Annotated in this window: 46 protein-coding genes (1 of these 46 running past the window's edge); 32 read left to right on the top strand and 14 right to left on the bottom strand. The window is 61.3% G+C overall.

Annotation, left to right across the window (positions count from 1 at the left end; genetic code table 11):
• Nucleotides 1-4,111, top strand: the 3' portion of a protein-coding gene (locus N434_RS13665) for an amino acid adenylation domain-containing protein (protein ID WP_110758436.1). It extends 347 nt beyond the left edge of the window; the window shows 4,111 of its 4,458 coding nt (coding positions 348-4,458); its start codon lies off the left edge, out of view; its stop codon occupies nt 4,109-4,111.
• A 53-nt stretch (nt 4,112-4,164) separates the two neighbouring features.
• A complete protein-coding gene (locus tag N434_RS13660) occupies nt 4,165-5,511 on the top strand; it encodes a condensation domain-containing protein (RefSeq protein WP_110758434.1) in 1,347 nt (448 codons plus the stop codon).
• Nucleotides 5,512-5,712: 201 nt separating this feature from the next.
• Here the strand turns inward: N434_RS13660 and N434_RS13655 are convergent, their stop codons facing one another.
• The 7 genes from N434_RS13655 to N434_RS13625 form a co-directional block, all read right to left on the bottom strand.
• On the bottom strand, nt 5,713-8,550 hold the full coding sequence (locus tag N434_RS13655; protein WP_110758433.1) for a condensation domain-containing protein: 2,838 nt from the start codon (nt 8,548-8,550) through the stop codon (nt 5,713-5,715).
• Nucleotides 8,551-8,613: 63 nt separating this feature from the next.
• Complete coding sequence (locus tag N434_RS13650) at nt 8,614-8,892, bottom strand: phosphopantetheine-binding protein (protein ID WP_110758431.1); 279 nt, start codon at nt 8,890-8,892, stop codon at nt 8,614-8,616.
• Nucleotides 8,885-9,724: a siderophore-interacting protein gene (locus N434_RS13645; RefSeq protein WP_110758430.1), complete on the bottom strand. Its 840-nt coding sequence runs from the start codon at nt 9,722-9,724 to the stop codon at nt 8,885-8,887. The genes N434_RS13650 and N434_RS13645 overlap by 8 nt, the downstream gene beginning before the upstream one ends.
• Nucleotides 9,725-9,953: 229 nt before the next feature.
• Nucleotides 9,954-10,907: an ABC transporter substrate-binding protein gene (locus N434_RS13640; protein WP_110758428.1), complete on the bottom strand. Its 954-nt coding sequence runs from the start codon at nt 10,905-10,907 to the stop codon at nt 9,954-9,956.
• A 23-nt stretch (nt 10,908-10,930) separates the two neighbouring features.
• The gene (locus N434_RS13635; protein ID WP_110758426.1) at nt 10,931-11,995 is read right to left on the bottom strand and encodes a FecCD family ABC transporter permease; all 1,065 of its coding nucleotides are present in this window, start codon (nt 11,993-11,995) and stop codon (nt 10,931-10,933) included.
• Nucleotides 11,992-13,005 (bottom strand): FecCD family ABC transporter permease, encoded by a 1,014-nt coding sequence (locus N434_RS13630; protein ID WP_110758424.1) that lies wholly within the window; start codon nt 13,003-13,005, stop codon nt 11,992-11,994. The genes N434_RS13635 and N434_RS13630 overlap by 4 nt, the downstream gene beginning before the upstream one ends.
• Entirely contained in the window at nt 13,002-13,802 is an 801-nt protein-coding gene (locus N434_RS13625; protein ID WP_110758422.1) for an ABC transporter ATP-binding protein, read from the bottom strand. Before N434_RS13625 ends, N434_RS13630 begins: the two co-directional genes overlap by 4 nt.
• Before the next feature lie 214 nt (nt 13,803-14,016).
• Between N434_RS13625 and N434_RS13620 the strand changes: the two genes are divergently transcribed.
• Nucleotides 14,017-15,318, top strand: a complete 1,302-nt coding sequence (locus N434_RS13620; RefSeq protein WP_110758421.1) for an NtaA/DmoA family FMN-dependent monooxygenase — start codon at nt 14,017-14,019, stop codon at nt 15,316-15,318.
• A 2-nt stretch (nt 15,319-15,320) separates the two neighbouring features.
• Here N434_RS13620 and N434_RS13615 read toward each other — a convergent pair whose 3' ends face one another.
• Nucleotides 15,321-16,097 carry an IclR family transcriptional regulator gene (locus N434_RS13615; RefSeq protein WP_110758418.1) on the bottom strand — a complete coding sequence of 259 codons (777 nt, stop codon included), beginning with the start codon at nt 16,095-16,097 and terminating at the stop codon, nt 15,321-15,323.
• Between the two features lie 300 nt (nt 16,098-16,397).
• On the opposite strand from N434_RS13615, the gene N434_RS13610 reads away from it, so the two are divergent.
• On the top strand, nt 16,398-18,464 hold the full coding sequence (locus N434_RS13610; protein WP_110758417.1) for a TonB-dependent receptor: 2,067 nt from the start codon (nt 16,398-16,400) through the stop codon (nt 18,462-18,464).
• Between the two features lie 319 nt (nt 18,465-18,783).
• Here the strand turns inward: N434_RS13610 and N434_RS13605 are convergent, their stop codons facing one another.
• Nucleotides 18,784-19,971 (bottom strand): acyl-CoA dehydrogenase, encoded by a 1,188-nt coding sequence (locus N434_RS13605; RefSeq protein ID WP_110758891.1) that lies wholly within the window; start codon nt 19,969-19,971, stop codon nt 18,784-18,786.
• A gap of 97 nt (nt 19,972-20,068) precedes the next feature.
• Between N434_RS13605 and N434_RS13600 the strand changes: the two genes are divergently transcribed.
• The 8 genes from N434_RS13600 (at nt 20,069) to N434_RS13565 (ending at nt 28,703) form a co-directional block, all read left to right on the top strand.
• Nucleotides 20,069-20,989, top strand: a complete 921-nt coding sequence (locus N434_RS13600) for a LysR family transcriptional regulator (protein WP_110758415.1) — start codon at nt 20,069-20,071, stop codon at nt 20,987-20,989.
• Between the two features lie 133 nt (nt 20,990-21,122).
• Entirely contained in the window at nt 21,123-22,184 is a 1,062-nt protein-coding gene (locus N434_RS13595) for a LacI family DNA-binding transcriptional regulator (RefSeq protein ID WP_110758413.1), read from the top strand.
• Nucleotides 22,181-23,203 carry an ABC transporter substrate-binding protein gene (locus N434_RS13590; protein WP_065117732.1) on the top strand — a complete coding sequence of 341 codons (1,023 nt, stop codon included), beginning with the start codon at nt 22,181-22,183 and terminating at the stop codon, nt 23,201-23,203. Before N434_RS13595 ends, N434_RS13590 begins: the two co-directional genes overlap by 4 nt.
• A 165-nt stretch (nt 23,204-23,368) precedes the next feature.
• Complete coding sequence (locus tag N434_RS13585; protein ID WP_065117731.1) at nt 23,369-24,196, top strand: ABC transporter permease; 828 nt, start codon at nt 23,369-23,371, stop codon at nt 24,194-24,196.
• Complete coding sequence (locus N434_RS13580) at nt 24,193-24,972, top strand: ABC transporter permease (protein WP_065117730.1); 780 nt, start codon at nt 24,193-24,195, stop codon at nt 24,970-24,972. Before N434_RS13585 ends, N434_RS13580 begins: the two co-directional genes overlap by 4 nt.
• Nucleotides 24,965-25,990 carry an ABC transporter ATP-binding protein gene (locus N434_RS13575; protein WP_065117729.1) on the top strand — a complete coding sequence of 342 codons (1,026 nt, stop codon included), beginning with the start codon at nt 24,965-24,967 and terminating at the stop codon, nt 25,988-25,990. The genes N434_RS13580 and N434_RS13575 overlap by 8 nt, the downstream gene beginning before the upstream one ends.
• 2 nt (nt 25,991-25,992) lie before the next feature.
• Complete coding sequence (locus N434_RS13570; RefSeq protein ID WP_110758411.1) at nt 25,993-26,913, top strand: nucleoside hydrolase; 921 nt, start codon at nt 25,993-25,995, stop codon at nt 26,911-26,913.
• Nucleotides 26,910-28,703 carry an adenine deaminase gene (locus tag N434_RS13565; protein WP_110758409.1) on the top strand — a complete coding sequence of 598 codons (1,794 nt, stop codon included), beginning with the start codon at nt 26,910-26,912 and terminating at the stop codon, nt 28,701-28,703. Before N434_RS13570 ends, N434_RS13565 begins: the two co-directional genes overlap by 4 nt.
• Nucleotides 28,704-28,732: 29 nt before the next feature.
• Here N434_RS13565 and N434_RS13560 read toward each other — a convergent pair whose 3' ends face one another.
• A complete protein-coding gene (locus N434_RS13560; protein WP_110758408.1) occupies nt 28,733-29,656 on the bottom strand; it encodes a LysR family transcriptional regulator in 924 nt (307 codons plus the stop codon).
• 91 nt (nt 29,657-29,747) lie between these two features.
• On the opposite strand from N434_RS13560, the gene N434_RS13555 reads away from it, so the two are divergent.
• Nucleotides 29,748-31,004 carry an MFS transporter gene (locus N434_RS13555; protein ID WP_110758406.1) on the top strand — a complete coding sequence of 419 codons (1,257 nt, stop codon included), beginning with the start codon at nt 29,748-29,750 and terminating at the stop codon, nt 31,002-31,004.
• Between the two features lie 38 nt (nt 31,005-31,042).
• Here the strand turns inward: N434_RS13555 and N434_RS13550 are convergent, their stop codons facing one another.
• Nucleotides 31,043-32,215: a M20 aminoacylase family protein gene (locus N434_RS13550; RefSeq protein WP_174033259.1), complete on the bottom strand. Its 1,173-nt coding sequence runs from the start codon at nt 32,213-32,215 to the stop codon at nt 31,043-31,045.
• Between the two features lie 312 nt (nt 32,216-32,527).
• Here N434_RS13550 and N434_RS13545 point away from each other — a divergent pair, with 312 nt between their 5' ends.
• The 14 genes from N434_RS13545 (at nt 32,528) to N434_RS13480 (ending at nt 47,096) form a co-directional block, all read left to right on the top strand.
• Nucleotides 32,528-33,235 carry a phosphoribosyltransferase gene (locus tag N434_RS13545; RefSeq protein ID WP_110758402.1) on the top strand — a complete coding sequence of 236 codons (708 nt, stop codon included), beginning with the start codon at nt 32,528-32,530 and terminating at the stop codon, nt 33,233-33,235.
• Nucleotides 33,236-33,441: 206 nt separating this feature from the next.
• Nucleotides 33,442-34,497, top strand: a complete 1,056-nt coding sequence (locus N434_RS13540; RefSeq protein WP_110758401.1) for a dipeptidase — start codon at nt 33,442-33,444, stop codon at nt 34,495-34,497.
• 50 nt (nt 34,498-34,547) lie between these two features.
• Nucleotides 34,548-36,188: an ABC transporter substrate-binding protein gene (locus tag N434_RS13535; protein ID WP_065117722.1), complete on the top strand. Its 1,641-nt coding sequence runs from the start codon at nt 34,548-34,550 to the stop codon at nt 36,186-36,188.
• An 18-nt stretch (nt 36,189-36,206) separates the two neighbouring features.
• Nucleotides 36,207-37,274 carry an ABC transporter permease gene (locus N434_RS13530; RefSeq protein ID WP_065117721.1) on the top strand — a complete coding sequence of 356 codons (1,068 nt, stop codon included), beginning with the start codon at nt 36,207-36,209 and terminating at the stop codon, nt 37,272-37,274.
• On the top strand, nt 37,271-38,203 hold the full coding sequence (locus N434_RS13525) for an ABC transporter permease (RefSeq protein WP_110758399.1): 933 nt from the start codon (nt 37,271-37,273) through the stop codon (nt 38,201-38,203). The genes N434_RS13530 and N434_RS13525 overlap by 4 nt, the downstream gene beginning before the upstream one ends.
• A complete protein-coding gene (locus N434_RS13520; RefSeq protein ID WP_110758397.1) occupies nt 38,200-39,036 on the top strand; it encodes an ABC transporter ATP-binding protein in 837 nt (278 codons plus the stop codon). Before N434_RS13525 ends, N434_RS13520 begins: the two co-directional genes overlap by 4 nt.
• Complete coding sequence (locus tag N434_RS13515) at nt 39,033-39,782, top strand: ABC transporter ATP-binding protein (RefSeq protein WP_110758889.1); 750 nt, start codon at nt 39,033-39,035, stop codon at nt 39,780-39,782. The genes N434_RS13520 and N434_RS13515 overlap by 4 nt, the downstream gene beginning before the upstream one ends.
• A 177-nt stretch (nt 39,783-39,959) precedes the next feature.
• A complete protein-coding gene (locus tag N434_RS13510) occupies nt 39,960-40,862 on the top strand; it encodes a LysR family transcriptional regulator (protein ID WP_065117717.1) in 903 nt (300 codons plus the stop codon).
• Nucleotides 40,863-41,044: 182 nt separating this feature from the next.
• Nucleotides 41,045-42,580 (top strand): ABC transporter substrate-binding protein, encoded by a 1,536-nt coding sequence (locus N434_RS13505; protein WP_110758394.1) that lies wholly within the window; start codon nt 41,045-41,047, stop codon nt 42,578-42,580.
• A 212-nt stretch (nt 42,581-42,792) separates the two neighbouring features.
• Complete coding sequence (locus tag N434_RS13500) at nt 42,793-43,743, top strand: ABC transporter permease (protein ID WP_110758392.1); 951 nt, start codon at nt 42,793-42,795, stop codon at nt 43,741-43,743.
• Nucleotides 43,740-44,561 (top strand): ABC transporter permease, encoded by an 822-nt coding sequence (locus tag N434_RS13495; RefSeq protein ID WP_181423968.1) that lies wholly within the window; start codon nt 43,740-43,742, stop codon nt 44,559-44,561. Before N434_RS13500 ends, N434_RS13495 begins: the two co-directional genes overlap by 4 nt.
• Before the next feature lie 53 nt (nt 44,562-44,614).
• Entirely contained in the window at nt 44,615-46,012 is a 1,398-nt protein-coding gene (locus tag N434_RS13490; RefSeq protein WP_110758390.1) for an amidase, read from the top strand.
• 96 nt (nt 46,013-46,108) lie between these two features.
• Complete coding sequence (locus tag N434_RS13485; protein WP_181423967.1) at nt 46,109-46,675, top strand: DJ-1/PfpI family protein; 567 nt, start codon at nt 46,109-46,111, stop codon at nt 46,673-46,675.
• 70 nt (nt 46,676-46,745) lie between these two features.
• Nucleotides 46,746-47,096, top strand: a complete 351-nt coding sequence (locus N434_RS13480) for a ribbon-helix-helix domain-containing protein (protein ID WP_110758388.1) — start codon at nt 46,746-46,748, stop codon at nt 47,094-47,096.
• Between the two features lie 154 nt (nt 47,097-47,250).
• On the opposite strand, the gene N434_RS13475 is transcribed toward N434_RS13480, so the two are convergent.
• The 3 genes from N434_RS13475 to N434_RS13465 all read right to left on the bottom strand — a co-directional run bounded on the left by N434_RS13475 (nt 47,251) and on the right by N434_RS13465 (nt 51,024).
• Complete coding sequence (locus N434_RS13475) at nt 47,251-48,171, bottom strand: ABC transporter permease (protein ID WP_110758386.1); 921 nt, start codon at nt 48,169-48,171, stop codon at nt 47,251-47,253.
• Complete coding sequence (locus N434_RS13470) at nt 48,164-49,174, bottom strand: ABC transporter permease (RefSeq protein WP_065117710.1); 1,011 nt, start codon at nt 49,172-49,174, stop codon at nt 48,164-48,166. The genes N434_RS13475 and N434_RS13470 overlap by 8 nt, the downstream gene beginning before the upstream one ends.
• Nucleotides 49,175-49,314: 140 nt before the next feature.
• A complete protein-coding gene (locus N434_RS13465; protein WP_110758384.1) occupies nt 49,315-51,024 on the bottom strand; it encodes a peptide ABC transporter substrate-binding protein in 1,710 nt (569 codons plus the stop codon).
• Nucleotides 51,025-51,330: 306 nt separating this feature from the next.
• On the opposite strand from N434_RS13465, the gene N434_RS13460 reads away from it, so the two are divergent.
• The 5 genes from N434_RS13460 to N434_RS13440 all read left to right on the top strand — a co-directional run.
• Nucleotides 51,331-52,494, top strand: coding sequence for a M20 aminoacylase family protein (locus N434_RS13460; protein ID WP_110758383.1), 1,164 nt, complete (start codon nt 51,331-51,333; stop codon nt 52,492-52,494).
• A 48-nt stretch (nt 52,495-52,542) separates the two neighbouring features.
• Nucleotides 52,543-54,393, top strand: coding sequence for an ABC transporter ATP-binding protein (locus N434_RS13455; RefSeq protein ID WP_110758381.1), 1,851 nt, complete (start codon nt 52,543-52,545; stop codon nt 54,391-54,393).
• A 300-nt stretch (nt 54,394-54,693) separates the two neighbouring features.
• Complete coding sequence (locus N434_RS13450; protein ID WP_110758379.1) at nt 54,694-55,647, top strand: sugar-binding transcriptional regulator; 954 nt, start codon at nt 54,694-54,696, stop codon at nt 55,645-55,647.
• Nucleotides 55,648-55,791: 144 nt separating this feature from the next.
• Nucleotides 55,792-57,105 (top strand): ABC transporter substrate-binding protein, encoded by a 1,314-nt coding sequence (locus N434_RS13445; protein ID WP_110758377.1) that lies wholly within the window; start codon nt 55,792-55,794, stop codon nt 57,103-57,105.
• 166 nt (nt 57,106-57,271) lie between these two features.
• On the top strand, nt 57,272-57,671 hold a 400-nt coding region (locus N434_RS13440; protein ID WP_146227655.1), incomplete at its 3' end, for a carbohydrate ABC transporter permease.

Genomic DNA, 57,671 nt, shown 5'->3' with positions numbered 1-57,671 from the left:
CTCGCTCAGCCTGCTGCCGCAGGGACGCAGCCGGTTGCATGTGGATACCGACATGCTGGCGATTGATCCCGCCAGCGTGCGGATCGTGATGGAGGACCTCGCCCGCCTTTACGAAGAGGGTGAAGGAAAAGACGAAACCGCGCTCTCGGGAGAGGTGACGCCCTCCTTTTTCGACTGGGTGGAGCGTCTTGCCTCCGATCCGGAGCAGAGGACCCTGCGTGAAAGAGACCGATTGTGGTGGCGGCAGCATATTGCGGATATTCCCGATGCGCCGCCGCTGCCATTTTTTCCGGAAGACGCCACCCGCGCCGTTCACACGGATCGCTTTGCCACCACGCTTTCAGCGGCTGAACGAGGCAGTCTGGAACAGGCGGCGCGGCGTTGCTCGGTGACGACATCGGCCCTGCTGCTCGGCATTTTCGCCGTGGCGCTGTCGCAGGCGATACAGGCGCAAAAGTTCAGGCTGTCCGTGCCGGCTTTCTGGCGCGCGCCGCTGGTGGAAGGGGTGGATGGCATCGTCGGCGAGTTTTCCAATGTGCTGGTACTCGGCGTTGAAATCAGGCCCGATGAAAGCCTCGAAGCGCTGCTCCGGCGGCTGTTTAACGAGATGAGCGACCTTCTTGCCCATCAATCCTATCCGGGCGTTAGCGTCATGCGTGACCTCTCCCGTCTGCGTGGCGGTTTGCAGAACTCACCCGTGGTCTTCACCGCCGGCGTGGATCTGGTGGGCGGGGAATTGTTTTCGGAAAGGGTCGGGCGGGTGTTCGGCCCCATGGTCCACACCGTCTCGCAAGGGCCGGGGGTCGCGCTGGATGCGCAGGTCGCGGCGGTGGATGGCGGATTGCTGATCAACTGGGATGTACGGCTCGATGCCCTGCCGGAAAGCTGGTTGCGCGCCCTGTTTGAAGCCTACACAGGCCTTCTTCGCCAGCTGGCGGATAGACCCGATCTCGTTTCCGAAAGCGTGGAGCGATTTGGCGCACAGCAGCCGAAACCGGCAGCCGAGGCGAAAGGAAAACCGATGGAACGTCCTCTCTCACCCCTGCAACAGGCCTATCTTCTTGGTCGCGGCACCCATCTGCCTCTCAGCGGCGTGGCGATGCAGGAGTTTCGCGAATATCGCGGCAGCATCGACCCGACCCTGCTTCAATCACGTCTCGCCGCAATGGTGGAGCGACATGAGAGCCTGCGCACCCGCATCGATGAGCGACGTCTGGTGCAGGCCGTCAGCGACGAGTTGAAGATCAACCTTGATATTGTTGATCTTTCCGCTTTGTCTTCTATCGAGGCGGAAGCGCGGATGAACGCCGTGCGAAGGGATTTTTCCCATGCCCATTTCGATCTTGCCGCCTCTCCCTGGCAGGTTACGCTCTTCCGCCTGCCGGATGTCGATCCGGCGGCGCAAAAAGTCGCGGTCTTCCTGCGTTTCGATGCGCTGATCCTCGATGGACGGGCCATCGCCAGTCTGGCGGCGGAACTTTTCGACGGCGTTCTGCCCTTGGAGACCGCCGCTGTGGCAGCCACGCCGCAGGCGGATATCGCGGCGGCTCGGGCAGCGGACGCCGCCTATTGGACGGAAAAGCTGAAAACTGCCGAAGTGCCGTCGCAGCTGCCGTGGAAAGCCCCGCTCGAAACCATCGCCGTCTCGCGTTACAGCCGTCAGAGCCTGACCGTTGAAAAACAGCGCTTTGCCGCTTTTTCACGCATCGGCGCGAAAGCACGGCTGTTCAAGAATTCGGCACTGACGGCGGTGATCCTCGATGTGCTGTCGCGCTGGCTGAATGAGGGCGCCCTCGTTGTCGGCATTCCTGTCGCCCCGCAGGTGGAAGGGGCCTTCGCCAATCGTTCGAGCTTCATTGCAGTCGAATGGAATGCGGCAAAAGGTGACTTTGCCGAGCGGGCCGCGGGGCTGCAGACGGATGTGCTGGAAGGCCTGAACCACCTTGCCTTTTCCGGCATCGATCTCAATCGCGTGCTTCTCAATGCCAATGCGGGCGGGCTCGCTTTGCCGGTGGTCATCACCAACGGCCTGAGCTGGCCGACGCTGTCGCCCGAATCGGCCATGCGCTGGACGGGCGGACTTACCCAGACGCCGCAGGTGGCGCTGGATTTCCGCTTTTCGCAAAATCCGCAGGGCGATCTCGTCCTCGATATCGACTATGCCGAAGAGGCGATCGATGCCGCGATGGTCGGGAATATTCTCGCGGCCATCGAGCGCTCGATTGCCGCGATCACGGATAACGGCGCTTACGCTTTTAATGCACGGGATATTGTCGACCTGTCCCATTATCGGCTGAACGGTGACGAGCGGAGTTTCGTCTGCCCGCCATTTCTGGAACGGATCGCCGCGCATCTTTTCGAGGGTGACCCGTCGCGCACCGCGCTCGTCAGCGGTAAGCGGCGCATCTCTTACGGTGAACTCGGTGAGATGGTGGCCGGTGCGATGGCAGGCCTCAAGGCCCGTAATATAGGTCGAGGAGATGTTGTGGCGGTGTGCCTGCCGCGCAGCCCTGAACATACGGCCATCACGCTTGCCGCGGCACTGACAGGCGCCATCTGGGTGCCTGTTGATGCCGGCTCGCCGGAAGACCGGCTGCGCTATCTGCTGACCAATTGCCGCCCGACCATCATCGTTGCCCGCAGCGTTCCGCAGGGCTTCGAGGCCGTCGATCCGGAGGTGCTTCTCGCCACGCCCGCACCGGCGGGAACGCCTGTTGCCCTGGCGGAACTGGGGGCGCTGTCCCGCAGCGAGGAACCTGCTTATTACCTCTACACGTCAGGCACCACCGGCAAGCCGAAATGCGTCGTGCTTTCCAACCGCGCCACCGCCAATGTCATTGGCAGCACGCTTGCGGAATGGGCGGTGACGGAAAGGGACGTGTTCATTTCGGTCACGCCGCTGCACCACGACATGTCGGTCTTCGATGTTCTCGGCGCGCTGGTCGCAGGCGCGACGCTGGTGCTGCCGGAACCGGGCGCGGAAAAGGATGCGGTGCGCTGGAACGAACTGGTGGCCGAACATGGCGTCACACTCTGGTGCTCGGTGCCGGCCATCCTTGAAATGCTGCTGTCCTGCCGCCGTGGCGACCAGCTTGCCTCACTCCGGCTCGTGGCGCAGGGCGGCGATTACATCAAGCCTGTCATTATCGAAGAGCTGCGCCGGCTGAAGCCCGATCTGCGGCTGATATCGCTCGGCGGCCCGACTGAAACGACGATCTGGAGCATCTGGCACGAGATTGTCGCGGAGGATGTTGCGTCCATACCCTATGGCCATCCCCTGCCGGCCAATCGTTATTTCATCCTCAACGATCAGGGCCAGCATTGCCCGGCCGGCGTCGTTGGCCGCATCCATACGGTCGGCGTGAATGTAGCGATCGGTTATCTGGAGGACGGCGCCATCACCCAGACGGATTTCGTCACGGTGGCTGATCCCGAAGGCAAGCCGGTGCGCGCCTTCCGTACCGGTGACCGGGGTCGCTACCGGCTGGATGGCAAGATCATGTTTGCAAGCCGGGTCAATGGCTACGTCAAGGTGCGCGGTGTGCGTGTCTCGCTGCCGGATGTGGAAAACGAACTCATTCGTCATCCCGCCATCCAGCGGGTGCTGGTGGTGGACTATGGCATCGAGCAAAAGGGCGAGGCGGCCATTGGCGTACTTTATGTCACTGCGCCCGGCCTTGAACTCTCCAGCGCTGATCTGCGCAATTTCGCCCGCAGCCATCTGCCGGAATCGCATGTGCCTGGCCGGTTCCTCAAGGTTGATGATCTGCCGCTTTCGGCCAATGGCAAGCCGGATCGCCGCCGGGCGCGGGAGTTGCTGATGGCTGCGGTGAGAGGTGCGGAACCGGTAAAAATCTCCGCACCTGCGGCTGCCGCCGTCGATCAGGGCGACCGCCGGGTGCTGGATATCTATCTCGGCGTACTGGGTAAAAAATCGGCGACGGTGGATGCAAGCAGCGATCTGCTCGCGCTTGGCCTCCTGCCATCGCATCTGAAGGCCGTTTCAGCGGAAATCCGCACCGCCTTTGGCGTTGAACTGACGCCGCAGCAGCTTCTACGGTGCCGCAACGCCAGGCAGGTAACTTCGCTTCTGGCTGCGAAGGCGGCGTGATCCCAACCATTTCGGGCGGCGCCCGGCAACAGGAATAGTTCAAGGAAAAACAGATGGCGCATATCGATCCTGCCGGCGGCTGGCTTCCACTGACCCAGCCGCAACTCGATTTCTGGGAGGAGTTCTCCTTCCACCCCGACGAGCCGGTTTCCACGGTCGCCCATTACATCGATCTTTCCGGTGCGGTGAACGAAAGCGCGCTCCTTCAGGCGATCACCCGCACGGTGCGCGAGTCCGAGGTTCTGTCGATCCGTTTTCGCATCGGTGAGGATGGCGAGACGCCGCAGCAATGCTGCGATGCCGGCCATGCCCCGGTGGTGGCGCTTGTCGATCTCCGCACGGACCCGGCGCCCTTTGAAGAGGCGCTGCGGCGCATGAACGCCGATGTGGAGGCGAGGCTGGACCTCAGAACCGACAGGCTTTCCGCGCAGCTGCTCTACCGCATCGCCGATGATCGTTATCTCTGGTACATCCGCGCCCATCACATCGTCGTTGATGGCTATGGGCTGACGCTGGTGGAGCAGCGTTGCGGCCAGCTTTACGGGCATTATTGCGGCAAGGGCGAAGCGGGACCGGATTTCCACCCCTTCGCCAGTTTCCTCGCGGAAGAGGATGCTTACAGACAAAGCCGGCGTTTCGAAAAGGACCGCGATTTCTGGGCGGCCTATCTTTCAGCATCCGCCGATCTGCCCGTGCTGGACAAGGATTGCGAGGATTACGGCGGCGGCGGCCTGCATGCCGATGCGGCCTTGCCGCAGGGTTTCAGCACGCGGTTACAGCAGATAGCCGGCCGTCTGGAAATTGGCTGGCCTGATCTTCTGGTATTGCTGTCCGGTCTTTATCTTCACCGGGTTCTGCCACGTCCGGACCGTGACGTGCTGACCTTGTGGCTGCCTTTCATGAGCCGCTGGGGCAGTGTCGGTGCGCATATGCCGGCCATGCTCGTCAATATCCTGCCCTTCCACCTCACGATCGAGCCACAGGAAAGTGTCGGCGCATTTCTGGCGCGCAATGCCGCCAACCTGCGCCGCCAACGCCTGCATGGCCGTTACCGCATCGAGCAGATTGCCGCCGACCGGGAAATCTCGAAGGGCCGGCGCTTTTTCTTCTCGCCGCTCATCAATGTCCTGCCCTTCAGCGCGCCGGTCTTTGCCGGGCTCGGCGTCGCGCGGCACATTCTGGCCAATGGTCCCGGCGATGGATTCAACCTCACCTTCCGTGGCGAAGATGACGGCAGCGACCTGAACCTGCATATCGATGCGGATTCGGTACTGACGCAAGCGGAGGATTTCGCCCGTTACCGCGCGGAACTGCCATTGTTCCTCGATGCCATGCTGCGCGAAGAGGCGCTGACGCTTGTGGCGGCGGAGGCGTCTACGGCGTTCCGTCTGGCGGTCTGAGGGGAAGGCCGATCACGCTTCCCCTATACTCTACGTCATCCTCGGCCTTGTGCCGAGGATCTAATCACGTCCAATAAGTCGAGGCGTTGCAGATACTCGGGACAGGCCCGAGCATGACGGAGGAGGGTTTTCAGGATTTTGCCAACAAATTGAACCCGGCTCCGCTAAGCGAAGCCGGGTTTTCCTTGCCCCAATTCCAGCTCAGGCGAGCGTTGTCAGCACCTTGCTCGAAGCGCCGGCTTCGGCAAAACGGCTGAAGACGCCGCTGGTGGTGGAGCGCAGCCGCTCGACGTCGTTGGGTCCGTAACGGTCGGAACGGTAGCTCATCAGCACGCGGATGGAGCGTTCACCGCCGATCATTTCTTCCATCACCTCGAATTGCAGCCCCAGCATGGATTCGTGTTTGTCAGGGTCGATCTGGCGGAACTCCACCGGTTTGCCATCTGGTCCGGCAAGCGTGCCATTCAGCTTGTTCCTGGCGTGAATCTGGATGAAGACCTCGAACAGATGGTCGCGGCCCGGTGTCATGCCCAGCGCTTCCTCAACGAGATCGATCGGGATTTCGCTGTGTTCCAGCGAACCGTTGATGGTGTTCTTCACCGAAGAAATCAGCTCGCCAACGGTCATGTTCTCGCCGAAGCGTACGCGATGGGCGACGACCGTGGTGAAATAGCCGATGGTGTCGAAATATCCGCTATCCGTACGGCCCGAAGCCGAGGTGCCGACCACGAGATCGGTCAAGCCACCCAGATGGCGCAGCGATGCGGCGATTGCCGCATAAACCACGTTGAACAGCGAGGCGCTGTTCTGCTTGGCAATGGCGTAAAGCCCGTCGCTGACGTGCTTCTCGAGCTTGAATTCGACCCAGCCGCCCGCCGGCGCTTCGTCCTTCGATGCCTCGTGCGGGGTGCTATCCTGTCCGTTGAGGGCAAGGCCCTTCGGCGCATCCCGCAACATATCGGTCCAATAGGCAAGGTGGCCGGCATTGACACCTGAGGCGACCTGTTTTCTGGCAAATTCATGGAAGGGCGCAGGTTTGGTTGCAAAGACCGGGGCCTTGCCGGCCACTCTTGCCCGGTAGGCTTCGGTCAGTTCATCCATCATCAGGTTCACCGACCATTCGTCCAGCACGATGTGGTGGAAGAGGAAGGACAGCATCTGCCGGCCGGTCTGCGCATCCCGCAGGAAGCGCAGCCGTATCGGCAATTCACGCGCAAGATCGAACCGCCAGCCGGCTTCCGAATGCCGGTCCACGCCTTGGCTTTCTTCGCTGGTCCAGAACCATTTATAGCCGGGCAGGTCATGCATCGGCACGATCTTCTGCAGAACCGTGTCGTTTTCGACGTAGAAATGGGTGCGCAGGCCGGGGTGGCGCTCGATGATGTCGAGGAAGGCGCATTCGAAAGCGTTTTCATCGACGGGATCGAGGAAATCGAGTGCGAAGGGGATGTTGAATATCTCGCCGAAACCGAAGGCGGCATAAGCCTTCCAGAGCGACATCTGCGCCAGCGAAAGCGGCGCGGTCAGCGAGCCGTTTGCCGTTGCCTCGGCTTGCGCGGGCGCTGCGGTTTCCAGAAGCGTCGCCTGTGTGGCGAGCGAGGCGGCGGTGGGATAGCTGAACAGGTCGTTGAAGCGCAGCGCGATGCCGTGATTGCTGAGGAGACGCCCGATGATGCGGGTGGCGATCAGCGAATGACCGCCGAAATCGAAGAAATCGTCATCCGCTCCCATATCCGGTGCGGCGAGCGCTTCGCGGAATTCGGCAAGGATCGCCGCGGTAGTCCTGTCATTGCCGTGGCTGGCCGGCAGGTGAACCGGCTGCTCCATTGCCTGGGGTGCGGTTTGGGGCAGGATGCCGGAAAAATCCGCGCCGCCTTCGAGATGGCTGACGAAACGTTCCAGCAGGAAGGCCGTCGCATGCGGAGATGTTTCCTTGCCGCCGGTCAGTTCAAGGCGGATATCGCCCGAAGCTGTCGGGCCGGCGGCCAGCGTGAGGCCAAGGCCGGATTGCAGCGAGGGCAGGGGCAGGTGTTCGAACTGGAGGCCATGCTCCGATACGGCCTGAACCGGCGCTGCCAGCGCATGCAGCGTGAAAGTGGCCGCTTCGCCATCATTGTCATTTCGCTGTTCCAGCCCCGCCAGCACGGCTTTTTCCGCCTGTTCGGGCGTGTGGCCGCGCGAAATCGATATCCGTGCGCCGGTCTCCGGCGAAAGCGGTGCGGTGGCGTCGGCGCCGGGCTGCCGGGGCAAACGCACCGTCACGGTCTCGGGACCGCCATTCGTTGACAGGAAAAGCGAAAACCGTGCGCCGGCACGGGCGAGAAGTGCGCTCATCGCGGTGGAACTGCCCAGGCCAAGCAGGGTGGCGGGAAGATCGACGCCATGGCTGTGGCTTGCCGGCCTTTCGGCCTTGTCCTGCCGCAGCGCCACGACGGTGGAGCCTGAGGCCGGCCGTTGCAGCCAGTGGAGCGGAAGCGGATCGACGCCGCCATTTTCGACCGTCCTCGGGGAAAGCGGCTTCGGTGCCTCACCGGCATAGGCGGCGGAAATGCCTTCCAGCAGGATCTGCGGCGAGAGGACTTCGCCGAGCAGGCCGTGAACCAGAAATGCCAGCAGGATTTCGCCTTCGCTCAAAAGCACGACGGCCTGAAAAGGCGGGTCGGTTTCGGCATCGAAGGGCCTTGCCTGCAGGTCGTGCAGCAGGGTGAGAGCTTCGTCCGCCGAGGGAACATGCAACAATTGCACGATAGATGCGGACGGGGCCTCGATACTCTTGGCAAGAGTGCCATCCTCTCCAAAGGTAAAGCGTGCCCGAAGCGCGGGCCATGTCTCGCAGATCGCCTTCAGGGCCGCCGTCAGGCGCAACAGGTCGCATTCCTCGCCGATGCGATAGGCGAGAAGATGCCGGAAAACCTGATCGGGGTCCTGAAACTGCCCGAACCAGACCCGCTCTTCGTATGGGCTCGGCGGAGCTGCGGCCTCTCTATCGAAGGTCTCGTCGATGCGACGTGCGAGCATACGTGTATTGTCTGCTGCCATGGTCCTCTCCTTGGAAATATTCGGGGTATCGCGCTTCAGCGCGAGAAGTGCTGTTTTGCGGGATCAATGTCTCGCACGTGACCGTTCGATCAGCGCCTGCCAGGCGGCGAGCGTGGGTTGCCGGGCCAGATCGTCATAATCGAGCCGAGCCCCGGCAAGCTGCGAAAGCGGCGGGATGAGGCGCATGAGGGCCAGTGAATGAAGCCCGTGGCCGAACAGGTTGTCCCCCGGTTCGATATCGCACACCCCATCCACCAGAACCCCGGCAAGAAGGGTCTTGAGTTCCGTCATCATCGTTTCTGCCTGCAGCATGGCACCCGCCGTGATTGCCGGTTCATTCATCGAAGTGATCATGAACGCCGCTGGCGCCGCGTCGCCAGTAACCGGAAGCGCGTGTCCATTTGGGGTTTGCGCCGAACTCCCCGATCAGAAGGGCACGTACATCCTTTGCGGTTTTCGATTCGCAGGCGACCCAGCTGAAGAAATCGCCATCAGGCAGATCGAGCTTGCGCAGCGCGTCCGTCAATGCGTTGTGACCGGTCCCGTTTTCCATCTTCTGCGTCACCCACACGATCGAGGCGTCGGCCTTCGTTGCGATGTCCAGACGGTCGGCTTCCGTCTCGACCTCGATCAGCGCCACGGCGCGGGTACCCCTGGGCATTTCCTCGAGCCGCCGCGCCAGCGCGGGAAGGCCGGTATCGTCGGCGATCAGCAGGTGCCAGTCATAGGTGAAGGGAACGGTAAAGGAACCGCGCGGACCGGCGATCCACGCCCGGTCGCCCACCTTTGCGGCTTTCGCCCAGTTGCTGGCGGGGCCGTCGTGATGGGTGGCGAAATCGATGGCGAGTTCGCCCTTTTCGGCATCGAAGCTGCGCGGTGTATAATCGCGCGCCAGCGGGCGCGGTGCGCCTTCCGGGAATTCAATGCCGTTCGGCCCGATCACCGGCAGGCTCGGTTCGGTTTCGCCGGGCTGGGGGAAGAACATCTTGACGTGGTCGTCGAAACCGAGGCTCGCAAAACCCTCCAGTTCCGGTCCGGTCAGGACGATGCGGACCATGGACCGGCTGAGCTTTTCCACCCGCGCGACATCAAGGCAACGCAGCGTGACGGGGTAGCGATGGCGTTTGGGCGTACGGTCCGCAACCGTGGCGTCTAGGGTTTCTGGAGAGCTCATACTATTGTCTTTCCTGGGATTTTGCCGATGGAGCCGGCGGTCTCGCTGTCCCGGATCGGCATGCCGGACAATCGCGCATCGGGATTTTTCAGGCGAGCGATCCGGCATCGTTGCTTCAAGATGTGCGAACCATAACAGCCGGTTTCAGCTGCCGCAATATAACTTTCTTTAAAAACTCAAGTTTATGCCCGGCGCAGAAACGCGCCGGGATTTTCCGTTGTGGAGAAACTTAGCGGCGGCCCGCCCAGCTTTCGACAGCGTCCAGCGCATGCAGGGCACTCGGGATGGAGGGCGTCGTGACCCTGGTGGAATCAAGGAACACGATCCTGCCTTCGCGGGCGGGTTTCACGAAGCGCTCCCAGCCGGGAATGATCTTTTCCAGTGCCGCGCGCGTTCCATCCTCGCCGCGGGCAGGACTGTTATAGCTGTTCATCACCACCAGCAGATCGGGGTTGAGCTTGCCGAAAGCCTCGGCACCCAGCGGCATGGTGAGGGTGGAGCCAAGCCCGCCAGACGGAGCGGCGTTATCGATCTTCAACCTGATGTAACCGAGATCTTCCAGTGCCTGCACCGCGCCGGACATGTCGCCGACCGCATTGATCTGGTCGGTCAGCAGAATTGCCAGATAGGTCTTGCCTTTGACATCCTCGCCCAGCGCCTTTTTGACGGCGGCGAGTTTGGTGTCATAGGCTTTCCGGCGCTCGGCGAAAATGTCGCTTCGTCCCACAAGGCCGGCAAGATTTTCTTCCACGTTGAAACCATAGGCATGGCCGGTGCTGACTTTTTGCAGATAGACGGGGGCCACGGTGGAAAGCTGTTCAGCCTTGCCGCCATCCATTTCCGTCGCCACGATCAGATCCGGTTGCAGCGCCCGCAGCTTTTCAAGGTCGATCTGGCCGACTGCGCCGAAACCACTGGGTTTCACATGACCTTCGCCGAGAACCGTATCGATAAAATCGACGGCGGTGGCGAATTTGCCGTCGCTGTTGCGGCCATAGGCGCCGACCACATTGGCGCCGAGATCCATCAGCGGCACACCCAGGAGCGGCTCATGCATGACGACGATGCGCTGCGGCTTCTCCGGAACGGAAACGGTGCGGCCGGCGGCGTCGGTCACGCTGCGTTCGGCGGCAAGGCTGGTTCCGGCCGCCAGAAGGGCGGCGATGAGGATGGCAATTCGCATGGCATTCCCTTTATTCGATGTCTTCAGTGACTGTTGGTTCTGCGCAGCGACTGCAGGCGCAGCGTGAGGATGAAAAGCGGCACGCCGATCAGCGTCAGCGCAAGGCCGATCGGCATCGGTGTGTCTGCCACCAGCCCGCGCGACAGCGTATCGGCGGTTACCACCAATATGCCGCCGGTGAGCCCCGACAGGAAAAGCCTGGCACGGCCGACGGCGGGCGAAACGAAGGTGGCGAGATGCGGGGCGATGACGCCGAGGAAGGTCAGCGGGCCAACCGCCGTAACGGAGGAGGCGCTGAGGATGACCGCGAAAACGATGACGAGCGGGCGCGAATGCCGGACGGTTTCGCCGAGCGCCATGGCCATTTCATTACCGAGATCGAAGACGGCAAGCGCCCGGCCGATGAGGAAAATACCCACAAGGCTTGCGGCGAAGAGGGGCGCGAAAACGAGGATGGTCGACCAGCTTGCCTGAAACAGCGAACCCGCCATCCAGTCGGCCAGCGACAGCGAGGTTTCGGCCGGCGTGTAGAGCAGAAGCACCGAGGAGACGGAGGAAAGCGCCGATTCAATTGCGATGCCCATCAGCAATATGGCAAGGCCGCTTGAACGTTCGCGCCCAACAAGCGCGATCAGGAGGAAGGCCACAGCCAGACCGCCGCCGACGGCCGCAAGCGCTACCATGGTTTTCGGCGCGGCCGGCACCAGCACCAGAAGCAGCATGATGGTGGTCATCGACCCCTGGCTCAGGCCGAAAAGGCCGGGATCGGCAAGCGGATTGCGGGCGACGGATTGCAGCATGGCGCCTGCCAGCGCCACACTCCAGCCGGCCATGAAACCGAGAAGGATGCGCGGCAGCCGCACCGTCCATAGCGCATAGGCCTGATCGTCGCCCAGATGTCCGCCGGCAAGACCGCGCAAAAGGTCGAACAGACCTGTTTCGGTATTGCCGAGGCTGACGGACATTGCGGCGAGCACAAGCGCCAGCCCCATCAGCGCGACACCGGCCTTCAGATTGCCGATGCCGATTTGCAGGCCGCTCGGCAGCCTGAGCACCGCTTTGCCGTCGGTGGCGAAATGTCGTTTCATGACAGCCCCCTTTGCGAAGGCGAAAGATAAAAGCGCTTGACGATGACGATGAAGACGAGGCCGCCAAGCAGATCCATGAACAGGCCGGTATTGACCACATAGGGTGCAAACAGGGTTTGCGCGCCAAGATCGGCCAGCACGCAAAGGCCCGCGCCGACCAGCGCGGAAGCCGGCAAAGCGAGCGTGAAACTCACGCCGACCAGCGGCCGGATCATATGCGGCACGATGAGGCCGACGAAACCGATCGGGCCGCAGATCGCCACGGCCGAGCCTGATGCCAGCATGGTGGCGAAGAGCGCGACCCGGGAAATGCGCGTCACATTCACACCGGCGGAGGCGGCTTTTTCCGCGCCCAGCAGAACGAGCGTCAGCGGCCGTGCGACCGACAACAAGATCACCATCGCAATGGCGCCGATCCACCAGAAGTCGGTGAGCCGCTCGGCATAGACGTGATTGATATTGCCACCCACCCAGCTCAGGAATTCGGCGCGGCGTGTTGGGTTGGAAAGAAGCAGGGCGTTGGTGACGCCGATCAGCAGCATGGAAACCAGCGCGCCCGCAAGGATGAGCGACAGGCCGCGCGGATCGTTCGCCCGTCCGGCGAGACGCGCAACGAAAAAGCAGGCGATGAAACCGAAACCGGCACCCGCGAGTGCGGTAAGCCCCTGTATTTCGGGAGAGACATCAAACACCAGCGCGCCGGTGACCACAAAAAGCGTCGCACCGGCATTCAGCCCAAGGGTGGAGGGTGAGGCGAGGGGATTGCGGACAAGCCCCTGCAGCACGCAGCCGCTGACAGCCGTAGTCGCCCCCACATAGATTGCAATCAGCGAGCGCGGGATTTGCTGATAGAGAAGCACCGACTGCTCATAGGTTTCGGCCTCGCCGCGCCAGAGCGTTGCAAGTATTTCGGCAAGCGGCATGTCGCCGGTCATGACAAGCAGATTGATGGCGAGAATGGCGGCCAGCAGCAGTGCTGTGGCGAAAATCAGCGTTATTTTCGAGGTCATGCCGGAATGGCCTGTTCCTGCCGCTCCAGCTTGGGCACGCAGATGAGCCGACCCTGACGCGAGAAGATATCGGCTTCGAGATCGAAGACCTCGGCGACATTTTCGGGCGTGACGGTTTTTTGAACCGGCCCGGATGCCAGAACCCGCCCGGCTTTCAGCATGATGACATCATCGGCGAAAGTGGAGGCGAGGTTGAGATCGTGCAGCACGACGATCACGGTCTTGCCGTGCCTGTCGGTCAATTCGCGCACAAGGCCAAGAACGGCATATTGATATTTCATGTCGAGATGGTTGACCGGCTCGTCCATCAGGATCACGTCCGTATCCTGTGCCAGCACCATGGCGATGAAGGCGCGCTGCCGCTGCCCGCCGGACAGCGTGTTGACCTGCGCCTTCGCCTTGTCTTCCAGCCCGACGGTCTTCAGCGCGTCAGCGAAAAGCGCCCGGTCGCGCTCGGTCGGGCCGCCGCCAAGCCCGTAACGGGCGTAACCTGCAAGCTCGATCAGCTCGCCAAGCGTCATATAGTCAGGGCAATGGCATTCCTGCGGCAGATAGGCGATACGGCGGGCGAGGTCCCGACGTGCGATCTCGCCGACTGAACGCTCACCAAGCCTTATCGCGCCTGATGACAAAGGCACGAAACCCATGATGGTCTTCAGCAGCGTCGACTTGCCGCAGCCATTGGGGCCGACCAGCGCCGTCACCCGGCCGGCTCGGAAACGGGCGGACAGTCCTCTCAAGACGGGAACATGTCCATAGCTGGCGTGAAGGTCCGTCGCGTCAAGCACCGGATACAACTCCTGTTATTCATGTGAGCATGCGTCGAGACGCCGCAATGGTATGGCAATATGTTGATTTTAAACATCGAATTCGCTGAATTCAGGATTTGTTCCGGCGAGTGCGATGCTCTGATCTTGAAGCGACACTAAACTATAGTAAAACTCTCCACAAATCGAAATTTGCCGATTCAGCGCGCGGATTTCTTCCCGGTTATTTCAGTCGAGGTGCATCATGTCAGTCGCAGCCAAGCTCCATGTCGGCATGTCGCTGGCCCCAACCTGGCTCAGCGGCGAAGCGTGGCGGCGTGCGGACAGCGATATAAACGGGGTGTTTTCCAGCGATTATTTCGTCGATCTGGCGCAGCGCGCGGAGGCGGCGCATGTGGATTTCGTGTTCCGGCCCGATACGCTTTTCCTGCGCACCGAGGGGCTGGAAACCGGCGGCGGATTTGCCAGCATGGACCCGACCATGCTTCTTGCCGCAATTGCGCGGGAAACCAGCCATGTCGGCCTGTTGTCCACCGTATCGACCACATTTTTGCCGCCCTATGTGGTGGCCCGCCAGATTCAGTCGCTGAACTGGCTGAGCAACGGCCGCGCGGGATGGAATATCGTCACGGCGCTGGAGGGGCACGAAAATTTCGGCCTTAAGGAAATGCCGTCGCCGCAGGAACGGTACGAGCGCGCCGCCGAATTCACACAGGTGGTGAAGGAGCTGTGGGCAAGCTTTCCCCATGAGGCGCTGAAGCTCGACAGGGAAAACGGGCGGTTCGCCGATTCCTCGCTGGTGCGGCCGGTGGCTCATGAGGGCAGGCATTTCAGCGTCAAGGGCCCGCTCAACCTGCCGGCCCATGCCAGCCGCATTCCGCTGGTGCAGGCGGGCGCTTCTCCCGAGGGCCGTGATTTCGCCTCGTCGGTGGCGGATGCGGTTTTTGCCTCCACGCCGGATATGCAGGCGGCCATCGAGCTCAGGGCGGATTTGCGGCGGCGTGCCGAGGGGCATGACCGCAACCCCGATAGCGTGAAGCTGATGCCGGGCCTCAGCCTCTATCTCGCCGACACCGGCAGGGAGGCGCTTGAACTCTTTGCGGAGACCCATTCCCGAGCCAACCGCGCCCGTGCCTTTGCCTCCATCCGCGATATGACCGGCCTTGATCTCGCCGACTGGCCGCTCACGCGGGTGGTGACAGCGTCTGACCTGCTGCCACCGCCGGAGACACCGAGAAGCCGCACCCACGCAAACCTGTTGCGACGGCTGATCGAGCGGGAGACGCTGAGCGTCGCGGATTTGCTGCGGCGTCCGGAGGTGATGGGATCCGGCCATTGGCAGATCATCGGCACGGTTGAGGATGCTGTCGAGACTATCCGCGAATGGGCGATGGCCGGTGCCATCGACGGTTTTGTTGCGGTGCCGGGTGGCTCGGTCGCCTCCATGCGGCTGGTGCTGGAGCGTCTGCTGCCAAGGCTTGCCGATGCCGGGCTGTTCCGCACGGCCTATTCCGGTCGCACCTTTGCGGAGCATCTGGCCGAATAAGCCTATGCTCCGCCGGATTCGGCTGTCGCCTTTTGGGCTGCTTCGATCAATCGGGAAAAATGCTGCTCTGTCTCGGCGGTGGCGACGAAGGATACGGTGGTGACGACACAACAGAGTTCGCCCTGCGCGTCGAAAACCGGTGCGGCCTTGCCAGTCAGGGCGGAGAACAGATGTTCATTGAGTTCCGCGCCACCGACCTCACGGATGGTTTTCAGAATGCCGGCTTCTGGCCGGGAGCCACGAAAGGCGGCCGGTTGCAGCCTGCGCACGGCGGTTGTCCTCTCCGGCGGAAGGTAAGCCTGAAAAACCAGCCCGCAGGCGCTGTTGTCCAGCGGCAGAACATCGCCCAGCGCCACGGTGCTGATGGAAAAACTGGCGCTTCTCGCCCATCGCACCACGGTCGGGCCGCGTTCGGTCCAGATCGCCACGCCGCAGCTGGCGCCGATCTGAGCGGCAAGCGCTTTCATCTGGCGGCCGGCAGTTTCGACCGGATTGATTCGCCTCAGCGCGCTGATACCGATCCCCAGCGCCGCAGGTCCGAGATCGTAACTGCCGCTTGCCGGGTCCTGCGTCACCAGCCCCTCGCGCACGAGGCTTTGCATGTAACGATGCGCGGTGGAGCGGCCGGTGCCGGCACGTTTGGCCAGTTCGCCAAGTGCCAGCGCCGTATCCGATCTGGCGAGGAGATTTAGAAAACGCGCCGCGATCGATACGGACTGGATGAGGGCCGAGCGCTTTTCGCCCTCGTTTTCCGGCAGGTCGTCCGCGTCGTCATCCATGGTGCTCAAGCCGATTCCCCCCGTTCATGGCCTGACCATGCCTAACGCATCAGCCCACAAATCGGAATCGATTTCTGGCGGGAAAACGGGTGGTTCGGATGCGTTGCCTTTCACACGGGGCACAGGCGGTCGATAAACTTTGTTGTAAATATGGCACATCCCGTTACGGAACCCTGTTTGTCCGCAATACGGAATGCATTCTCTATTGCGAAACAGATAACGCTTCCGTTACTTGAATATGACTTTAATACTCATGTTTATTAGGGGTGTGTGATGGGGTTTAGTTCTAGCGGTCGTTTGATGAGCGGGGTCAGCGCCCTGACGCTGGCGACAATGTTCGTGACGCCGGTTCTCGGTCAGGATCAGCAGGCTGATGCGGCGGGCACCACCGTCTTGAAGCCGATCGTCGTGACCGGTGAAAAAGTGGCGCGCGACATGAAGAACACGGCATCGTCCGTGTCAGTCAAAACCGCTGAGGAAATCAAAAAGGAAAAGACCGGCGACCCGACCGTGTCGGAAGCGATCAAGGATATTCCGAACATCGTCTACACCGACAATGTCAGTGCACCCATCATTCGCGGACAGGATACGCAGGGGCCGAATACGGGCTCCATCGCCTTCTTCACCGGCACGGTGCCGCGCGCCACGATCAATGTCGATGGCCATTATCTCGGTTATAACGAGTTCATCTATGGTGCGAGTTCCATCTGGGACGTGGACAGCATCGAGGTCTTCCGTGGCCCGCAGACCACTTCTCAGGGTGCAAACGCCATTGCCGGCGCGATCCTCGTCAACACCAAGGACCCGACCTTTACGCCGGAAGCCAGCTATCAGGCGGAAATCGGCAATTATCACCAGAAGCGCGGTTCCTTCGCCTTTTCCGGTCCGCTGATCGAGGATGAGCTGGCGGCACGCATGGCGATCGATTATTCCGGCCGCGATACCTTCATCGACTACATCAATTCCGCATTCGCCCATGAGGGCACGGACCAGAACTTCAAGGAGTTCAACGGTCGCTTCAAGCTTCTGTGGGAACCGTCGGAAATCCCCGGTCTTTCGACCAAGCTGACCTATTCCTACAACGCCTCCAACCGGCCGAGCCAGGAAGCGGCGTCGCGTCCCTTCGAGGATCTCAACCACGTCACCACAACGATGCCGAATTTCAGCCAGTACACCAATACCGGCATTCTCGACATCAATTACGATTTCGAAAACGGCGTGAAACTGTTCAATCAGACACAGTTCTCCTCGTCCATCGCCAAACGCCGGGTCGGCATTGCGAATACGGGTGATGCCGATATCGACCTGAAGAACACCTCCCACGAGACGCGTGTGACATTCGGCGATCAGGAAGATGTGCTGAGCGGTGTCGCGGGTATTTATTACGCGCATACGAAAGCCGACGAGATACTTTATCTGCGCGGAACCTCGCGCTTCAACGATACCAAGGACAATCTCGGTCTCTTCGGCGAGCTGAGCTATCGCCTGACCGACCAATGGACCCTGACGGGCGGCCTGCGTTACCAGCAGGACCAGATCCAGCGCTCCGGTTACCGGACGCTGAGTGCCACCAGCACCAGCTCGGTCGATTATGACGAAACCTTCTCGGAAATCCTGCCCAAGGCGTCGCTTGCCTATGCCATCAATGACGACTGGACGGTGGGCGGCCTGATCAGCCGCGGTTACAATCCCGGCGGCGTCGCATTCGACCTGACGACCAGCAAATGGCGCACCTTCGACAAGGAAACCATCTGGAACTACGAGCTCTTCACCCGCGCCAGCCTGCTGGACGATACGCTGACGGTGAACGGCAACCTGTTCTACATGGACATGAAGAATGCCCAGTTTAACGTGCCGGTCGTCGTCTCCACGGGCATCAGCGAATCCTACACGGTCAATGCCGAAGAGGCCCATGCTTACGGTCTGGAAATCAGCGCGGATTATCGGGTTCTCGACAATCTGACGCTGAAGGCCAGCGCCGGTCTGCTGAAGACGAAGATCGACGAGATTTCCAGCAACGCCGCCTATGTCGGCAAGGAATTCGCCAAGTCGCCGGGTTACAGCTTCACTGTCGGCGCAAGCTGGGACGTGACGGACAAGTTCACCGTCTCAGGCCAGGTGCGCCATCTCGACGGTTATTATTCCGACACGGACAACAAGGCCATTTATGCGATCGATCCCTATACGATCGCCGATGTGCGGGCGAGCTACAAGCTCCAGGACGAGCTTGAATTCTACGCCTACGTCAAGAACGTCTTCGACGAGCGCGCGCCGACGCTGATGAAGGAAAACCGCGGCATTGGCGGCATCGAGGCCAGCATGACCGAACCGCGCATGTTCGGCATCGGCGTGCGCGGCACGTTCTGAGCCGTCACCTGAGCTCGAAAAGAAAAAGGCCTTCGAAGCGATCTTCGGAGGCCTTTCTGTTTCAAGGGGTATTGCTCCCGATGATACGATTTGAGCTTGGCTCAGAGCGCTGGCTCACATTTGCCGGGGCGTCATGCACTCTCCCTCTGTCATTCCGGCCTTGAGCCGGAATCCAGCCAGCCCAAGTCCTTGGGCTGAAAGGAGCCTTCCCGCCACGCGGACGCGCGTCGGCTGGATTCCGGCTCAAGGCCGGAATGACGGTGAGAAGAAACGTCGCCGTTTGCTATGATCGACGCCATTCCCGCTCCGTCCACAAGCCTCAGAAGAACGCCTGAATGCCGGTTTGCGCCCGGCCGAGGATCAGCGCGTGGACGTCATGGGTGCCCTCATAGGTGTTGACCGTTTCAAGGTTCTGGGCGTGGCGCATGACGTGATATTCGATCTGGATGCCGTTGCCGCCATGCATGTCGCGGGCCTGACGGGCGATGTCCAGCGCCTTGCCGCAATTGTTGCGCTTGACGATGGAAATCATTTCCGGCGCCATTTTATGTTCGTCCATCAGCCGGCCGACGCGCAGCGATGCCTGAAGGCCGAGCGCGATTTCCGTCTGCATGTCGGCGAGTTTCTTCTGGTAAAGCTGCGTGCCGGCGAGCGGCTTGCCGAACTGTTTGCGGTCGAGGCCATATTGCCGGGCGCGGAACCAGCAATCTTCAGCGGCGCCCAGCACACCCCAGGAAATGCCGTAGCGGGCGCGGTTGAGGCAGCCGAACGGACCTTTGAGGCCGGAAACATTCGGCAGCAGCGCGTCTTCGCCGACTTCGACGCCATCCATGACGATTTCGCCTGTGATGGAGGCGCGCAGCGAAAGCTTGCCGCCGATCTTCGGGGCGGAGAGACCCTTCATGCCCTTTTCCAGCACGAAGCCGCGGATCTGGTTGTCATGCGCTTCCGATTTCGCCCAGACGACGAAGACATCGGCAATCGGCGCGTTGGAAATCCACATTTTCGAACCGCGCAGGCGATAACCGCCTTCGATCTTTTCCGCGCGGGTCTTCATGCCGCCGGGGTCGGAGCCGGCATCCGGCTCGGTGAGGCCGAAACAGCCGATCAGCTCACCGGAAACGAGGTCGGGTAGGTATTTCTTCTTCTGCTCGTCCGAGCCGTAAGCGAAGATCGGGTGAATGACGAGCGAGGACTGCACGCTCATCATCGAGCGGTAACCGCTATCGATGCGCTCCACCTCGCGGGCGACGAGGCCGTAAGCCACATAGCTTGCGTTGGCCGCGCCATATTCTTCCGGCAGGGTGACGCCGAGCAGGCCGGTGCGGCCCATCAGGCGGAACAGTTCCGGTTCGGTGGTCTCGGAAAGATAGGCTTCCTGAATGCGTGGCAGCAGTTCGGATTTGCCGAAGGCTTCGGCGCTGTCGCGGATCATCCGCTCGTCGTCGGTCAGTTGGTCTTCCAGCAGAAAAGGGTCCTGCCAATTGAATGCTGCGCGTTCGCTCACGTTTTCGCCTCCGGATTTGCTGGCCGGATTATTCGTATTCGAGCCGGATGGCACAAGCCATGTTTACTCATTTTTGCATTACATATAGTAATGGCTCATGACGTCTCTCAGCCGCAAACTCCTGCCCTCCACCAGCGCGCTCGCCGCCTTCGATTCCGTGGCTAGGCTCGGCAGTTTTTCCGCTGCCGCCGATGAGCTGGCGCTGACGCAGGGGGCGATCAGCCGGCAGGTTATGTCACTGGAAGAACAGCTTGGCGTGCGCCTCTTCGAGCGCGGTGCGCGCGGCGTGGCGCTGACGGCCGAAGGGCGGGTCTATGCGAAATCCATTGCTGCAGCCCTTGGCGAGATACGCTCCGCGTCCCTGCAGATCATGACCAAAACGCATGGCAATACGCTGAACCTCGCCATGCTGCCCACCTTCGGCACCCGCTGGCTTCTGCCGCGTATCCCGGATTTCGTGGCGAGCCACCCCGAAATCACCATCAATTTCGCCACCCGCATCGGCCAGTTCGACTTTGAGCGCGAGCAGCTGGATATGGCGATCCATATCGGCCAGGCCGACTGGCCGGGGGCGGAAAGCACATTCCTGATGCATGAAATGGTCGCGCCGGTGTGCAGCCCGCAATTCCTCAGCGCTCATCCCGTGGAAAAGGGAGAGGACATCGCCGCCCTGCCATTGCTCCACATGGCCTCGCGGCCGGGAGCGTGGGGCCACTGGTTCGAAAGCCTCGGCCTCTCGCTCGCCCTGCCGCAGGGCATGCGCTTCGAGCAGTTCTCCAGCGTGGCGCAGGCCTGCATTGCCGGGCTTGGCGTGGCGCTGATGCCGCTTTTCCTGATCGACAACGAGCTGAAATCGAAGCAACTGGTGAAAGCCTTCGATCATCAGGCAAAAAGCCCCAGTTCCTATTATGCCGTGGCGCCGCTTTCGCGCGCCAACCACGTGCCGGTCGTGCTGTTTCGTGACTGGCTGGTGCGGCAGGTGGAGGCCTACAGGGCAGCCAACACGCCAGCTGCGTAAAAATAATCGCTCGTTTTTCGGGCATTTAACGTTTGTGCCCAGCTTTTCGCCCCTTTTGCTGCTCTCAGGACTCGACAGGGCGACCTTGCTCGATTATCGTGATTAAACGTTTAATCAGCCCTTCCGGACCATCATGGCGTCGTCACGGCCTGCCACCAATCTGAGCGCGATCGCAGCGGCACTCGGCGTGTCGGCGGCAACCGTGTCCAATGCGCTCTCCGGCAAGGGCCGTGTTTCGCCTGAGCTGGTGGAGCGCATCCGCAAGACGGCGAGCGAACTGGGTTATGTGCCGAGTTCGGCGGGCAGGGCGCTGCGCACCGGCAGGACCGGTGTTCTGGGGCTGGTTCTCCCCGATATCGCCAATCCGCTTTTCCCGCAGATCGCGCAGGCCATTGAAAAGGCGGCGGTCACCGCCGGTTACGGCGTGCTGATTGCCGATGCCCGCGGCGAGATCGCCATGCAGACGGACGCCATCAACCGGCTGATCGAGCGTGGCGTGGACGGCATGGTGATTGTTCCCCGGCGCGGCACCCGCATTTCCGATGTCGATTGTCCCGTCGCGGTGATCGACAGCCCCTCGACACCGGGCAATACTGTTGCCGCCGACCACTGGGACGGCGGCCGGCAGGTCGGCGAATATCTGGCGGGGCTTGGCCATCGCAAGGTGGTGCTGGTGGGCAAGAACCGCGATTCCAACGTTCAGAACGACCGTCTTGGCGGCATTCGCGATGGTCTCGGCAAGGCGTGCCTGACACAGACGCTGTGGATAGATGGCATTGAAAAGGCAGGTGGCGCGGGCTGCCGGCTTGGTCTTGCAGAGAAGGTTGCCGAAGGTTTCACCGCCTTTGCCGCGGTTTCCGACCTGCATGCGCTGCGCGTGCTCACCGAATTGCAGCGCGAGGGCATCGAGGTGCCGGAAGAGGCGAGCGTCACCGGTTTTGACGATCTCATCTTTTCCGCCGTGGTTACCCCGCCGCTGACGACCATGCGTATGGATATGGGCCGTATCGCCGATCTCGCGGTCGGCGCGCTGCTGCGCGCGATCGATGGCGCGGGCGAAAATGGCGTCGCCATCGACGTGACGGCGGATATTTCGAAAGTACCGATGGCGCTGATCATGCGCGGCTCCACCGGCAAGGCAAAGCATGATGCGATTGAAGCCAAAAACACGACAGTAGGAGAACTCACACCATGAAAAAGATCATTTTTGCATCGGGCACCGCCCTGATGCTGACGATGGGAGCGGCGCAGGCCCAGGACAAGACGTTGACGATTTCCGTCTACGCCTTCGCGCAGGATGAATTCAAGGAACTGGTCTATACGCCCTTTGAGCAGAAATGCGGCTGCAAGCTGGTGGTCGAGACCGGCAACAGCGTCGAGCGTCTGGCCAAGATGGAGGCCAACAAGGCCAATCCGGTGGTCGATCTCGCCATCGTCTCCATGGCCGATGCGCTGTCTGCCACCCGCAAGGATCTGATCCAGAAGATCGATGCGTCCAAGGTTCCGAATATCGAAAAGCTCTATGACATCGCCAAGGATCCGAATGGCGACGGCATGAGCGTCGGCGTCAATTTCTACGCCACGTCAATCGTTTACCGCACCGACAAGATGAAGATCGACAGCTGGGCAGATCTTTTGAAGGACGGCATTGTCGACCACGTCGCCTTCCCGAATGTCACCACCAATCAGGGCCCGCCGGCGCTTTATATGCTCGGCAAGGCCATCGGCAAGGATACGCCCGATCTTTCCGGCGCCATCGAGGCCGTGGGCGAAAAGAAGGACGATATCGTCACCTTCTACGTCAAATCCTCGCAGCTGGTGCAGCTCATGCAGCAGGAAGAAATCTGGGCGGCGCCGATTGGCCGCTTCTCCTGGGCGCCTTTCACCAAGCTTGACCTGCCGCTCGCCTGGGCAACGCCCAAGGAAGGCCAGACCGGCGGCATGAACGTGCTCGTGGTGCCGAAGGGCACCAAGAACGAGGATCTTGCGCTGCAATTCATGGATTTCTGGCTGTCGACCGACGTCCAGAAGGCGCTGGCCGAAAAGCTGGTGGACAGCCCGACCAACAGCCAGGTCAAGGTATCCGACGAGGTGGCGAACAACATCACCTATGGTGATGAAACCGCCCGCAGCCTGCAGCTCATTCCGTCCGACGTGACGCTCGATAATCGCGACAAGTGGCTGTCGGAGTGGAATTCCAAGGTCGGCCAGTAAGTCCTTCACCCTTTGGAATGGGGCATTGAACGTCCGTCAGGGCAGCTCCATTCCCGGAAAAGCGGTTCGGTCGTCCCCTGACCGCTTTTCCACCTTCCAATTTCGCAGGCCGGTGCATCCGGCTGCCTTAACAACCGGCCCTCAGGCCGCTCAGGGAATAAACCCATGTTTCAGAACCGGGCCGAAGCGCTGGCGCTTGCCTTGCCCGCCGCAATTTTTGCGGCGGCGGTCTTTCTTGTGCCGGTCTTCATGCTTCTGTCGGAGGGCTTTCGCACCACTGACGGCTGGACATTGTCCGCCTATGCCGATTTCTTCTCCGATCCGCTGAACCAGACGGTTTTCCTGCGCACGCTGAAGCTCGGCGCGCTCGTCACCGTCGTTTCGGCGGTGGTCGGCTATGCGGCGGCTTTCGCCATCGTCAACCTGTCGCCGGGCAAGAAGGGCCATGTGGTCAATCTCGTCGTGCTGCCGCTGATGATTTCGCCGGTCGCGAGAACCTATGCCTGGATCGTCATTCTCGGCAGAACCGGCATCGTCAATCAGGCGCTGCAGGCGGTGGGCCTCAGCGACGCGCCGATCCGCATCCTGTTTTCCGAAACGGCCGTTTTCATCGGCCTTCTGCAACTGTTCCTGCCGCTGATGATCATCTCCCTCATCAGCGCGCTGGAAAACATGCCGAAGGATACGATCGCGGCTGCCCGCGTGCTCGGCGCAAGCTGGCTGCAGGTGTTCTGGAAAGTCATCCTGCCGCTCACCAAGGAAGGGCTGGTCGTCGGCGGCACGCTGGTCTTCACCGGTTCGCTGACGGCCTATATCACGCCGGCCATCCTCGGCGGTTCCAAGGTGCTGATGCTGGAAACCCTGCTTTACCAGCAGGTGACGGTTTCCAACAATTTTGTCGCCGCCAGCGTCATCGCCTTCATCCTGATCGTCATGAGCTTTGCCGCCAATATCCTGCTGAAGCGCATCGCCACCGCAAGGAACAAGAAATGACCCGGCAGCTCTTCATTCCGCTCACGCTTCTCCTCGTTGTCGGTTTCCTCATCGGGCCGTTTCTCATCATCGTCGCGGCCTCGTTTTCGGCCGGGGATACGCTCGCCTTTCCGCCGCAGGGCTTTTCGCTGAAATGGATCGCCAAGGTCTTCACCGTGGAAAGTTTTCGCGAGAGCTTTGCCATGTCGATGTTCCTTGCCATCGGCGGCACGTTCACGGCGCTCGTCCTCGGCATTCCTGCTTCCTACGCCATGTCGCGCTACAAGCTGCCCTTTGCCGAAACGGTGCGGACTATCGTTTCCGCGCCCATCATCGTGCCCGGCATCATCGTTGGTCTGGCGCTGCTGCGTTACTTCGTGGTGCCCTTCGGCATCGGTATCACGCTTGCCCTGTTTCTTGCCCACACCGCGCTCATCCTGCCCTATGCGGTGCGGGTGGTGTCGGCCAGCCTCAACAATCTGCGCTCGGATATTGAGGAGGCTGCGGTGCTGCTCGGTTCGTCGCGGGTGGGGGCGTTTTTCCGGGTGGTGCTGCCGAATATTCGCGGCGGCATTCTCTCTGCCTTCATTCTCGGTTTCGTGACGAGTTTCAACCAGGTGCCGGTATCGCTGTTCCTGTCCGGTCCCGGCGTGCGCACGCTGCCCATCGACATGCTGGGTTACATGGAAATCGTCTTCGATCCTTCCGTGGCCGCACTTTCCTCGCTGCTCGCCTTCCTTTCCATCGGCATCGTCTTTATGGCCGAACGTTTTCTGGGGTTCTCCCGTTATGTCTGACGCAAATTACCTTTCGCTCAAAAAAGTCTCGCTCGCCTATGGCGGCAATGTCGCCGTCAAGGACCTCGATCTCGATATCCGCAAGGGCGAGCTGCTCGCGCTTCTCGGGCCTTCCGGCTGCGGCAAGACCACGACGATGCGCGCCATTGCCGGGCTGATGCCGGTGGCGGGTGGAAGCATCGATCTCGATGGCGCAGACATTACCCGGGTGGCCGCCAACAAGCGCGCCGTCGGGCTGGTGTTCCAGTCCTACGCGCTCTTCCCGCATCTGACGGTTTACGAAAACGTCGCCTTCGGCCTGAAGCTCAAGGGCATGAACGGCAAGGCGCTGGAGGACAAGGTCGCCTCCGGCCTGAAGTCTGTCGGATTGTCGAACTTCGCCTCGCGCAAGCCGGCGGAATTATCAGGCGGCCAGCAGCAGCGCGTGGCCCTGGCGCGTTCCATGGTCATGGAACCCAAAGTGCTGCTGCTCGATGAGCCGCTTTCCAATCTCGACGCCCGCCTGCGTCTTGAAATGCGTACCGAATTGCAGCGCGTGCAGAAGGAAACCGGCGTGACGATGATCTTCGTCACCCATGACCAGATCGAGGCGCTCGCGCTGGCCGACCGCATTGTCGTCATGAAGGGCGGCAAGATTGAGCAGATCGGCACGCCGGAAGAGATCTACAACGCGCCGGTTTCGTCCTTCGTGGCGGATTTCGTCGGCTTTGAAAACATCTTCGCGCTGGAAGGTGGCGCGTTGAAAACCGCAAACGGCACAACACCGCTTCCCGGACCAGTCCTTTCAGCATCCGGACTGGCCTGGCGGCCGCGCATGGTCACCCTCGGTTCAGGTCCTTTCCAGGGAACCGTGCGCGGCACCTCCTTTGCCGGCAACAGCCGCGAATATCTGCTGGATACGCCGCTCGGGCCCATCAAGGCGGAAACCGATGCGGCGCTTGCCGCGCATGTCATCGGCGATACGCTCGCCTTCGACCTGCCGGTCGAAAAGGCGGCGAGCCTCAAGGTGTTCAACTGACCATGGGCGTGTGGATCGATACCGATATGGGCTTTGACGATATCGCCGCCATCATGGTGGTGCAATCGGCAGGCCTTGCCATCGACGGCATTTCGCTGGTCTTCGGCAATGCAACGCTTCAGGCGGTTTGCCGCAATGCCGCCGGAGCGGTCTCAGCTTTTGGCTGGTCGATGCCGATCCATCAGGGCCGCGCCATGCCGGTGCTCGGCGCGCTCGAAACCGCGCAATGTATTCTGGGCGATAGCGGCATTCCGACCGTCGGCCAAAGCCTGCCGGACGCGCCGGCCTTGCCGAAAAGCGATGCCTTTGCCGCGCTCTGCAACTGGCTGGAGGGAGCAGGCGAGAAGCGCATACTCGCGCTTGGACCGCTCACCAATATCGCCGCACTCTGCCTCGCCCGGCCCGATCTTGCCGCAAAAATCTCCGATCTCACCTGGATGGGGGGCGGCGTGACCAGCGGCAACCATACCGCCTCGGCCGAATTCAACGCCTTTGCCGATCCGGAAGCGCTGGCCATCGTGCTTTCCCACGGCCTGCCGCTGCGCATGGTCGATCTGGACGCCTGCCGCAAGGTTATGGCCTCGCTGGACGATGTGCTGCCGATCCGCAATGCCGGCGGCAAGAATGCCGGGCTGATCGCCGATCTGCTGGAAGGTTTCATCGGCATTGCCACCAGCCGTGGCAGGGCGGCCATGGCGCTTTACGATCCCGTCGCCGCCGTTGCCTTCACCTCCGGCCTCATTGGCTGGCGGCAGGCGCGGATTGATGTGGAGCTTCATTCCACCTTGACCCGGGGCAGAACGGTGGTCGAGCTGCGTGCCGGCAAGGTTGAAGCGTTTAATGCGCATGTCGCCGAAACAGTTCAAGCGGAGGGCGCGAAGGTAGCTGTGCTGGAGGCATTGCGCCGGGAGGCTGCCCGATGAGCGCGAACTCCACGACACGCGAGCCTGCCGATCTCACCGATGATGTGCTGCGCACCCGTGCGGTTGCCGCCGCACGCGGCGATGCGCCTTTTGATGTTCTCGTCACCGGCGGAACGCTGGTCGATGTGGTGACGGGTGAGCTTCGCGCCGCCGATATCGGCATTGTCGGCCCGCTGATCGCCAGTGTGCACGAACCGGCAAGCCGCAGCGACGCTGTGCGGACCATCGATGCGGCGGGCGCCTATGTCTCGCCCGGCCTCATCGATACGCACATGCATATCGAAAGTTCGATGGTCACACCGGCCGCCTATGCGGTGGCGGTGGTTGCCCGTGGCGTCACCACCATCGTCTGGGACCCGCATGAATTCGGCAATGTGCATGGTGTCGATGGCGTTCGATGGGCGGCGAAGGCTATCGAAAACCTGCCCCTGCGCGCCATTCTGCTGGCACCTTCCTGTGTTCCTTCCGCGCCGGGGCTGGAGCGCGGCGGGGCGGATTTCGACGCCGCCATTCTTGCCGATCTCCTGTCATGGCCCGAAATCGGCGGTATTGCGGAAATCATGAACATGCGTGGCGTCATCGAGCGCGATCCGCGCATGAGCGGCATCGTGCAGGCCGGGCTTGTCTCGGAAAAGCTGGTCTGCGGCCATGCACGCGGCCTGAAGGATGCCGATCTCAACACTTTCATGGCGGCGGGCGTCTCTTCCGATCATGAACTGGTCTCGGGCGAAGACCTGATGGCGAAACTGCGGGCAGGAATGACCATCGAACTGCGCGGCTCGCACGATCACCTGCTGCCGGAATTCGTGGAGGCTCTGAACGCGCTCGGCCACCTGCCGCAGACGGTGACGCTGTGCACCGACGATGTGTTCCCTGACGATCTGTTGCAGGGCGGTGGGCTTGACGATGTGGTGCGCCGCCTTGTCCGTTATGGCCTGAAGCCAGAATGGGCACTGCGCGCGGCAACGCTGAATGCTGCCCAAAGGCTCGACCGTGCCGATCTCGGCCTCATCGCCGCCGGTCGCCGCGCCGATATTGTCGTCTTCGAGGATTTGAGCGGTTTTGCCGCCCGCCACGTTCTGGCCTCGGGCAGGGCGGTTGCGGAAGGTGGACATATGCTCGTCGACGTTCCGGCCTGCGATGCGGCGGCGCTCGAAGGTTCGATGAAGCTGCCGCTGCGCGTAGCCGATGATTTCCGGGTTGCCTCCGAAGGCGTGAAGGTGCGCATCGCCACCATCGACCGCCCGCGCTTCACGCAATGGGGCGAGACGGAAGCCGAGGTGAAGGACGGTTTTGTCGTTCCGCCCGAAGGCGCGACGATGATTTCCGTCACCCATCGCCACGGCATCGCCGAGCCGACCACCAGAACCGGCTTCCTCACCGGCTGGGGAAACTGGAACGGCGCCTTTGCCACCACGGTCTCGCATGACAGCCATAACCTCACCGTTTTCGGCGGTAATGCCGAGGACATGGCACTCGCCGCCAATGCGGTGATCGCCACGGGCGGCGGCATGGCTGTCGCCTCAGAGGGCAAGGTTACCGCGCTGCTCCCGCTGCCGCTCTCCGGCCTTGTATCCGATGCGCCGCTTGAAGATGTCGCACGGGCTTTCGAGGAATTGCGCGAAGCCGTCGGCAAGGTGGTGGAATGGCAGCCGCCCTATCTCGTCTTCAAGGCCTGTTTCGGCGCCACGCTCGCCTGCAATATCGGCCCCCACCAGACGGATATGGGTATCGCCGACGTTCTGACGGGCAGGGTGATGGAAAGCCCGGTGATCGCCGTTCTCGAATAGCGGGCGGGGCCCGCCTCTCCGCGTCGCGGTTACTCGCCCTGCGGTAATGGCTGGCCTTGTGTTTCACGCGCGGCAGTGCGGGCTGCGACCACGAAGTTCTTCACCACGGGGGATGTCGTTCCGCGCCGGTAGGCGAGCGATATGGAAAGCCGTGGCGGCGGGCCGCTGGAGGGCAGCAGGACGATATTCTGCATTTTTACCTGCGCCACGGATTCCGGAACGAGGGAGACGCCGAGTTCGGCCGCGACCAGCGACAGGATGGAGACGATATGGGGTGCGGCCGGCCCCAGGCGGGGCGTGAAGCCGGCATCCTCGCAGGCCTTTATCGATGCATCGTGAAGGCTGGTCCCGATGCTGCGCGGGGTGAGGATAAACGGGTCGTCACGCAATTCCGGAAGGTCGATCATGGTGCCGCGCCGGGCGAGGGGATGCGACACAGGCAGCGCCACCAGAAGCGGTTCGTCTGCAAGCACTTCCTCGTAAAGCGCCTCGGGATCGGACTGGGACGGTCGCAGGAGCGCCACGTCCAGCCGGTCTTCGAGCAGGGCCGGCGTCAGCAACAGGGCGTTTGCCTCCATCACCTGAAGCTCGACGTCGGGATATTTGTTTCTGTAGGCGCGTATGCATGCCGGGACGAGAGGGTTGAGCGCCGCCGTGCCGGTAACGCCTATTCTCAATATGCCGGTCTCGCCGGCCGCTGCCCTTCGCGCAAGCCTGACGCCTTCGTTCACCTGATGCGGAATATGGCTGACGGCGGTGCGAAACGCCTGCCCCGCCGGCGTCAGTTCCGCCCCATGTGCGAGACGCCGGAACAGCCGCACGCCGATTTCCTGCTCCAGAAGTTTTATCTGCTGGCTTAGCGGCGGCTGGGCGATGCCGAGCTGCTCCGCTGCCCGCGTGAAGCTGCCCTCACTGGCGATGGCCAGAAAATAACGGATGTGCCGCAGTTCCATGATATTAGATCCAGATATAACATTCGCGCATTCCATATATTAGAATGAAAGTCAGGGCTGCGCTATAGCTGGTGCCGAAAAGGACAAGCCGATGCGCCAGCTCAACAGACAGGATTTCACGCCACCGATCGTCATGACGGCGGACCCGCCTGACGTGCTCTGGATCAGACATGGAAGCCGCCAGTTTCGCAGGGCGAGTGCCGCGCTTTTTCTCGCCGGCTTTGCCAGCTTCTCGTTGATCTATTGCGTTCAGCCGCTTCTGCCGGAATTCCCGGCGGAATTCGGCATCAACCCTGCGACCGCGTCGCTGGCCCTGTCCCTGACGACGGGCACGCTTGCTTTCGCCATCCTTCTCAGCGGTGCTTTTGCGCAGCTTTTCACCCGCAGAAACCTGATGTTCGTGTCGATGATGATGGCCGCCATCGCCAATATCATTGCGGCGAGCACGCAGGGCTGGTTGTGGCTTCTTGCCGCCAGGGCGCTGGAAGGCTTCGTTCTCGGTGGCGTTCCGGCCGTCGCCATGGCCTATCTCGCGGAGGAGATCGAACCTTCCAGCCTCGGCAAGGCGATGGGGCTTTATGTCGGCGGGACGGCCTTCGGTTCCATGGCCGGGCGCGTCGGCATGGGGCTGGTTTCGGCTTACACCTCGTGGCAGGTGGCGATGTATGCGCTGGGTGCGATCTGTGTTGTCGCAGCCATCGGCTTTCTCCTGCTGCTTCCGCCGTCACGCAACTTCCGGCCGCAGCATATGCCGGTGAAAACCCATCTGAGAATATGGGCGCAACATCTCAAGAACCCTGAGCTTCGGCGGTTCTATTTCGTCGGCGCGATGTTGACGAGCGTATTCACCACCGTCTTCAACTATTGCGCCTTCCGTCTGGTGGCGCCGCCCTACGAGCTGGGCCGGACCGCCGTCAGCATGATTTTCCTTACCTTCGCCCTGGGGATCGTCGCATCCTCCTATGGCGGGGCGCTGGTCGACCGTTTCAGCCGGCGGATCATGCTGACCGTTGCCTTCTCGACAATTCTTGCCGGCATCCTGCTGACATTTGCGTCCAGCGTCATTCTCATCGTGGTTGGAATTGCGGCAATCACGGTCGGATTTTTTATTGGTCATTCGGCGGCAAGCAGCGGTGTCGGCGCTCATGCGGGCGCTGCCAAAAGCCACGCTTCCGCCCTCTACCTGCTGTTTTATTATTGTGGGGCAAGCATCACCGGCTGGGCCGGCGGCTGGTTCTGGATCCATGCCGGCTGGCCGGGCATCATGGCCATCACGGCCAGCTGCGCGTTTGCCGGCATTGTCGCCAGCCTTTATCGCTCCGGCGCACGGCCGGTCCGGACCGAGTGAAGGCCAGGCGCGTTCAACCCATACGGTCGAGCGGGGCGTTACTCCGCCGCCAGCTCCTGCTCCACCAGCGTGCTCCAGAAAGCGACGCCCGGCACGATGGCCGCGTCGTTGAAGTCGTAGGAAGTGTTGTGATGCAGCGCGCCATCCACCGCCGGGCCGTTGCCGAGCCAGACATAGCAGCCGGGAGCTTCGCCCGCGAAGAAGGCGAAGTCGTCGCCGGCGGTCGAGGGCGGGAAGGTGGTGCGGGTTTTGTTGCCGAACACCGTTTTTGCGGCCCTCAGCGCCCGTTTTGTCGCCTCCGCTTCGTTGATGACGGGCGGGATGCGGCGGATGAATTCATAATCCGCCTCGATGCCGAACATCGCCGCCGTGCCCTTTGCCAGCCTGCCGATTTCCGCTTCCAGCTGGTCGCGCACATCGGGCGCATAGGCACGCGCCGTGCCGCCGATTTCGACGAGATCGGGAATGACGTTGAGCGCCTTCGGATCGCCCGCCTGCACCGAACAGGCGCTGACCACGGCGGGCTGCAGCGGATCGACCACGCGGCCGACGATGGTTTGCAGCGAGGCGAGGAAGGTGCCCGCCGCCGTCACCGGATCGCGGCCGAGATGCGGCTTGGCGCCATGGGTGCCGATGCCCCTGAAGGTGACGCGCCAGCTGTCGGACGAGGCGAGCTGCGGGCCTTCGACCACGGCCATTTCATCGATGCCAAGCCCCGGCATATTGTGCAGCCCATAGACCGCATCGCAGGGGAACAGGTCGAACAGCCCGTCTTCCACCATCTTTTTCGCGCCGCCGCGGCCTTCTTCGGCCGGCTGGAAAATGAAATGCACGGTGCCGGAAAAATCGCGGGTCTTTGCGAGATAACGTGCGGCACCCAGCAGCATGGCGGTGTGGCCATCATGGCCGCAGGCATGCATCTTGCCCGGAAATTTCGATTTATAGGGCCGGTCGGGAACCTCAGGCATGGCAAGCGCATCCATGTCGGCACGCAGGCCGATACTGCGGGTGCCGTTGCCCACCTGCAGCGTGGCGACCACACCGGTGCCGCCGAGACCGCGATGCACCTTCAGTCCCGCCCTTTCGAGGAGGTCGGCGACGATGGCGCTGGTTCTTTCCTCTTCAAAGCCCAGTTCGGGATGCGCGTGCAGGTCGTGGCGAAGCTCCGTCAGGAATGGCAGGTCCTCACCGATCCGGTCCAGCAGTCTCATGGGCAGCTTGTCCTTGAATATGGGAAAAACCCGCGTCATAGGTGGGTTCATCCGAATGCCTGTTGCTTTTTTCTCTTCTAGAGCATTTCCAGCAAAAGTGTGTAGCGGTTTTGCGTTCGGAAATGCGTAAAACTAAAGAGTTAGGGTATTTCCGCGTTTCGGAGAAAAACGGAAATACCCTAACGGAAAAAGCCAATGAAATGAACCCGCAGCGTCTCTGTGGTTGCTGAAATGACAAATCTGCCGAACGGGATTGGCGCGGCCGAAAACCGCCTCCGCCTAGCGCCATCCCGGTTCTGAAAGGAAAAACCGATGCCATCACCCGCGTCGCCTGCCACCCCGTCTCCCGCCGCGCCGCACGAGTTCTGGCAGGAGATACATCCGCCCCGCACCTTTGAAACGGCAGGCTCGCATTCCACCTTCTTTCCGGCGGCACTGGATGACGGCCGGCAGATATGCCTGCCGATAAGGCCGCTGGCGGATGGGGAACATGCGCTGGCCTCGCTCATCGTCAACCAGGCCTCTTTTGAGGTGCTCGAGGCGCTGGCGGCCGATCTTGCCGCAAAGCTTCTTCCCTTCAAACCGGATGTCGTCATCGGCCTGCCGACGCTGGGGCTGACGCTTGCCGCCGCCGTTGCCCGGCATCTCGGCCATTCCCGTTACGTGCCGCTCGGCACCTCGCGCAAATTCTGGTATCTGGAGGAATTGTCGGTGCCGATGTCCTCCATCACCACGAGGCAGGAAAAACGGCTTTATATCGATCCGCGCATGCTGCCGCTCATTGAGGGCAGGCGCGTGGCGCTGGTGGATGATGTGATCTCCAGCGGCAGTTCCATCATATCGGGTCTTTCGCTGCTCGCCGCCTCCGGCATTCGGCCCGCCGTCATCGGTGCGGCCATGCTGCAATCGGATCGCTGGCGGGAAAAAATCGCCGCTTTCGGGCCGGAATGGCCGGAGCGGGTGAGGGGCGTTTTTTCAACGCCGCTGCTCACGAAAACGGAAGGCGGCTGGCGCGCTTGACGTTGCGCAAGTTCCGGCAAAAGGCAAGTGGTGATAATTTCACCGCTGCCTAATTTGTGTCTTGCGAAGCTCGGAGAGATCGTCCTAAGATCGTCTCCGACAGACAATAGCGGTCGGTGAATAATACGCCGGTTTGCTTTCGCGCGGTGTCATTCCGGCGTCTGCCCACCCCCGTTTGTTCTTTCCGATGACTGGAATTTCTTCCCATGCATGCAGTATTCGACGGTCATAATGATGTGCTGCTTCGGTTGTGGCGCAACAGCAAGGCCGGTGCCGATCCGGTTGCGGAATTCAAAAACGGCACGCGCGAAGGCCATATTGACGGGCCACGGGCCAGGGCCGGCGGTCTCGGCGGCGGCATCTGCGCCATCTACATTCCATCAGGCGATCTGATCCTGCAGGAGCCGGACGCGAACGGCCATTACGATACGCCGCTCGCGGCTCCGCTTGAGCGTCAACCCTCACTCGACATCGCCATGGAAAAAGCCGCGATCGCGCTCAGGCTCGATCGCGCCGGCGCATGGCGGCTGTGCCGTTCCACAGCCGATATCCGCGAGGCTTTCGCCGAGGATATTTTCGCCGCCGTGCTGCATATGGAAGGCTGCGAGGCGATCGGCGCCGATCTCGACGCGCTGGAGGTGTTTCACGCCGCCGGCCTGCGCTCGCTTGGCCCGGTCTGGAGCCGGCACAATATCTTCGGCCACGGCGTTCCCTTTTCCTATCCGATGTCGCCCGACACCGCGCCCGGTCTGACCGATGCCGGTTTCGCGCTGGTGAAGGAGTGCAACCGGCTCGGCATCCTCATCGATCTCGCGCATATAACCGAAAAAGGCTTCTGGGATGTGGCGAAGACCACCAACCAGCCGCTGATCGCCAGCCATTCCAACGCGCATGCGCTTACCCCCGTCGCCCGCAATCTCACCGACCGGCAGATGGATGCCATCAAGGAAAGCGGCGGGCTGGTGGGCCTCAACTATGCCGTGACCATGCTCAGGTCCGATGCGCGTGACATTGCCGATACGCCGCTTTCCGACATGGTGCGCCATATCGACTACATGGTGGAGCGTATGGGCATCGATTGCGTGGCGCTTGGATCGGATTTCGATGGCGCGACGGTACCCGTCGGCATCGCCGATGCCAGCGGCAACCACAATCTGGTTGCGGCGCTGAAATCGGCGGGCTACGGTGATGGAGAACTTGCTAAAATATGCCGGGAAAACTGGCTGCGCGTTTTGTCCGAGGCCTGGCACGAGGCGGCCTGAAGACGGCTAATCACGAGTGAAATCAATCTTATAACAAAAGGGGAGATCCTATGATCAAATCGCTCAACAAATCCATGCGTATCCTCAGCACCAGCGCCGCCTTGTCGCTGATGATGCTGTCGGCGCCGCACGCTTTCGCTGCCACCCCGGCCGATACGCTGGTTGAAGGTTTCGCCATCGATGACATCATCACGCTCGATCCGGGCGAGGCTTTCGAACTGTCTGCCGCCGAAGTTACCGGCAATACCTATAGCAAGCTCGTCTCCATCGATCTCAACGACACTTCCAAGGTGACCGGTGATCTGGCGGAGAGCTGGACGACCTCCGAGGATGGCCTGACCTATACGTTCAAGCTGAAATCCGGTCTTAAATTCGCCTCCGGCAATCCGGTCACGGCTGAAGACGTGGCCTTCTCCTTCGAGCGGGCGGTGAAGCTCGACAAGTCGCCGGCATTCCTGCTGACACAGTTCGGCCTCAGCGGTGACAACGTCAACGAAAAGGCCAAGGCTGCCGACGAACACACCTTCGTGCTGACGGTCGACAAGCCCTATGCGCCGAGCTTCGTGCTGAACGTGCTCACCGCAACCGTCGCTTCGGTGGTCGACAAGAAGCTCATCACCGAAAAGGCGAAGTCGGTCACGCCGAGTGCCGATTACAAATACGACACGGATTTCGGCAACGAATTCCTGAAGACCGGTTATGCCGGTTCCGGCCCCTACAAGATCCTTGGCTGGAAGGCCAACGAGGCCGTCATCCTCGAAGCCAATCCGAATTATTACGGTGAGAAGCCGAAGCTGAAGCGCGTCGTCTATCGCCACATGAAGGAAAGCTCCGGCCAGCGCCTGGCGCTTGAAAACGGCGATATCGATGTTGCCCGTAACCTCGAGCCGGGTGACATGGAGGCCGTTTCCAAGAAGGAAGGCCTTGCCGTCACCTCCGCGCCCAAGGGCACCGTCTATTACTTCAGCCTCAACCAGAAAAATGAGAACCTGAAGAAGCCAGAGGTCATCGAGGCGTTCAAATATTTGGTCGACTATGACGCCATCGGCGCGACGATCATCAAGGGTATCGGCGAAATCCACCAGACCTTCCTGCCGAAGGGCCAGCTCGGCGCACTTGACGAGAACCCCTACAAGCTCGACGTCGCCAAGGCGAAGGAGCTTCTCGAAAAGGCCGGACTGAAGGACGGCTTCACCGTGACCATGGATGTGCGCAACACCCAGCCTGTGACCGGCATTGCCGAAAGCGTGCAGCAGACGCTGGCGCAGGCCGGCATCAAGCTGGAAATCATTCCGGGTGACGGCAAGCAGACGCTGACCAAATACCGCGCCCGCACCCATGATATCTACATCGGTCAGTGGGGTTCGGACTATTTCGACCCGAACTCGAATGCGGAAACCTTCACCATCAACTACGACAATTCCGATGAGGGCAAGAACAAGACGCTCGCATGGCGCAATGCCTGGGACGTTCCTGATCTGACCAAGGAAACCCAGTCGGCACTTTTGGAGAAGGACAACGCCAAGCGCGCCGCCATCTATGAAAACCTGCAGAAGGAAGTTCTGGCGAAGGGTCCCTTCGTCATCATCTTCCAGCAGACCGAAGTGGCCGGTTATTCCGCCAAGCTGAAGGGCCTGAAGCTCGGCCCGAGCTTCGACACCAACTACGTCTACACCATCTCCAAGGAATGATCCGGAAGGATCGGTCTCTTGAGCATGGTTGAAGCAAACAGCAGGGCGAGGCACGGCAAACGCCGTGCCAATGCCCGCGTGAAAGCCGTTCTCGGCTTCGCCGTCACCGTCATCACCACCTTTCTCGGGCTGATGGCGGTCACATTTTTCATTGGCCGCGTCGTTCCGATCGATCCCGCACTGGCGATCGTCGGTGACCGTGCGCCCGCACATGTGGTCGAGCGGGTGCGCGAGCAGCTCGGCCTCAACCTGCCGCTCTGGCAGCAATTTTTCCTTTACCTGAAACAGGCGCTTTCGGGCGATTTCGGCACCTCCGTCCTCACTACCAATCCTGTCATGGAGGATATCAAGCGGGTGTTTCCGGCAACCATCGAGCTTGCCACGATCGGCACGGTCATCGGCGCCGTCTTCGGCATTCCGCTCGGCGTGCTTGCCGCCGTCAAGCGCGGCAGCATCGCCGATCAGATCGTGCGCGTCATCGGCCTCATCGGTTATTCCGTGCCGATCTTCTGGCTCGGCCTGCTCGCGCTGCTCGTCTTTTACGCCCGGCTGCAATGGGTCGCTTATCCCGGCCGCATGGACATCGTCTATGAATTCACCTTCACGCCGGTCACGGGTTTCTTCCTGATCGATGCGATCTGGCAGCGGCAATGGGACGTGTTGTGGGATCTCTTCCGCCACATCATTCTGCCCGCTTCTCTGCTCGGTTATTTTTCGCTGGCCTATATCAGCCGCATGACACGCTCCTTCATGCTGAACGAGCTTGCCCAGGAATATATCGTCGCGGCCCGCGCCAAGGGGCTTTCGGAAACCCGCATCATCTGGTTCCACGCGCTGCGCAATGCCGCCGTGCCGCTGGTGACCGTGATTGCGCTCTCCTATGCCGGTCTGCTCGAAGGTTCGGTGCTGACCGAAACCATCTTCGCCTGGCCGGGCCTTGGCCTCTACATCACCAATTCCCTGCAGAATGCGGATATGAATGCCGTTCTCGGCGGCACGATCGTGATCGGTGCCATCTTCGTCGGCATCAATCTCTTCTCCGATCTGCTTTACCGGACGCTCGATCCAAGGACGCGCAGCCGATGACGATTTCGACAGATACGATCAAACCCTATAGCCGCGAATGGTTGCTCTCCGACCGGCCGGCCTCGCGCAAACAGGCACGGCTTGGCCGCGCCTATGTCATCTGGCGGCGGTTTTCGGAAAACCGGCTGGCGCTGCTCGGGCTGGCCATCATCATCGCGCTGCTGTTCGTTGCGCTGTTTGCCGATGTGCTGGCCCCGCATAACCCTGTGCAGGGCGACCTGCGCAATGCGCGGCTGTTGCCGCCCGGCACGGAGGGCTATTTGCTCGGCACCGACGATCAGGGCCGCGATATTCTCTCGCGCCTCATCCACGGTTCGCGGCTGACGCTGTTCGTGGTGCTTTTGGTCGCCATCATCGCAGCGCCCGTCGGCCTCATCGTCGGCACCGTTTCCGGTTACGCCGGCGGCTGGGTGGATGCGGTCCTGATGCGGATCACCGATATCTTCCTTGCCTTTCCGAAGCTCGTTCTGGCGCTGGCGCTCGTCGCGGCACTCGGGCCGGGCATCGAGAATGCGGTGCTCGCCATCGCGCTCACCTCGTGGCCGCCCTATGCGCGCATCGCCCGCGCCGAAACCATGACCTTCCGCAATTCCGATTTCATCGCTGCGGTGAAGCTCATGGGGGCATCGCCTTTCCGCATTGTCCTCAAACACGTCATGCCGCTCTGCCTGTCATCGCTCATCGTGCGTGTGACGCTGGATATGGCGGGCATCATCCTCACCGCCGCCGGCCTTGGTTTCCTCGGCCTCGGCGCACAGCCGCCGCTGCCGGAATGGGGGGCGATGATCGCGTCCGGGCGCCGCTTCATCCTCGACCAATGGTGGGTTGCGGCCATGCCGGGTGTGGCGATCCTCATCGTCAGCCTCGGTTTCAACCTGCTGGGCGACGGTCTGCGCGATGCGCTGGACCCCAAGGAGGCGGGCCAATGAGCGCGCCGCTTCTGACCGTAGAGAACCTGCGCGTGTCCTTCCCCACCCGCACCGGGCTGGTGGAGGCGGTGCGCGGCGTGTCCTTCACGCTCGGCCGCGAGCGTCTCGGCATCGTCGGCGAATCCGGCTCCGGCAAGTCGCAGACCGGCCGCGCCATCATGGGGCTGACGCCGAAAAGCGCGCGCATCGAGGCGGATGCGCTGCGCTTCGGTGATATCGATCTGCTCAAGGCGTCTGCAAAGGAGCGGCGGATCATGCGCGGCAAACGCATGGCCATGATCCTGCAGGACCCGAAATATTCGCTGAACCCGGTGATGACCATCGGCCGCCAGATCATGGAAACCTTGCGGACCCACGAAAAGATCGGCAGCGGCGAGGCGCGCCAGCGCACGCTTGCCATGCTCGAAGCCGTGCAGATCCGCGACCCGGAACGCGTGTTCGATCTTTACCCGCACGAGGTGTCCGGCGGCATGGGCCAGCGCGTCATGATTGCCATGATGCTGGTCTGCGGCCCGGAGCTGCTGATCGCCGACGAACCGACTTCGGCGCTCGACGTGACGGTTCAGCTGGAAGTGCTCGATATTCTCGACAAGCTGGTGCGCGACCGTGGCATGGGGCTGATCTTCGTCAGCCACGATCTCAGGCTCGTCTCCTCCTTCTGCGACCGTGTTCTTGTCATGTATGCCGGAAAGGTGGTGGAGGAGCTTGCTTCCGCCAATCTGAAGGAGGCCAAACACCCCTATACGCAGGGGCTGTTGAACTGCCTGCCGGAAATCGGCGGCCACCGGCATCCGCTGCCGGTTCTGGAACGCAAGCCGGAGTGGCGCGCATGAGTTCAGTTCTTTCCGTCCGCGACATGGTGGTCGATTTCGACGGTTACATCGCGCTCGACAGCGTCAGCATCGATGTGGCTGAGGGCGAATCTTTCGGTATCGTCGGCGAGTCCGGTTCCGGCAAATCGACGCTGCTGCGCGCCATTGCCGGCCTCAACCATTTCGATGAAGGCTCCTTGACGGTGGCCGGACGCTCCTATGCCGGCAAGCGTCGCGACAAGAGCTTCTATAGCGACGTGCAGATGGTGTTTCAGGACCCCTATGGTTCCCTTCACCCGCGCCAGACGGTGGATGCGCTGCTGCTTGAGCCGCTGGTCATCCACGGTCTCGACAATCGCGAACAGCGCATTGCCCGGGCGCTGGACGAGGTGGGGCTCGGTTCCGGCTTCCGCTTCCGCTATTCGCACCAGCTTTCCGGCGGCCAGCGCCAGCGCATCGCCATTGCGCGTGCGCTGATCGTCGAGCCGAAAATCCTGCTGCTGGATGAGCCGACCTCGGCGCTCGACGCCTCCATTCAGGCCGAAATCCTCAACCTTCTGGAACAGGCCCGCAAGGACCGCAATCTCACCTTTGTCATGGTCAGCCACGATCTCGGCGTCATCAGCCATATGTGCGATCGGCTCGCGGTGATGAAAAGCGGCAAGGTGGTGGAAATGCTGGAGGCGGAAGCGCTGGAAAGCCGCGAGTTCAGCGCGGATTATACGAGGCGGCTGCTGGTGGCGAGCGAGGGTTTCAAACGCGCTTGAGGTGCCGCTATAGTCGGGTCAAATGACATCTTCCGTCATTCCGGCCTTGAGCCGGAATCCAGCGACCGCGCGTCTGCGCGGTCAGAGACTCTATTGCGATCAAGGACTTGATCGCGCTGGATGCCGGGTCAAGCCCGGCATGACGGACGGTGTCGGCCAAAACAAGGTATCCAGACCATGCAATTGCGCGCATTGATGTATTTCGACGAACTGGTCCGCACCAACTCCATGCGCGCCGCGGCGGAAAACCTGAATGTGGCGCCGACGGCGGTGAGCCGGCAGATCGAGAACCTCGAATATTATTTCGGCTCGCCGCTGGTGGAGCGTTCCAGCCGCGGCGTGAAGTTGACCGCTGCGGGAGAGCTGCTCGCCGCCCGCGCCGGCAAGACGCTACGGGAACTCGACCATGTTCATCAGCTCATTGACGATCTGAAAGGCCTCCAGCGCGGCCGCGTCACGGTCTATGCCAATGGCGCGACGGTGGCGAACCTTCTGGCGCCGGTGCTGGCGCAGTTCAGCCTGAAATACCCAAAACTGCGTTTCGAGGTGCATATTACCAGCGCCCGGCAGGCGATGGAGGCATTGGGCGCGGCGGAGGCCGATCTGGTCGTCAGCCTGTTCGCGCCGAAGCTTTCGGGTGTGAAGGTGCGCTCGCGCACCCGTATCAGCTATGATGTCATCTTCCCGGCCGGTCACGCGCTCGCCGCCCAACCGGAAGTCTCTCTGAAGGAACTGGCCGGGCTGCCGCTTGCTCTGCCGGACAAGAGTTTTGCCGCGCGGCAGGCATTCGACACGCTGTTTGCCGATGCCGGCATCGAGCTTGATCCCGTCTTCATCACCAGCTCTCTGGAAATGCTGAAGGAGCTGGTGCTGGGCCATGCCGCCGCCACGCTGTTGCCGGCGCTTTCGGTGGCGCGGGAAATCCGCAGCGGCCAGATGGTCGCCGTTCCGCTGGCCGGCAAGAAGGGTATCCACACCCAGATCGATCTCTGTGTTGCGCCGGATCGGCAATTGTCCTTCGCCGCCTCCAAGCTTGCCGATTTCATCGAGCGCTTCATGCGCGAGGCGACGGCGGGGTAAGCGAGACGGCTGGCGATCTGCCCGGAAGGTTGATTTCCATCTGCATTTCCGTGTAGCCATTTCAGCTACACGGAGCACACAAAAATCGAGATTGTGTGTGCGCCTGCAACATGACACTCTTTTTGCAACGGGTGGTCTTCGGAAGGGCAAAAATGCCCCGGCCGCCAGACAGGGGACTAAGGATGCCACGCACTTATCTTTCGCAGGCGGCAACGCTTTCGCGCCGCACCGCGCTGACCCTCGCATTGGGCACTGCGCTCTGGCTGCCGCTTTCGGCAACGGTTGCCGAGGCCGCGCCGAAAAACGCGCTGACGCTTGGCATGGCCGTCGAGCCGGCCGGTCTCGATCCGACCATTGCTGCCCCCGTCGCCATCGGCCAGGTAACCTGGCAGAATGTCTTTGAAGGTCTGGTGACGATCGACCGCGACGGCAAGGTGAGGCCGCAGCTTGCCGAAAGCTGGGAAATTGCGCCTGACGGCAAGGCCTACACATTCAAGCTGCGCAAGGGCGTTACCTTCCACGACGGTGAGGCCTTCGATTCCGCCGTGGCCAAATTTTCGCTGGATCGGGCGCGTGGCGAAAGCTCGGTCAATCCGCAGAAACGTTTCTTCGCCGCCATCGACAATATCGAGACGCCGGATGCCGCAACGCTGGTGCTGAAGCTGAAGCAGCCGGCCGGCAGTCTTCTCTACTGGCTCGGCTGGCCTGCCTCCGTGATGGTGGCGCCGAAAAGCGCTGAGGGTAACCGCACCACGCCCGTCGGCACCGGCCCGTTCAAATTCGTGAACTGGGCGAAGGGCGACAAGGTGGAACTGGAAAAGAACACCGCCTATTGGGACAAGGCCGTGGCGGTGAAACTCGACAGGGCGACCTTCCGCTTCGTGTCCGATCCGCAGGCGCAGGCGGCGGCCCTGAAATCCGGCGATATCGATGCCTTCCCGGAATTCGGCGCGCCGGAACTGATGACCTCCTTCGATGGCGATAAACGCCTCGGCACCTTCGTCGGCAATACCGAGCTGAAGGTCGTGGCCGGCATGAACAATGCCCGCAAGCCTTTTGACGACAAACGCGTGCGACAGGCGCTGATGATGGCGGTGGATCGTGGCACTGTCATCGAAGGTGCCTGGTCCGGTTACGGCACGGCCATTGGCAGCCACTACACCCCGAATGACCGCGGATACATCGATACGACAGGGGTGCACCCTTACGATGTCGACAAGGCGAGAGCGCTGCTTGCCGAAGCGGGTTATGCTGATGGTTTCAGCTTCACCATCAAGGCGCCACAGATGGCCTATGCCCAGCGCACCTCGCAAATCCTGCAGGCGATGCTGGCCGAAATCGGTGTGACGATGACCATCGAGACCACCGAATTTCCGGCCAAATGGGTGGCGGATGTTCTGAAGGGTGCGGATTACGACATGACCATCGTTGCCCATGCCGAGCCGATGGACATCGATATCTATTCGCGCGATCCCTATTATTTCAACTACAGGAACCCGACCTTCAATGAGGTCATCGCCAGCGTCGAAAAGACGGCGGATGCCGGGGAGCAGGAAAAGCTTTATGGCGACGCCCAGAAAATCCTCGCCGAAGATGTGCCGGCTCTCTTTCTGTTCGTGATGCCGAAGCTTGGCGTCTGGGACAGGAAGGTGAAGGGGCTGTGGGAAAACGAGCCCATTCCCTCGAATGTGCTGACGGATGTGCATTGGGAAGAGTGACGTTTGTCGATAGCCGTTTCTTCCGTCGTGCCGGTCCCCGGGTCGAGCCCGAGGATGATCCGGCATCCAGCCAGCCCAAGTCTCTGGGCTGAAAGGGTTCTCTCCGCCGCGCAGACGCGCGTCGGCTGGATTCCGGCTCAGGGCCGGAATGACGGGAGAAGGATAACTGGACGCTCGACCGCAGGTGAAACGAAGCAAGGAGAAGATGCCAGATGTTAGCCGTCCTCATCCGGCGTCTCGTCAGTCTCGTCATCACGCTGTTTGCCGTTTCCCTCATCATCTATGTCGTCATGGGCCTGCTGCCGGGCGATCCGGCCGCCATCATGCTCGGCACTTCGGCAAGCCCCGATACGCTCGCCGCGCTGCAGAAGCAGATGGGCCTCGATCAGCCGCTGCCGCTGCGTTACCTCCACTGGCTGGCCGGTGTCTTCCGGGGTGATCTCGGGCAATCCTATACCTATGGCGTGCCCGTGGCGGGCCTGATTGTCGAGCGGCTGGCCGTTACCCTGCCGCTCGCCCTGCTTGCGGTTTGCCTGTCCGTTGCCATTGCCATTCCTCTCGGCGTGGCGGCGGCGCGGAACCGCAACGGGGCGCTGGATTTTGCGGCCGGGCTGTTTTCGCATGTGGGCATTGCCGTGCCGGGCTTCTGGGTCGGGCTGCTGCTCATCATCGTTTTTTCCACCACGCTCGGCTGGATGCCATCAGGTGGTTTTCCCGGCTGGACGCCGAGCTTTTCGGCAGGGCTTGTGGCGCTGGTGCTGCCGGCAATCGCCCTGGCGCTGTCGCAGGCCGGGGTTCTCACCCGCGTCTGCCGTTCCGCCGTGCTTGAAGTGATGAATGAGGATTTCGTGCGCACCGCCCGCGCCAAGGGCCTGAGCGAGCGGGTGGCGCTGTGGCGGCATGCGGTTCCGAATGCGATGATCCCTGTCGTCACCATGATCGGCCTGCAATTCACCTTTCTGATTGCCGGCGCGGTGCTTGTCGAGAATGTCTTCAACCTGCCGGGCCTCGGGCGGCTTGCCTATCAGGCGCTGACCCAGCGCGACATCGTCGTCATGCAATCCGTCGTGCTGTTCTTCTCGGCGCTGGTCATCATCATGAATTTCGTCGTCGACATCGCTTATCTCTTCATCGATCCGAGACTGCGGGCAGGTGCGCGATGATGCGATTTATCCGCCGCCGCCCGGCCTTCGCCGTCGGCATCGCCGTCACCACCTTCCTCGTTGCCGTTGCCCTTCTGTCGCTGGTCTGGACGCCGGTTTCGCCGACCAAGATGCAGATCGTCCAGAAACTGAAATCGCCATTCGTTTATGGCGGTCTCGGCACGGATCATTTTGGCCGCGATGTGCTGTCGATGCTGATGGCCGGCGCGTGGAATTCACTCTCCACCGCCATCGCCGCCGTCGCCATCGGCGCGTCTGTCGGTACGGCTATCGGCGTTGCGGTCGCGGCCCTGCGCGGGGTCACCGAAACCGTGGTCATGCGCATCTGCGATATCATCTTCGCCGTGCCGCCCATCCTGTCGGCCATGATGCTCGGTGCCTTCATCGGCACGGGGCGCTTCACCGCCATCATTGCCATCGCCACCTTCATGGTGCCGGTGTTTGCGCGGCTGACGCTGGGGGCTGCACTGCAGATATGGGCGCGGGAATACATCACCGCTGCGATCAGCATCGGCCAGAACCGCGCCAAGATCACGCTTTTCCATATCGTGCCAAATATTTCCAACCAGATCATCGTGCAGGTGACGATCCAGCTCGGTCTTGCGATATTGACGGAAGCGGGCCTTTCTTTCCTCGGTCTCGGCATGCCGCCGCCCGCCGCCACCTGGGGGCGAATGCTCGCCGATGCCCAGACCTATCTTGGCGCGGCACCCTGGCTTGCCATCATGCCCGGCCTTGCGATTGCGCTCGCCGTTTTCGGCCTCAATCTTCTCGGCGATGGCCTGCGCGATCTGCTGGACCCGCGCGATACCAGCTGACCGTTTCAAGCCGATATCGCCCCTATTCCCTGTTTTTCTGACGAGACGATGCCATGACCGATCTCATAGACCTCAACACGCTCGAAATCCTGGCGCTTTACCGGGAGAGGCAACTCTCGCCATCGGAATATTGGCAGGCGGTGGAGGCGCGTATCGAGGCTTTCGAGCCTGTTGTGAACGCGCTTTACGCTTATGATCCGGAAGATGCCCGCAGGCAGGCGCTGGCCTCGACGGAGCGTTGGCAAAAAGGCGAAACGCTCGGGGCTCTCGATGGCATTCCAGTCTCGCTGAAGGAACTCATCGCCACGAAGGGCCACCCGGTGCCGCTCGGCACCAGGGCGGTGGAACTGGTGCCTGCGGCTGAAGACGCGCCGGTGGCAGCCCGATGCCGGGAAGATGGCGCGATCCTCTATGCCAAGACGACCTGCCCGGATTACGGCATGCTATCGTCAGGCCTTTCCAGCTTCCACAAGCTCAGCCGCAACCCGTGGGACCCCACCCAGAACCCCGGCGGCTCCAGCGCTGGTGCGGCTTCGGCAGGCGCTGCGGGTTATGGTACGCTGCATATCGGCACGGATATTGGCGGCTCGGTGCGGCTCCCGGCCGGTTGGACCGGTCTCTTCGGCTTCAAGCCGAGCCAGGGCCGCATCCCGGTCGATCCCTATTATACCGGCCGCTGCGCCGGGCCGATGACCCGCACCGTCATTGATGCCGCCTATGCTATGGCGACGCTTTCGCGGCCCGACTGGCGCGATGGGACATCCCTGCCGCCAAACAGTATCGACTGGAAGGATCTCGATATCGATGTGAAAGGCCTGAAAATCGGCCTCATGCTGGATGCGGGCTGCGGCCTGCCGCTGGATGAAGAGGTGCGCGATGCTGTTGTCGCGGCCGCAAAACTGTTCGAGGCGGCTGGCGCTATCGTCATTCCGGTTGAGCCAGTGTTGACGCGCGAGATGCTGGACGGACTGGATGATTTCTGGCGGGCGAAATTCTGGGGCGACATGGTGGCGCTGAGCGATGAACGCCGTGCGACGATCCTCCCCTATATTCTCGAATGGGCGGAGAAGGGAGCGGAGGTTAGCGGTTCCCGTGCGGTCTTCGGTTTCAATCAGACGATGGAAATGCGCAAGACCTGCGGGCGGCTGATGCAGACAGTGGATGCGGTGATCTCGCCCACCAATCCCATCGTGTCCTACCCGGCCGACTGGGCCTCGCCCACCAATGACCCCTCACGGCCCTTCGAACATATCGCCTTCACTGTGCCGTGGAACATGTCGGAACAGCCAGCCTCCTCGATCAATTGTGGCTTCTCCAGATCGGGAATGCCCATTGGCTTGCAGATTGTCGGGCCGCGTTACGAGGATTTGTTCGTGCTCAAACTTTCCAGGGCTTTCGAGAATTGGAGCGGTGGTGTGAGACGCTGGCCGCAGCCGCCGCAGGCCCGCTGATCCACCTTTATCGGCCATGTAGTATTGCCATAATACCCGCATCTCGATCCTGCCTGTTAGGGTGCCCAAAGGCATTCGAAAACGGGAGGAGCAGACATGCCGAAGACGATTTTGATGATCACCGGCGATTTCGCCGAGGATTATGAGACCATGGTGCCGTTCCAGACGCTGCTTGCTGTCGGCCACACGGTGCATGCCGTCTGCCCCGGCAAGAAAGCGGGCCAGACCATCGCCACGGCCATCCATGATTTCGAGGGCGACCAGACCTATTCGGAAAAACGCGGCCATAATTTCGCGCTCAACGCCACCTTCGCTGATATAAAGGTTGCGGATTACGATGCGCTGGTCATTCCCGGCGGCCGCGCGCCGGAATATCTCCGCCTTAATGCGGATGTGCTGGCGGCGGTGAAACATTTCTTCGAGGCCGACAAGCCCGTGGCCGCCGTCTGCCACGGCGCGCAACTGCTGGCGGCGGCCGGTGTGTTGAAGGGCCGCACCTGCTCGGCCTATCCCGCCTGCCGTCCCGAGGTCGAGTTGGCCGGCGGCACCTATGCCGATATCGCCATCGATGCGGCTGTTACCGACGGCAAGCTGGTGACGGCGCCCGCATGGCCGGCCCATCCGGCCTGGCTTTCGCAATTCATGGCCGTGCTCGGCAAATAAGACCGGCGAAACGGGGCTTTTTCCGGCCCCGTTTTCCGCCTATCTTTCAGGCGTGGTGAGGGAGGAAACCATGTGCAAGCTTTTCATCAAGGCAGACCCCACGCTTTGGGAGAGCCATACGCGGTCACTCAGGATCGACGGCATGGTCACAAGTGTGCGGCTTGAGAACTTCTTCTGGACGACGCTGGACGAGATCGCGCGGCGCGACGGCATGAACAGCGTGCAGCTTATCGCCAAGCTTTATAATGAATCGATCGATGCCGGGCACGACCTCGGCAATTTCACCTCTTTCCTGCGGGTCTGTTGCGGGCGTTATCTGGCACTTCAGCTTTCCGGCGATATCCCTGCGCGCAGCGATATTCCGATTGCGGCGCTGGATGCGGACAGCATTCTCGATGCGGAGAAGGTGAATTACCACTAGGTGGTAACTTTGGGCTCGATAGTGGATCAACTTGCACCCGACGTCATCCTCGGGCTTGACCCGAGGATCCACAGTCACGCGCGGCAATGGATCCTCGGGTCAAGCCCGAGGATGACGGTGGAGAGATTCTTGTGACGCAGGGAACGGCGTTTCCTCAGCTCTTCAGCGCCCGCGGATCGAGCGCATCGCGCACGGCATCGCCGATGTAATTCACACTCAGAACCGTTAGCGAAATCGCCAGCCCCGGCCACAACACACGTGACGGCGTCAGTTGCAGGAAGTTGGCACCATCGAACAGCAGCCGTCCCCAGGTCGGGAAATCGGAGGGGAAGCCGAGACCGAGGAAGGAGAGCGCGGATTCCGTGATGATGGCGGCGGCGATGCCGAGGGTGGCCGAGACCATGATCGAACTCAGCACATTCGGCAGGATGTGCCTCAGGATGATGCGATATTCGCGCATGCCGCTCGATTTCGCCGCCATGATGAATTCCTGGCTTTTGATCGTCAGCACATCGCCGCGCACGATACGGGCGGTGTGCATCCAGCTGGTTATCCCGATCACGAAGACAATCAGGATGAAGATACCGGTTTCCGGACCGAAGGCGGCGCGCAGCGTATCGCGAAACAGCATCAGGATGACAAGCAGCAACGGCAGAAGCGGCAGGGCGAGGAAGAGGTCGGTCAGCCGCATCAGCGGCCCGTCGAGCCTGCGGAAATAACCTGACAGCACCCCCACCAGCGTGCCGAGAAACAGCGCCAGCAGCATGGCGGTGATGCCGACGGCAAGCGAGATGCGCCCGCCGGCCAGAACCTGCGCCAGCATGTCCTTGCCGAGATTGTCGGTGCCGAAGGGATGCGCCCATGATGGCCACTGGTTGCGTTCCTTCACGTTGATCGCGTTGGGCGCAACGGTGTGGATATAGGGGCCGACGTAGACCGCAAGCAGGATGAAGATAAAGACGAAGAGGCCCGCCACGCCGCCCTTGTGAACGCGGAACTGTTTCCAGATATCGGCAAGGGCGGATTGCGTGGGGGTGGCCGCAACCGTCGGTGCTGCGATGGTGGCGTCAGTCATAGCGGATCCTCGGGTCGAGAATGCCGTACAGCACGTCGGCAATCAGGTTGAAGAGCACGATCAGCACCGCGAAAATGAAGGTCAGCGTCTGCACCAGCGGAATATCCGCGCCCTGAACGGCGGTTATCAGCAATTGGCCAAGCCCGTTCACGCGAAAAATCTGCTCGGTGATGATGGCGCCGGAAAAGATGGTCGGCACGCCGAGCGCAATCACCGTCACAACAGGGATGAGGCTGTTGCGCAGCACGTGGACGAGCAGGACGGATTTTTCCTTCACGCCCTTGGCGCGTGCCGTGCGCACATAATCCTGATGCAGATTATCGAGCATGGAGGCGCGCACGAAGCGGCTGATCTGCGAGACATTGTAGAGCGTCAGCACCAGCACCGGCAGGAACATCTGCTTCACCTGCGCCACGAAGCTTGCCCAGTCCGAGACCCTCAGGTTGGTGTCATAAACGGAAGGAAACCATTGCAGATAGGAGCTGAAGATGACGACCAGCAGCACGCCGGTGAAGAAGGTCGGAACCGAATAACCGACCATGGAAACGAAGGTACCGATCTGGTCGAAGATCGAATATTGCTTGTAGGCGGAGATGACGCCGATCGGGATCGCCAGCAGCGCACCAAAGAGATAGGCGAGGCCCACCACCCACAGCGTCTGCGGCATGCGCTGAATGACGAGATCGACCACCGGGCTGCGTGTCGCCCAGGAGAGCACCCGCATGCGGCTGCCATCGCCGATCTGCCAGCCGGTGAGCTTTTCGAAGAGGTTCAAAGGTTCGTTGATGAAGAACTGCTGCAGCCACATCAGGTAACGGATGAGGAACGGCTGGTCGAGGCCAAGCGAGGCGCGGATCTGCTCGCGCACTTCAGGCGGAATGGTGAGCGGCAGGTCGCCGGTCGGGTCGTTGGGCGCAAGATCGAGCAGCGCGAAGATGACGAAGCTGATGACGAGCAGCGTCGGTACGGCAAAGGCAAGCCGCCGGAGCGTAAAGGTAAACATCTGAAACTCTCCAGACCCAGAGCGCGGCTGGACGAAAATTGGGAACGTTTTCGCCTTGGCGCGGCAAATGTGTCTTCAGATCATGGTCCAGGGGCATGCAGAAGGCCGGCCCCTTGCAAAGAGGCCGGCGCATCTGCGTGTTACTTCTTGCGGGACCAGTCCGCGACGTTCCAGAGTTCCGAATCCCAGGCATTCATGCGAACGCCTTCCAGCGTCAGCGAATGCGAGGAAACGCTGCCACGGTGGATAAGCGGAATATGCGCGCCTTCCTCCGTCAGCATGTCATTGAGCTGCTTGGAAATCTCTCCGCGCTTGGCAAGGTCGGCGGTCTTGGAGAGTTCACCCACCAGCCTGTCGAATTCCGGGTTGCAATAACGCGGAATGTTCTGGCCCTGCCAGCCATTTTCAGGGGCCGGGATTTTGTCGCACAGCCATTCCGCCAGATATTTTTCCGGATCGGTGCCGTCGAAGTTGTTGGTGTACATTTCGACGTCGGCATAGAACTTCTGGAAGGTATCCGGGCTTGCCGGATCGCCGCCGAAGAAGACCGAGGCGCTGACATTGCGCAGTTCGGAGGCAACGCCGATCTGCGACCACATGTCCTTCACCAGTTCCTGTGTGGCCTGGCGGACCGAGTTGGTGGAGGTCTGGTAGAGGAAAGAAAGCTTCACGCCATTCTTGGCACGGATGCCATCGCCACCCTTCACCCAGCCGGCATCGTCCAGCAGCTTGTTTGCGCCTTCCACATCCTGCTTCAGGCACCAGCTGTCATTCTTGGTGGAAGCGAAGGCTTCCGGAGCCGGCACGATGTTGCAGGTCGGCTTGCCCGCTTCGCCATAACCCGCTTCGTCGATGATATCGCGGTCGATGGCGAGCGACAATGCACGGCGCACGGCGGGATCGGAAAGGGCCGGGTGCGGGCCGCCCTGCTTGGTGGAGCGCTTGTCGCCCAGCGAAGGATCGGGATTGTACCAGTTGAGATTGATACGCTCGACCTGGGTGCCGAAGGCGGTTTCCAGCTTGCCCTTGCCGGCGGCCACCATGGTGGCGAGGATTTCCGGCTCCACCTGCATGTTCCAGGCATAGTCGAATTCGCCGGTTTCCAGCACGGCGCGCGCGGCGGAAGCGGCATCGCCGCCGCCCTTCAGGGTCGCCGTGGCGAAGGCCGGCTTGGCGGGGTCGCGATAATTGGTGTTGGCGACGAAGCTGATCACGTCATTCGGCTTGAAATCCTTGACCACGAAGGGGCCGGTGCCGATGGGACCGAAATTGGCGGATGTGCAGCCGGGTGCGGCAGCGCCGACGCAGTTTTCAAACTGCTTCTTCTGGATGACCGGCGACTGTGCGCCGACGAATGCGGAATAGGGGTAAGGTTTTGGTTCGGTGAAGCTGATCTTGACGGTGTGGGCGTCGACGGCCTCGACATTCTTCACGCCCTCATATTGCGCCGCCTGTGCGCAGCCGCCATCCGGTGCGAGGCAATATTTCCAGGTGAAAATGACGTCCTCGGCGGTGAACGGTGTGCCATCCGACCATTTCACGTCGCTTTTCAGCTTCCAGGTCATGCTGAGCAGATCCTTCGCGACACCGCCATTGTCGATCGTCGGAATTTCGGTGACCAGCATCGGCACCAGTTCGCCCTTTTCATCGTAACGCGCCAGCGGCTCAATCACCATGGACGAGCTGTAGACTTCCTTCGTGCCAGCGGAAAGGTAAGGGTTGAGTGTCGATACGGCCTGCCAGAACAGGATTTTCAGTTCGCCGTCACTGCCGCGCTCGGCATGGGCGGCAGAGCCTGCGAGAGCCATGGCCGCCACCGTGCTGGCAAAGAGAACGCTGCGCTTCTTCATCGTGGTTTTTCCCCTTTTTGGATTTTATCTGTTTGAATGTTTGACGCTTTTCCTGTCGTCATATTCAAGGTCTTTTATTATAAGTATTTGACTTTGCTAAGGAATACTCCTCCATTCCAGATGATGCTATTGTCAGTTTTTTTGAAAAGCAAGCCCCAAACTCTTATTGATGAACAAAATTTGAGCCATTCGGCTTTCGGCCTATTTTTCGCTCATGCAGCAAAATTCATGCTTGCAAAACGAGAAATTCCAGACGCAATATGGCGTCCGACAACCCGGCGGGGAACAAAAAAGGGGAAAAAGAGAATGCCGATATTGAACCGTGTGGCTGAAATGCAGGAAGAAGTTGCCGGCTGGAGGCGCCATCTGCATGAACACCCGGAACTGCTCTACGATGTCTACGAAACATCGAAATTCGTAGCCGAAAAACTGAAATCCTTCGGCTGCGACGCAGTCGAGACCGGCATCGGCAAGACCGGTGTGGTCGGCATCATCAAGGGCCGCCATGGCGATGGCCCGACCATCGGTTTCCGCTCCGACATGGATGCGCTGCCGATCCTTGAGACCAGCGGCAAGCCCTGGGCTTCGAAGACGCCGGGCAAGGCCCATTCCTGTGGTCATGACGGGCACACCGCCATGCTTCTGGGTGCGGCGCAATATCTGGCCGAGACCCGCAATTTCAAGGGTTCCGTGGCCGTGATCTTCCAGCCCGCCGAAGAGGGCGGTGCGGGCGCGCTCGCCATGTTGAATGACGGCATGATGGAGAAATTCGGCATCTCGCAGGTCTATGGCATGCATAACGAGCCGGGCATTCCCGTCGGGCAATTCGCCATCCGCAAGGGTTCCACCATGGCGGCGGCGGATAGTTTCGAGATCGTCATCACCGGCAAGGGCAGTCATGCGGCCGCCCCGCATCTCTCCATCGATCCGGTGCTGACCTCGGCGCATGTCATCATCGCCCTGCAATCCATCGTCTCGCGGGAGACGGACCCGCTGAAATCGCTGGTCGTCACCGTCGCCACCACCCATGGCGGCACGGCCGTCAATGTCATTCCCGGTGCGGTGACGCTGACGGGAACGGTGCGCACTTTGCTGCCGGAAACCCGCGATTTCGCGGAAAAGCGCCTGAAGGAAGTGGCGACCGCCACCGCCATGGCGCATGGCGCGACCGTGGAGGTGAAATATCATCGCGGTTATCCCGTCACCTTCAACCACAGTGATGAGACCGAATTTGCGACCGGCGTGGCGATGGGCGTGGCGGGTGCGAACGCCGTCAACACCAATCCCAACCCGCATATGGGTGCCGAGGATTTCTCCTACATGCTGGAAGCGCGCCCCGGCGCCTTCATCTTCATCGGCAATGGCGATACCGCCGGGCTGCACAATGCGGCCTATGATTTCAACGACGATGCGCTGCCTTACGGCATCAGCTACTGGGTTTCGATGGCCGAAAAGGCACTTGCTGCGTAAGACATCCGGCGGCCCTCGTGGCCGCCTTCTGCTTTTCAGGAGATCGGCATGCTTTTGGCGGCGACATCAATGGAACAGACCGGCGGCTCGGTCAGCCCGGTTTTATCGGTTCAGAATCTCACCACATCCTTCCGCGTCGATGGCGGCTGGAAATCCGTGGTGCGCAATATGAGTTTCGAGATCGCACCGCGCGAGACGGTGGCGATCGTCGGCGAGAGCGGCTCGGGCAAAAGCGTCACCTCGCTCTCCATCATGCGGCTCCTCGATAAAAAGACGAGCCGCATCGAAGGCAGCGTCATGCTCGGCGGCCGCAACCTCCTGGCGCTGCCGGAAGAGGAGATGCGCAAGGTTCGCGGAAAAGACATTTCGATGATCTTCCAGGAGCCGATGACCAGCCTCAACCCGATCTTCCCGATCGGCAAGCAGATCGCCGAAGCGCTGACCGTGCATCAGGATATTTCCTCTTCCGCCGCGCGCGCCGAGGTCATCCGCCTGCTTGAGAAAGTCCGTATTCCCAATGCGAAGAACCGTTTCGACGATTATCCGCACCAGTTTTCCGGCGGCATGCGCCAGCGTGTGATGATCGCCATGGCGCTCGCCTCCAAACCGAAGCTGCTGATAGCCGACGAGCCGACGACGGCGCTGGATGTGACCATTCAGGGCCAGATTCTCGACCTCATCAAGCAATTGCAGGAAGAGGAGGGCATGTCGGTCCTGTTCATCACCCATGATATGGGCGTGGTGGCGGAAGTGGCTGACCGTACCATCGTCATGTTCCGTGGTGATGTCGTGGAAACCGGCACCACCGACGATATCTTCCATCGCGGCCACCATCCCTATACGCGCGCTTTGCTTTCGGCAGTGCCGAAGCTCGGTTCGATGAAGGAAAGGGCGCTGCCGGCGCGTTTCCCGATCATCGATATCAAGACCGGCGAGAGCCAGCCTGTGGTCGAGGTCAAGGATACTGTTTCCGGCGGCCGCACGCCCATTCTCTCGGTCAAGGACCTGACGACCCGTTTCGATATCCGCTCCGGCCTTTTCGGCCGTAAATCCGGCGCCGTGCATGCGGTGGAAAAGGTCTCCTTCGATCTGGCCGAGGGCGAGACGCTGTCGCTGGTCGGTGAATCCGGTTGCGGCAAATCCACGACGGGGCGGTCGATCACCCGGCTGATCGAACCGACATCCGGCAATGTCATGCTTGACGGTTACGAGGTGCTGAAGCTCGACAAGACGACGCTGCGCACCATGCGTCGCAGCGTGCAGATGATCTTTCAGGACCCCTTCGCCTCGCTCGATCCGCGCATGAGCATCGGCACGGCGATCATGGAGCCCTTTATCGAGCATCGCCTCGGAACCAGACAGCAGGCCCGCGAAAAGGCGGCCGATCTTCTGGAAAAGGTGGGCCTCAGCCCGGATATGATGCGGCGCTTCCCGCATGAGTTCTCCGGCGGCCAGCGCCAGCGCATCGCCATCGCCCGCTCGCTGATGCTCGATCCCAAGGTCATCGTCGCCGACGAGGCGGTTTCCGCGCTCGATGTCTCGATCAAGGCGCAGGTCTGCAACCTGCTGCTCGACCTGCAGCAGAGCCTCAACCTCGCTTTCCTGTTCATCAGCCATGATATGGCGGTGGTGGAGCGCGTCAGCCATCGTGTGGCGGTGATGTATCTTGGCGAGATCGTCGAGATCGGCCCGCGTGCGGCGGTTTTCGACAATCCGCAGCATCCCTATACGAAAAAGCTGATGTCCGCCGTTCCGGTACCGGACCCGGCGCGGCGGCAGATCCGGCGCAATATGGCGACCGATGAGATCAAAAGCCCGATCCGACCGGTGGACTATGTGCCGCCGCAGCGCCATTACCGCGAGGTTTCAGCTGGGCATCTGGTGCAGGAAGCGGCGTGATTGAGGGTACGGGCATAAACCCAGCATCGTCACCCCGGACTTGATCCGGGGTCCAGCGCGATCAAGTCCTTGATCGCGAAAGACTCTTCTCACGGCGCAGACGCGCCGTGGCTGGATTCCGGCTCAAGGCCGGAATGACGGAAAAATAACGACACGGACGTATAAGCCGTCAGTCACTGATCCACCGTTCCTCATCCGCCGATTTTCGCGCCGTATAATCTTTCCGCCCATCCGCCGTTTGACAGCCGCCGCAAAAAAATGCCAGCAAATGCGCAAGCATAATTCCTGGAGGGCAGCGGCATGGCCAGACGAAACGACGCACATGGACGGCTGGACGATGCGGCCCGTGCCGGCTGGCTTTATTATGTCGCCGGCCGCACACAGGATGAGATCGCCGCCGCCATGGGTATTTCCCGGCAGTCGGCGCAGCGGCTGGTGTCGCTTGCCGTGGCCGAGCGGTTGATCAAGGTCCGGCTCGATCATCCCATCGCCGCCTGTCTCGAAAAAGCCGAACGTCTGAAAGAGAAATTCGACCTTAGATATATCGAGGTGGTGCCGAGCGATCCTGCCGGCGTCTCCTCGACCGTCGGCATTGCCGAGGCCGGGGCGGCGGAGATCGAGCGCTGGCTGAAAAATGCCGATCCCATCGTGCTCGCCATCGGCACCGGCCGTACCTTGAAGGCCGCTGTCGACCAGCTGCCGCCGATGGAATGCCCGCAGCACCGCATCGTGTCGCTGACGGGCAATATCGGCCCGGATGGATCGGCCGCCTATTATAACGTCATCTTCAGCATGGCCGATGCCATCAAGGCCCGGCATTTTCCGATGCCGCTGCCGGTTCTGTGTTCTTCTGCGGAAGAGCGCGAATTGCTGCACGACCAGTCCATGGTGCGCTCCACGCTGGCGCTGGGGTCCGCCGCCAATGTCACCTTCGTCGGGGTCGGCGAACTTGGCGAAAACGCGCCGCTCTGCGTCGATGGTTTCCTGGGTGTCGACGAGATGAAGGCGCTGATGGCCAGCGGGGCGGTCGGCGAGATCTGCGGCTGGATGTATGATGCCCATGGCCGCATTCTCGAGCATTCCGTCAACGAGCGCGTCGCCTCCGTTCCCATCCCTTCAAGAGACACCTGCACCGTCATCGGCATGGCGCAGGGTGTCCGCAAGCACGCCTCGATTCTGGCGGCGCTGAGGGGTGGTCTGCTGAACGGCCTCATCACCGATGAAGTGACGAGCGAATATTTGCTCACGCATTGAGCAAAAATTAATCCAATAAAATCAGTCGGTTGTTTTTTCCATGTGCGTCGCAGCACAGGATGTCGCTTGACTTTTTTGCTCGTGAGGTGAGTAAATGCCCCAGAGCAAAGCGAATGCTCATCATTTTTCTTCTGGGAGGAAGATATGACACTGAAGACCATTTTGCTGGGCGCATGCTCGGCCCTCGCCTTTACCACCCTTGCTTCCGCCGAGACGCTGACCATCGCCACCGTCAACAACGGCGATATGATCCGCATGCAGGGGCTGACCTCCGACTTCACGGCAAAGAACCCGGACATCAAGGTCGAATGGGTAACGCTTGAGGAAAACGTCCTGCGCGAGCGCGTGACGACCGATATCGCCACCAATGGCGGCCAATACGACATCATGACCATCGGCAACTATGAAGTGCCGATCTGGGCCAAGCAGGGCTGGCTGCTGCCGCTCGAAAAGCTCGGCGACAAATACGACGTGGATGACATCCTGCCGGCCATCCGTGGCGGTCTTTCCGCCGAGGGCAAGCTTTACGCAGCACCCTTCTACGGCGAATCCGCCATGATCATGTATCGCAAGGACCTGTTTGAAAAAGCCGGCCTGAAGATGCCCGAGAGCCCGACGTGGGAATTCATCGGCGACGCCGCCCGCAAGATTACCGACCGCAAGGCGGATATCAACGGCATGTGCCTGCGCGGCAAGGCCGGCTGGGGCGAAAACATGGCGTTCATCAGCGCGCTCACCAACTCCTTCGGCGGCCGCTGGTTCGATGAGAACTGGAAACCGCAGTTCGATCAGCCGGAATGGAAGAGCGCGTTGCAGTTCTACGTCGATCTGATGAAGGATGCCGGTCCGTCGGGCGCTTCCTCCAACGGCTTCAACGAAAACCTGACGCTGTTCCAGCAGGGCAAATGCGGCATGTGGATCGATGCCACGGTCGCTGCCTCCTTCGTGTCAAACCCGAAGGATTCGACCGTTGCTGACAAGGTCGGTTATGCGCTCTTCCCGACGCATGGTGAACTGAAGAACCATGGCAACTGGTTGTGGTCCTGGAACCTTGCCATCCCGAAGAGCTCGCAGAAGGCGGAAGCTGCCGAAAAGTTCATCGCCTGGGCAACCAGCAAGGATTACACCACGCTCGTCGCTTCCAAGGAAGGCTGGGCAAACGTGCCTCCGGGCACCCGCACCTCGCTTTACAAGAACGCCGAGTATGAAAAGGCCGCCGCCTTCGCCAAGCCGACGCTTGCCGCCATGGATGCTGCCGACATTACCAAGCCGACTGTAAAGCCCGTGCCGTACACCGGTGGTCAGTTCGTGGCGATCCCTGAATTCCAGGCGCTCGGCACCACTGTCGGTCAGCTGTTCTCGGCGGTCGTTGCCGGTCAGTCCAGTGTTGATGATGCGCTTGCGGGCGCCCAGTCGACTGCGACGCGTGAAATGACCCGCGCCGGTTACATCAAGTAATCCTCCCGAAGATCGCTGTCCGGCTCCCGTGCCGGGCAGCGAACACTCCGGGTCGGAAGCCGCCAGGCGGCTCTAATGCCTTTCAAATCAAAACAAGAATGAGCCGGTTCTTCCGGATATGCCGGGCGCATGTCGTGACGCCTGTACCCAAGGGGAGGTGAGTGCAATGGCAACTCGAAACACGAGCGGTCTGGCGCGGGTGATGCTTGCGCCATCGGTGCTGTTATTGCTGGTGTGGATGATCGTGCCTCTGGCGATGACGCTGTGGTTCTCGTTCCAGAACTACAATCTCCTCAACCCGGCCAATGTCAGCTTTGCGGGTCTGTTCAATTACCAGTATTTCTACACCGACCCGGCCTTCTTCCAGTCGATCTGGAACACGCTTTTGATCGTCGGCGGCGTGCTTGCGATCACCGTCATCGGCGGCATCGCCATTGCACTCCTGCTCGACAATGACATTTTCGGCCAGGGCATCGTCCGCATCATGATCATCTCGCCGTTCTTCGTCATGCCGCCGGTGGCCGCATTGGTGTGGAAGAACATGATCATGCATCCCGGTTACGGCG

It is taken from the genome of Rhizobium sp. UGM030330-04 (genome assembly GCF_003208455.1).
Lineage (GTDB): Bacteria > Pseudomonadota > Alphaproteobacteria > Rhizobiales > Rhizobiaceae > Agrobacterium > Agrobacterium rhizogenes_A.
The sequence above is the reverse complement of the archived record's forward strand: the minus strand, read 5'-3'. Positions and strand labels throughout refer to the sequence as shown.

What these genes read in the sequence shown, in the direction of transcription:
- N434_RS13660 (WP_110758434.1), top strand. Translation starts at nt 4,165, where the DNA reads ATGGCGCATATCGATCCTGCCGGCGGCTGGCTTCCACTGACCCAGCCG.
- N434_RS13655 (WP_110758433.1), bottom strand. Translation starts at nt 8,550, where the DNA reads ATGGCAGCAGACAATACACGTATGCTCGCACGTCGCATCGACGAGACC.
- N434_RS13650 (WP_110758431.1), bottom strand. Translation starts at nt 8,892, where the DNA reads ATGAATGAACCGGCAATCACGGCGGGTGCCATGCTGCAGGCAGAAACG.
- N434_RS13645 (WP_110758430.1), bottom strand. Translation starts at nt 9,724, where the DNA reads ATGAGCTCTCCAGAAACCCTAGACGCCACGGTTGCGGACCGTACGCCC.
- N434_RS13640 (WP_110758428.1), bottom strand. Translation starts at nt 10,907, where the DNA reads ATGCGAATTGCCATCCTCATCGCCGCCCTTCTGGCGGCCGGAACCAGC.
- N434_RS13635 (WP_110758426.1), bottom strand. Translation starts at nt 11,995, where the DNA reads ATGAAACGACATTTCGCCACCGACGGCAAAGCGGTGCTCAGGCTGCCG.
- N434_RS13630 (WP_110758424.1), bottom strand. Translation starts at nt 13,005, where the DNA reads ATGACCTCGAAAATAACGCTGATTTTCGCCACAGCACTGCTGCTGGCC.
- N434_RS13620 (WP_110758421.1), top strand. Translation starts at nt 14,017, where the DNA reads ATGTCAGTCGCAGCCAAGCTCCATGTCGGCATGTCGCTGGCCCCAACC.
- N434_RS13615 (WP_110758418.1), bottom strand. Translation starts at nt 16,097, where the DNA reads ATGGATGACGACGCGGACGACCTGCCGGAAAACGAGGGCGAAAAGCGC.
- N434_RS13610 (WP_110758417.1), top strand. Translation starts at nt 16,398, where the DNA reads ATGAGCGGGGTCAGCGCCCTGACGCTGGCGACAATGTTCGTGACGCCG.
- N434_RS13600 (WP_110758415.1), top strand. Translation starts at nt 20,069, where the DNA reads ATGACGTCTCTCAGCCGCAAACTCCTGCCCTCCACCAGCGCGCTCGCC.
- N434_RS13595 (WP_110758413.1), top strand. Translation starts at nt 21,123, where the DNA reads ATGGCGTCGTCACGGCCTGCCACCAATCTGAGCGCGATCGCAGCGGCA.
- N434_RS13590 (WP_065117732.1), top strand. Translation starts at nt 22,181, where the DNA reads ATGAAAAAGATCATTTTTGCATCGGGCACCGCCCTGATGCTGACGATG.
- N434_RS13585 (WP_065117731.1), top strand. Translation starts at nt 23,369, where the DNA reads ATGTTTCAGAACCGGGCCGAAGCGCTGGCGCTTGCCTTGCCCGCCGCA.
- N434_RS13580 (WP_065117730.1), top strand. Translation starts at nt 24,193, where the DNA reads ATGACCCGGCAGCTCTTCATTCCGCTCACGCTTCTCCTCGTTGTCGGT.
- N434_RS13575 (WP_065117729.1), top strand. Translation starts at nt 24,965, where the DNA reads ATGTCTGACGCAAATTACCTTTCGCTCAAAAAAGTCTCGCTCGCCTAT.
- N434_RS13570 (WP_110758411.1), top strand. Translation starts at nt 25,993, where the DNA reads ATGGGCGTGTGGATCGATACCGATATGGGCTTTGACGATATCGCCGCC.
- N434_RS13565 (WP_110758409.1), top strand. Translation starts at nt 26,910, where the DNA reads ATGAGCGCGAACTCCACGACACGCGAGCCTGCCGATCTCACCGATGAT.
- N434_RS13560 (WP_110758408.1), bottom strand. Translation starts at nt 29,656, where the DNA reads ATGGAACTGCGGCACATCCGTTATTTTCTGGCCATCGCCAGTGAGGGC.
- N434_RS13555 (WP_110758406.1), top strand. Translation starts at nt 29,748, where the DNA reads ATGCGCCAGCTCAACAGACAGGATTTCACGCCACCGATCGTCATGACG.
- N434_RS13550 (WP_174033259.1), bottom strand. Translation starts at nt 32,215, where the DNA reads ATGAGACTGCTGGACCGGATCGGTGAGGACCTGCCATTCCTGACGGAG.
- N434_RS13545 (WP_110758402.1), top strand. Translation starts at nt 32,528, where the DNA reads ATGCCATCACCCGCGTCGCCTGCCACCCCGTCTCCCGCCGCGCCGCAC.
- N434_RS13540 (WP_110758401.1), top strand. Translation starts at nt 33,442, where the DNA reads ATGCATGCAGTATTCGACGGTCATAATGATGTGCTGCTTCGGTTGTGG.
- N434_RS13535 (WP_065117722.1), top strand. Translation starts at nt 34,548, where the DNA reads ATGATCAAATCGCTCAACAAATCCATGCGTATCCTCAGCACCAGCGCC.
- N434_RS13525 (WP_110758399.1), top strand. Translation starts at nt 37,271, where the DNA reads ATGACGATTTCGACAGATACGATCAAACCCTATAGCCGCGAATGGTTG.
- N434_RS13520 (WP_110758397.1), top strand. Translation starts at nt 38,200, where the DNA reads ATGAGCGCGCCGCTTCTGACCGTAGAGAACCTGCGCGTGTCCTTCCCC.
- N434_RS13515 (WP_110758889.1), top strand. Translation starts at nt 39,033, where the DNA reads ATGAGTTCAGTTCTTTCCGTCCGCGACATGGTGGTCGATTTCGACGGT.
- N434_RS13510 (WP_065117717.1), top strand. Translation starts at nt 39,960, where the DNA reads ATGCAATTGCGCGCATTGATGTATTTCGACGAACTGGTCCGCACCAAC.
- N434_RS13505 (WP_110758394.1), top strand. Translation starts at nt 41,045, where the DNA reads ATGCCACGCACTTATCTTTCGCAGGCGGCAACGCTTTCGCGCCGCACC.
- N434_RS13500 (WP_110758392.1), top strand. Translation starts at nt 42,793, where the DNA reads ATGTTAGCCGTCCTCATCCGGCGTCTCGTCAGTCTCGTCATCACGCTG.
- N434_RS13495 (WP_181423968.1), top strand. Translation starts at nt 43,740, where the DNA reads ATGATGCGATTTATCCGCCGCCGCCCGGCCTTCGCCGTCGGCATCGCC.
- N434_RS13490 (WP_110758390.1), top strand. Translation starts at nt 44,615, where the DNA reads ATGACCGATCTCATAGACCTCAACACGCTCGAAATCCTGGCGCTTTAC.
- N434_RS13485 (WP_181423967.1), top strand. Translation starts at nt 46,109, where the DNA reads ATGCCGAAGACGATTTTGATGATCACCGGCGATTTCGCCGAGGATTAT.
- N434_RS13480 (WP_110758388.1), top strand. Translation starts at nt 46,746, where the DNA reads ATGTGCAAGCTTTTCATCAAGGCAGACCCCACGCTTTGGGAGAGCCAT.
- N434_RS13475 (WP_110758386.1), bottom strand. Translation starts at nt 48,171, where the DNA reads ATGACTGACGCCACCATCGCAGCACCGACGGTTGCGGCCACCCCCACG.
- N434_RS13470 (WP_065117710.1), bottom strand. Translation starts at nt 49,174, where the DNA reads ATGTTTACCTTTACGCTCCGGCGGCTTGCCTTTGCCGTACCGACGCTG.
- N434_RS13465 (WP_110758384.1), bottom strand. Translation starts at nt 51,024, where the DNA reads ATGAAGAAGCGCAGCGTTCTCTTTGCCAGCACGGTGGCGGCCATGGCT.
- N434_RS13460 (WP_110758383.1), top strand. Translation starts at nt 51,331, where the DNA reads ATGCCGATATTGAACCGTGTGGCTGAAATGCAGGAAGAAGTTGCCGGC.
- N434_RS13455 (WP_110758381.1), top strand. Translation starts at nt 52,543, where the DNA reads ATGCTTTTGGCGGCGACATCAATGGAACAGACCGGCGGCTCGGTCAGC.
- N434_RS13450 (WP_110758379.1), top strand. Translation starts at nt 54,694, where the DNA reads ATGGCCAGACGAAACGACGCACATGGACGGCTGGACGATGCGGCCCGT.
- N434_RS13445 (WP_110758377.1), top strand. Translation starts at nt 55,792, where the DNA reads ATGACACTGAAGACCATTTTGCTGGGCGCATGCTCGGCCCTCGCCTTT.